Genomic DNA, 54,132 nt, shown 5'->3' with positions numbered 1-54,132 from the left:
CAACCTCACCCCGATCGTGACCCTGCAACCGCAGTACAACCTGCTGGCCCGGGAGATCGAGTTCGAGTTGGTGCCGGTCTGCGAGAACGAGGGCATCGGCATCCTGCCCTGGTCACCGCTGGGCGGCGGTTGGCTGACCGGCAAGTACCAGCGTGACAGCACCCCCAGCGGCGCGACCCGGCTCGGCGAGAACCCGCAGCGCGGCGTCGAGGCGTACGCGGGACGCAACGCCGAGGAGCGCACCTGGCGGGTGCTCGACGCGGTCCGCCAGATCGCCGGGGACCGTGACGTGTCCATGTCGGCGGTGTCGTTGGCCTGGCTGGTGGCCCGACCGGCGGTCACCTCGGTGATCCTCGGCGCGCGTACCACCGAGCAGCTCGACGACAACCTGACCGCCGCCGACCTGGTCCTCGACGCCGAGCAGATGCGGCTGCTGGATGAGGCGAGCGCGCCGCTGGTGGGTGACTACCCGTACGGCACGGCGGGCGTACGCCAGCGCGCCCGTGACCTACCGACCGGTTCATGACGTCGTTCCCCGAGCCGACCAACCCGGCCGGCAGCCGCACCGAGGTGTTCCTGCGCTACCTGGACTACTTCCGGGAGTCCATGGTGGCCAAGGTGTCGGCGCTGGCCGAGCCGGAGCTGCGGCGCAGCCGGCTGCCGTCCGGGTGGACCCCCCTGGAGCTGCTCACCCACCTGCGCCACGTCGAGCGACGCTGGATCGAGTGGGGCTTCCAGGGCCGGGACGTCGCCGAGCCGTGGGGCGACCGCCGCGACGACCGCTGGTACGTGGCCCCCGACGAGACCCGCGCGGAGGTGGTCGCGGCACTGCGGGCGCAGGGCGCGCACACCACGGCCGTGGTGACGGCACACGACCTCACCGAGATCGGTGCTCCGGGCCCGCGCTGGAACGGCGCGGACCCGGCGTCGCTGGAGCGGGTGCTGTTCCACCTGGTGCAGGAGTACGCCCGCCACCTTGGTCACCTCGACGTGGTCGCGGAACTCGCCGGCGGCCCGACCGGAGAGTGACGTCCGTCGGGTGGATGCCCGGATCGAGCGGTTTATCGGGCAGCGGCCCGGCCGGCGAACAGAACGCCCGGCAAGGGCGTCTTCAGGAAAGCGGATCTGATGAAGTTTCTTCTCACGTCGTCGGGCATCTGCAACCCGAGCATCTCCGACGCGCTCGTCGACCTGCTGGGCAAGCCGATCGCCGAGTCCACCGCCCTGTTCATCCCCACCGGTGTCCACCCCTTTCCCGGCGGAGCCGAGCGGGCGTGGAAGGCGATCCACGGGAACCCCACGATCCCACTGACCCAGCTGGGCTGGAAATCAGTGGGGATCGTGGAACTCACCGCGCTGCCGACCATTCGAGAAGAGAACTGGATCCCGGCGGTCCGGGAGGCCGACGCTCTCCTCGTCTGGGGCGGCGACGTGCTGTACCTGACCCACTGGATGCGCCAGTCGGGCCTGGCCGACCTCCTGCCGTCGCTGACTGACACGGTGTACGTGGGGGTCAGCGCCGGAAGCATCGCGGTCACCCCGTACAACTGCGACGCCGAATTCGATCGCCAGTTCGTACCCGACGGCAGCGACATGGGGCAGGACGCCGACCGGGCGTTGGGGCTGGTGGATTTCACGCTGTATCCCCACCTCAATCATCCGGACATGGACGACACCGGGCTGTCGGAGATCCAGAAGTGGGCCTCCGGAATCCCGGTTCCGACCTACGCCATCGACGACAACACCGCCATCACTGTGGTCGACGGCACCGTCGAGGTCATCTCCGAGGGCGAGTGGAGCCTGATCAACCCCTGACCGGTGCGTCTCGGCCCTCGACGTGGCCGCCGAACCTCCCGGCGGCCCGACCCGACAGTGCGGCCGCCCGCTCCACAGTGGGTGCATGCCGCTGCTCGTCACACCCGCCCTGCCCGCCGGCAGCCTCGCCGCCCAGGATCAACCCCACCTTCCGGTACGCCCCGGCCTGGCGCTGCGGCCGTGGCGCGACGACGACGCCCCGGCCGTCCGGGCTGCCTTCGACTGCCCGGTGATCCAGCGATGGCACGTGCGTCGCCTCGACAGCGACGACGAGGCACGCACGTGGACAGCGCAGTGGGCCGGCCGTTGGCGCGACGAGAACGCCGCCAGTTGGGCGATCGTCGACGCCGACGACCGGCCCGTCGGTCAGGTGGGTTTGCGCGACGTGCTGCTGACCGAGGCGTCGGCGCAGGTGTCGTACTGGTTGACACCCACCGCGCGCGGTCAGGGGGTCGCCACCCAGGCGCTGCTCGCCCTGACCCGGTGGAGCTTCACCCGAGGTGGCTTTCACCGACTGGCGCTGGAGCACTCGACCGGCAACGCGGCCTCCTGCCGGGTGGCGGGGCGGACCGGTTTCACCGAGGAGGGCGTGGCTCGGGGCTCGGTGCGGCACGCCGACGGTTGGCACGACATGCACCGACACGCACTGCTGACGACTTCGAGGTGATCAGGGGCCGACCGGGACGGCTGTGGTGGTTCCGGTGGTGTCGGTGACCCGGATCTCGGTGGCGGTCGAGGGCAGGAGTGCCGCGTCACGGCCGGCGGCCTGCCACTGGCCGTCGCCGACCCGGTAGCTCAGCGCCGACCCCTCGGCGGCGACGACGACGCCCTGGTCGTCCGGCAGCCGTAGCCGCACAGGCAACGGTGCCGACCAGTCCGCTGTCGTGCTGGCCACCGCCTCGAAGGGGAGCTGCCGACCCGCGAGCAGGGCGATGACGTAGGAGGGGCCGTCGTCGTACTGGACGGTTTCCACGAGGAGCCGCCGGCCGTCGGGGGTTGCCCCGTAGACCCACAAGAGGGGAGAGCCGTTGTGAACGTGCGCTCCGACCGGGTCGAGGTATTCGGCGATGGCCTCGGTCGGCGCGTTCACCTCCTTCACCGCCGGGTCGATGCCCCAGACCTGCTCCGCGCCGGGCAGCGTGCGGCGAAACAGCCGTGGTGCCGGCCGATCCTCGTTGCCGGGGAAGAGGATCTCGCTCGTACCGTCGATGTGAATCATGTTCTTCTGTTGAACGGGAGTCCGGGAGAGCGCGATGGTGACCTTCGTGCGCTGTGGCGGCACCGACAGCACCGCCGCACCGTCTCTGAACACCACCGACTCGAAGGTCCGTTCGACCTTGCCATCCGGCGCGTACCGCAACTGCGGGGAGAACTCCACCGGTTGCCCGAAGTCGAGCAACAGAAGCACGTCCCGCTTCGGTCCGAGCAGTGCCGCCTGCTCAAGGCCGTCTGTGTCGGAGTCGGTGACCTGCGTCAGGGTGCCGACGCGCAGTCCGTCGGCTGTGGGTTTGACGAACCCCACCGTCATGCCGTACGTGGTGCCCTGGGCGACGTAGGCAGCCCGGCCGGCAGGCGTGTTTCCCGCCCAGACGATGTTCGGCTCGCCACGCGGCCGATCATCGGCTTCCTTCATGCCGCGCCGCCACGCCTCGCGGACCTGTCGCCGGTACCCGTCGTCGGCGGCCAGATCACCGCGAGTGGGTTCGTCGAGCAGTGGTGAGGCGAACTGTGCGTCGCCGGCGTCGCCGGGCAGGTCGAGGACACCGGCCACCGGCACGGCCACCACGGCCGCGCAGACCGCCGCCAGAACGGCCCGCCGGCGGACCACCCGACGCCGCCCACCCCGACGCACCTCTGCGAGCAGACCCGGCGGGCTGACCAGGTCATCCGTCGCGCGGTGCAGAATGCCGCGCACGTCACTGTCGTTCATGGTCATCGGGAGCTCCCGGTTCGAGTGATGGGCAGGACGAGACTCGATTCGGCCAGCACCTCTCGCAGCCGAGCCAACCCCCGCGAGGCGTGACTCTTCACCGCGCCCTCGGAGCAGCCCATCGCCGCCGCGACGTCGACGACCGGCAGGTCCTCCAGGTAACGGAGCACGACAGCGGCCCGCTGCCGAGCGGGCAACGCCCGCAGCGCCCCGACGACCAAGTCGCGAACCGCCACGGCGTCGGCGTGGTCCCGGGCCACCCCGTCGTGGTCACCCAGCGACTGCTCCGGACGCCGGGCACGCCACCGCCACCGGTTGATCGACCGATTGACCAGCGCACGTCGTGCGTACGCCTCGGGGCTGCTCTGCACCCGACGCCAGCGCACGTACACCTGCTCCAGCACCTCCTGAAGCAGGTCCTCGGCAGCGTGCCGGTTCCCGGTCAGCAGGAAGGCGACCCGCAACAGCACCGCCGACCGTGTGCGAACGAAGTCGTCGAACTCCGCCCCGCGCGAATCCCTCATCTGACCTCCCGGCCTCGTCAACCAGCAAGACACCACGTCGGCGCGCGAGGTTTACCGGTTCGGTTCTTTTCCTGCGGCCGACCGGGCCTCAGCGGGCTTCGGCCCAGCCGACGAAACGCGGGGTCAGGTCGGGCAGCGCCACGCCTGGGTTCAGCTTGGCGAGGTCGGCCTCGGCCGTCTCCTGCACCTTCGCCAGGTGGATCAACAGGCCCGGCCGATCGTCGCGGTACTCGCCGAGCAGGCGCAGCTTCGCCGCCGAGCACGGCCACAGGATGCCGCAGACCGGGCAGCGCCACGACGGTCGCAACGGGGAGTGTCTCGGCCGCTCGGGCATCAGCCGACCGCCACGGCCACGCGACGCCGGTCCGGTGTGGACGGGTGGGTCTGGACCTGGACGCCATCGCGCATCACGAACAACTCGCGCCGGGCGACGGCGTCACCGTTCCTGTTCAGCTCGTACGCGTCGAGCCAGAGCCACCCGTGGTAGGTGTGCCGCTCGGGCAGCTCGCGGATGACCCGTACGACGATCGGCGTGCGGAATTGAACGCTCGCGGCGGTGGTCAGCAGGACCACGTCCCCGGCCCGGAGTGCGCCTCTCATCTCGTCGTGCACAGCTCTCCCTCCTCGTTGCGACACCGTCTACACCGCACTTTGCCGGGGGTTGCTGGACAAACACACAGCGTTACGTAACCTCTTCATCGCAGCAGATTTGTTCCAGGGGAGGGACGGCATGAACCACGCCTTTGTCGCAGCGCTGGCTGCCGCGGGTCACACCGCCGAGAGCCTCGCCGGCCAGCTCGGCGTGCATCCCAAGACCGTCGCCAGGTGGGCTAACCCTGGGCACATTCCCCAGAGCCGGCACCGTGCGACAGTGGCGGGGCTGTTGGCGAAGGACGCCGACGTGCTGTGGCCGGACGTGGGCCGTCGACGCGAACCCGTCTGGTTCCGGCCGTGGGTGGACCTCGAACGTGAGGCCGTGACACTGCGGTCGTTCGAGCTGACGTGGGTGCCCGGGCTGTTGCAGACCGAGGCGTACGCGCGGGCGACACTGGCCGGTGGGGTGCTGACGCCGGAGGCGGTCGCCGAGTTCGCCGAGGCGCGGATCAACCGGCAGGCGATCCTCGGCCACGACGCTGGTCCACTGCTGATCGCCGTCCTCGACGAGGGTGTGCTGCGACGGCGCGTCGGCGACGACCGGGCGCTGATGGCGGTGCAACTGGCGCACCTGCTCGGGCACGCCGAGGCGGACACGGTGCAACTGCACATCGTCCCGGCGGACGCGCCCAGCTACCCGGGGCTGGACGGACCGTTCACCATCGCCGACATGCCGGACGGGTCGCGGGTCGCGCACGTCGACAGTGCGGCACAGGCACAGATCCTCGATCAACCGTCGGACCTTGTTAGCCTGGAACGACGGTGGGAACGTATTCGCGGCGAGGCCCTGCCCCGACGGCGTTCGCTGGAACTCCTCAGAGAAGCGGCGGCATCATGGACATGACCGGTGCGCGGTGGCGGAAGAGCACGAAGAGCGGCGGCAACGGCGGCAACTGTGTCGAGGTTGCCGACAATCTCCCGGGCGTGGTCCTGGTGCGTGACACGAAGGACCCCGACGGCGGCACGCTCACCTTCAGCCCGCAGTCCTGGCGCGGTTTCGTCGCGATGACCCGCGACGCCGACTGACCGATCAACGAACGGCGCACGGAGCCGGCTGGCGGGGTAAAGCCGTTGACCGGGCGGTGATGATCGACTGGTGACCATGACCGCCCGGCCCACCTGGACGACAGCCACCAGCCGTCCCGACCACCCCGACGCGTTGCTCCTGCTGCGCGAGTACATGAGCGAGATGGTGGTTCGCTATCACCGGCGCCCGGCTCGGCCCGGCGAGGTCGACGCCGCCCTGGCCGAGCTGCCCAGCGACGACCTGACCGCGCCGAGCGGGCTGCTCCTGCTCGCCCACCACGGCTCCGACCTGGCCGGTTGCGCCGGGCTGCGCTGGCAGCCGGGCTGGGCCGAGCTGACCCGGGTGTTCGTCCGCCCGGAGAACCGCGGCGCCGGTGGGGGCGTCGCGCTGCTGGCCGCCGTCGAGGAACGGGCCCTCGCGACCGGAGTCGACCGGATCCGGCTCGACACCCGGCACGACCTGGTCGAGGCCCGCGCCCTGTACGCCCGCAACGGCTACCGGGAGATCCCGGCGTACTCGCGGGGCCCCTACGCCGAGCACTGGTTCGAGAAGCAGTTGACGTTCGCCTCCGGAGGCGCTAAATAAGAAGAGGAAGTTGAGTCGCACCGGCTCAACTCATCACCTTCGGCCAGGAGATCCGAGGAGGCATGACCATGTTGATGCGTACCGACCCGTTCCGCGAGATCGACCGGCTCGCCGAGCAGTTCTTCGGTACGGCGGCCCGTCCCGCGACGATGCAGCTGGACGCCTACCGCGACGGCGACCACTTCTACGCGGCGTTCGACCTGCCCGGCGTCGACCCGGACAGCATCGACTGCACCGTCGAGCGCAACGTGCTCACCGTCCGCGCCGAGCGCCGCAGGCCCGCCGGCGACGGCGTCGAACTGGTCGCCGCCGAACGCCCGATGGGCACCTTCACCCGGCAACTGTTCCTCGGCGACACACTGGACACCGAGAAGCTGGAGGCCGGCTACGAGCACGGGGTGCTGACGCTGCGCATCCCGGTCGCCGAGCGCGCCAAGCCCCGCCGGGTGACCATCAAGGCCAACGGCGACGGCCGCCGGCAGATCAACGCCTGATCCACGACGGCCTCGGGTGGGACCGGCGCGCCTGCACGCCGATCCCACCCGAGGCTGAGAACCTTTTTCACATGGTGTTCTCCGACGCTCCGGTGCTCGCCCGCCCGCCCGCGCCACCGGCGCTGCCCAGCGGGCCGGTCGAGGTCACCGAGGCGTGGCTGCGCAACCGGCGGCTGTCCGAGCACACCCGCGACGCGTACCGGCGTGACGTCACCGGCTGGCTCACCTGGTGCGCCGAGCGTGACCTCGACCCGCTGCGGGCCACGTTCCTGCACGTCAACGAGTACGCCCGCGCGTTGGAGAGCAGCGTCGGCGCCCGCAGCGGCCGCCCGCTGACCCCGGCGACCGTCGCGCGCCGACTCTCGGCGCTGTCCAGTTGGTACGACTTCCTGGTCAAACTCGGCGCGGTGCCGGCCAACCCGGTCTCCGGTGCCGACCGCCCCCGCGTCGACCGGGACCACTCCGCCACCGTCGGGCTCACCCCCGAAGAGGTGGACGCCCTGCTCAGCGCCGCCGATGCGGACACCGGTCCGACAGCCGTACGGAATCGGGCGGCGCTCGCGCTCCTCGCCGACCTGGGTCTGCGGGTCGGGGAGCTGATCTCGCTGGACCTGACCGACCTGGGCACCGAACGCGGCCACCGCAGCGTGCGCTTCGTCGGTAAGGGCGGCAAACAGCGTCGCCGTGCCCTGACCCCCGGCACCGGGCACGCCCTGGATGCCTACCTGGCCCAGCGGGCCGCCACCACCGGCGTGCCGGTGCCGCAGCTCACCGGCCCGCTGCTGGTCACCGCCAGCGGCGCGCGGCTGGACCGACACTCGGTGTTCCGGATGGTCCGTCGACTCGCCCGCGCCGCCGGCATCCCGGCCTGGGCGAAGCTGTCCCCGCACTCGCTGCGGCACGCCTTCGCCACCACGGCCCGCTCCGAGGGCGTGCCGTTGGAGGACGTGCAGGACGCCATGGGGCACGCCGACCCCCGCACCACCCGCCGCTACGACCGGGACCGGCACAACCTCGACCGTGACCCCGCCTACGCGGTGTGGGCCGCCCGGTCCCGTCGCCGCGGCTGACAACGCTGGCGAAGCGGCCGAGCAGGGCCGGATGCGTCAGCCCTGCGGGCGGGGGCAGATGCAGAACGGCTGCCCTATCGGGTCGAGCAGCACCACCCACCGCTCGCCGCCTGGCTGAAACGCCGGCTTCGACGCGCCAGCGGCGACGAACTTCTCCTCCGCCGCCGCCAGGTCGTCGACGTAGAGGTCCAGGTGGTAGCGCTTGTCACCGGTCTGGTCGGGCCAGGTCGGCGGCCGGTAACCCTCGACCAGACCGAAGCCGATGGAGACACCACCGGAGCTGATCATCGCGTACTCGGGTTGGCTGTGGGTGACCTCCCAGCCCAGCGCCTCGTGGTAGAACGCGGCGTGGCCGGCGGGATCGGAACTGTCGAGGTTGACCATCGCGAGGTCGGCAGAAGCTGTCACGCCGGCAGTATGCCGCCGGGGCCTGACAACTTCGGCCGGGTGCGACCGAGGTCAGCGGGCGTCGAGGGGCCAGAACGTCAAGCGGGCCGTGCCGTCGCGGCAGATCAACCCCGCACCCACCCGTCGGCAGTCGCTCAGGCCGGCGGGGAGCACCGCGAACACCCGACGGCCGTCGCGTCCCACGGTGGCGACCAGGGAGCGCCCGCCGTCGGCCGCCATCCCCAGCACCACAAGGGTCTCCGTGGCACTCCGGGGGCCCGGCACCGTGCGCCAGCGCGCCCCGGCCGGCCACGTCCACACCCGTACTCCGGTGCCCGCGTCGATCGCCCAACGCCCCTGCTCGTCCTGCCCGCAGATCAGACCCTGGCACGGCCGCAGGGTCAGCTCACCCGGCTGCGCCGACGCCTGCCAGCGCGGCACCAGCCCGGGCAGGTCGTACCCGGTGAGCGCCACCGCGTCGCCGCTGGGATGGCGCAGCACCAGATGCGCGCCGACGACCTGGGGGTTGTCCGGGCCGTAGTCGGCCGGGGGCAGCCGACCCCGCCCGCGTTCGGTGCCGTCGCGGGCGTCGAACAACCGGGTCAGCCCGTCGTCCTGCACCAGCAGCACCCGCCCGGGCAGGGGCCGCAGCACCGCCGTGGACGGCAGCGGGACCGACCAGCGGGTCGCGCCGGTGGCCTGGTCGACGCCATGCACAGTGCCCTCGACCCGCCGTCCTGGTTCGGCGGCGCTGCGCACCTCGCTCACCGCGACCGCCGCGTCCCCGGCCGCGTACACCCGCTCGGGTCGCCGCCACACCGGCTGGCCGGTCCGCATCGACCGCGCGGTGGTCGCCCGCGCCCCACGCACCTGGTCGCGTTCGACAAGCAGGAGCAGGTCGCCGGCCACCTCGGCGAACCACCCGGCGGCCGGCGGCACGGTGACCCGCCACCGAGGCGGGCCGTCCGGCGCGGCCGCGTCGTAGGCGCTCAGCGTCGGCGGGCTCGGATCGGGGTCGACGACAAGCAACAGCGGGCCCGCGCCGAGCACTGTCGCCCGCGGCGGCACCGTCAACCCGACCTGAGGTGTCGGACGCGCGGCCGGGGCGGCGCCGCCGAGCAACGCGCAGACGGCCACCAGCGCCGCCACCCGCCAACCCGGGGACACCGGCGGTGGTGCCTGCCGCTCGTCCAGGGGTACGCCCCGGTCGTCACCCAACTCGATAAGCACCGTCATCGACGCCCGCCCGTCCGCTCGCGCCGGCTGGTCAGCAGAGCAGGTCGAGGTGATGGTGGGCGTCCTCGGCGATCTCCTCGTGCCGCAGCCAGCGTCGCGCCCACAGCCGGGCGGCCAACTCGGCCTGCTCGTCCCCCCACGCGGCGTGCTCGACGAGCAACGCGGTGGTCAGCGCGTACGCCAGACGCAACGCCAGACCACGGGCACCCGCGAGCACCGCCGCCGTGCCCGGGTCGACGGTCACCGCGGTGATGGTCTCCTCCAACTGGGCGGCGGCGGTGGCCAGGGTGTCGGCCAGCACCGGCGACAGCGGTCGAGCCAGGTCGACGGCGGCGGCGAGCCGGCGCAACAGCGGCGCCCCGGCGTCCTCCCGGGTCAACGCGCGCAGCACGTCCAGGGACAGCACGTTCGTGGTGCCCTCCCAGATCGGCAGCACCTGGGCGTCACGCAACAGCCGGGGCACGCCGGTGTCCTCCACGTAGCCGGCCCCACCGAAGCTCTCCACGTACTCGCTCGCGGAGCTGACGGCGAGCCGGCCGGTGGTCAGCTTCGCCAACGGGGCCACGATGCGCAGCTCCGCCGCGGCCTCCGGGTCGGCCCCGACCTCCACCCGGCCGAGCAGGGCGAAGGCGTGCCCGGCGAGGGCGAACGCGCCCGCCGCGTCGACCGCCAGGGTGCCCAGGGTGGCGCGGTGCAGGGGCGAGGACGCCAGCGGGCCGCCGGCGACGTGACGCACGTCGGCGTACGCGCGGGCGTAGGCGAGACCCCGTCGCATTCCGCCGGCCGCCGCCGCCGCGTTGTGCACCCTGGTCACCACGACCAGGGTCATCGCCCGGACCAGACCGGGCACCGCCGGGTCACCCAGCGGCAGGGCGTACGCGTCGCGCAGGCCGATCTCGGCGGTGGGCAGCGCCCGGGTGCCGAGCTTGTCCTTGAGGCGGTGCACTGTGACACCCGGTGCGGGTGCGCCCGGCGCGGCGCCGTCGGCGAGCGGTGAGTCGACCGCGTACCGGGGAACGAGGAACGGGGCGAGCACCCGGCTGCCCCGCCCGGCGCCCTCCGGGCGGGCCAACGCCACCGCCATCGCCGCGTCGGCGGCGGAGCAGAACCACTTCTCCCCGGTCAACCGCCACGACCCGTCCGCCGCCGGGCGGCCCAGCGTGCTGGAACGGCCCAGGTCGGAGCCGCCCTGCGACTCGGTCATCCACTGCCCGCTGGTGATCGCGGTGGCCGGGTCGGTGGAGATCAGCCGGGGCAGCCACGCGTCGCGGACCCCTGCGTCGACGTCGGGCTGGCTGAGCAGCGCCGCCGCCCCGTCGGCCATCGCCACCGGGCAGGAGAACGTGGCCGACTCCGGCCCGTACAGGTGCAGCAGGGCGTGTTGCACCACCCGCGCGGCGGCACCCCAGGTGCCCCTGGCGTCCGGCAGGTAGGGCAGCGCGACCACGGCGTGCCGGGCGGCGGCGGCGCGCTGCGCCTGCCAACCGGCGGACGTGTCGACGCGGTCGACGCGCGCGCCCCACGCGTCGTAGCGGACCAGCGTCGGCGGGTGCGCCTCCGCGTCGGCGTGCGCCGCGCGCAGCGGCCCGGTGACGTCGGCGGCCAGGTCCGCGAGACGGCCCTTCGCGGCCGCGTGCCCACCCGGGCCGAGGTGACGCTCCAGCCAGGACCGCAGCAGGCCATCGCCGGCGTACGGGTCGACGGGGGGTGGTACCGGCTGCACGAAGCGGCTCATCGATCGGCTCCTGGCACTGCTCGGGGGGTCTGCGCCGACGTTAGACGATGCGGGGCCGCCGGGAACAGGGCACACCCGCCCGTCCGGCGCACCCAGTTTCCGGCTTGTCGCCCGTCGGCGTGAGGGGGTTCTCTACGGTCGGTAGTCGTGGGTGCGGGCCAGTCGTGGAGCCGACCGGCCCGGCGTCACCGCCCGATGCGCACCGGGTTGGCGTTCGCCGGGTTCGGCGTGGCGCTGTGCTGCGTGGGGGTGGCCGGGCTGGGCGCCTGGAACCTGCAGACCGTGCGGCAGGCCGCCGGCCCGATCCGGGAGACCGCCGACGGTTTCCTCAGCGAGGTGGCCCTGGGTGACAGCGACGGGGCGTACGAACGGCTCTGCCAGGACGCGCGCAGCCGGTGGAGCGCGATCGGTTTCACCAGTTGGGTGCGGACACCGCCGATGGTCACCGACTACGAGATCACCGACGTGTCGGTCGCCACCCGCAGCGGACGACCGCAGGGCACTGTGACAGTGAAGGTGACCCGTGACGGCGGGCTCAGCGAGGAACGTCGCCTGCCGGTGGTCCGCGAGGACGGCAACTGGCGGGTGTGCGGTGACCCCTTCTGAACCCCCGGAAGCCACCCCGGTACGCCCGCAGTTGCTGCGACCCCGCGAGGGGGTGCAGCCGACCACCTCGACGGAACTGTTCTTCGACCTGGTCTTCATCTTCACCATCACCCAGTTGTCGCACTACCTGATCGCGCACCCGGACTGGCGGGGCGCCGGGCGTACCGGCCTGTTGCTGGCGCTGGTGTGGTTCGTCTGGGTCTACACCACCTGGCTGACCAACTGGTTGCGACCGGACCAGGGGCCGGTGCGGACGATGTTGATCGGGGTGGGGCTGGGCAGCCTGTTGTTGTCGGCGGCGATCCCGCAGGCGTTCGGCTCGACCGGTCTGCTCTTCGCGCTCGTCTACGTGATCGTGCAGGTGGGCCGCACCCTGTTCTCGTTGTGGGCGGTGCAGGGCAGCCCGTGGCTGGTGGCCGGTTTTCAGCAGTCGCTGCCGTGGATCACCGGGACGTCGGTCCTCGTGGTCCTCGGTGGTCTGGTCGGCGGGGCCGCCCGGGACACGGTGTGGGCGGCGGTGATCGTGATCGAGGTGGTCGGCCTCTCGACCGGCTATCCGCTGCCGAGGCGCGGACGCAGCCGACCCGAGCGGTGGATGGTGGAGGGCGGGCACCTGGCCGAGCGGTGCGCGGCGTTCGTCCTGATCGCGTTGGGGGAGTCGATCCTGGTCACCGGCAGCACCCTCACGTCGCACGTGGACCTGGTGACGTCCGGGGCGTTCCTGCTGGCGTTCGGCGGTTCGGTGGCGCTGTGGTGGGTGTACTTCGCCCGCTCGGCCCCGGCCGCCACGGAGGTCATCGCCCAGGCCGGAGAACGCACCGGCGCGTTGAGCCGAGTCGCGTTCAACTTCCTGCACCCGGTGATCGTCGCCGGGGTCGTCGTCGCGTCGGCGGCCGACGAACGGTTGCTGCGGGAGCCGGGCGCGCCGGCCACCACCGTCGACGTGCTGCTCACCCTCGGTGGTCCCGCGTTGTTCCTGGCCGGGCACGCCGCCTACAAGGCGCTGCTGTGGCGGACACTGCCGACCAGCCGGGTCACGGCGGTGGTGGTCCTGTTGGCGTTGATGCCGGCCGGTGTGTGGCTGGAGGTGCCCGTCGCGGTGTGCGCCGCAGCGGCGTTGGCGGTGACTGTCGCCGTGATCCTGAGCGACCGGCACCGGTCACTGGCGGCTCAGTCGCGGGGGCCGAGGTCGCCGCTGCGGTAGTGCCGGCGGCACAGCACCTGGTAGCGCACCTCGGCGGTGTCGACAGTGTCACCGATGACGACCTGAGCGCCCTCCCGGACGACCCGCCCGTCGACGACCCGGGCGTTGAGCAGCCCTTCGCGGCCACACCAGCAGAGCACCTCGACCTGGATGCGGGCCACCTCGTCGGCCAGCTCGAACAGGCGTTGCGCGGCGGGGAACATCCGCGACCGGAAGTCGGTGGCCAGGCCGAACGCGAACACGTCGACGTCGTAGCTGTCGACCAGCTCGGCCATCTGCTCGACGTGCTCGACGGTGTAGAAGCACGCCTCGTCGCAGATCAGGTAGTCGACGCGTACCCCGTCGGCCCACCGGCCGCGCACCAGGGCCCGCAGGTCCAGGTCGTCGGTGACCTCGATGGCCTCGTGGGCCAGGCCGATGCGGGTGGTGACCTGCGGACCCAGCGAACGGTCGATGCGGGTGGTGACCAGCCCGCGCCGCCCCTGCCGGGCGTGGTTGTAGTTCATCTGCAACGCCATCGTGGACTTGCCGCAGTCCATCGGCCCCCAGAAGAACTTCAACGCCGCCGCGTGCACCGGACGCCCGTCCAGCCCGCGCGCCGCCGCGCACCCGGCCGGAGCGTGCGGCTGGCCGGCGAACGGGTGGGCGAGGCAGGTCGGGGCGGTGGTGGCGTCGTCAGTCACGGTCGGGCAGCCTAGCCGATCGGTCGCGGCTGATCTGTCGGGTGCGGGATGCGTGCTCAGAGCACCCGCGGTGGCGTGTTGCCCGCCGCGACGATGGCACGGCGGATCGGTACGGCGGCCAGGAGCAGGAACCCGACCACGAAGAAGATCAGCAGTGAGACCAGGCCCACCCGGTACGAGGCGGTGAGTTGGAACACCAGGCCGAAGGCGAGCGGGCCCAGCCAGCTGGTGCCCTTGTCGCTGATCTCGTAGAAGCCGTAGTACTCGCCCTCTTTGCCGGCCGGGATGAGCTGGCTGAACAGCGACCGGCTCAGCGCCTGGCTGCCGCCGAGGACCAGGCCGATGGCCGCGCCGAGGACCATGAACGGCACCGGCGCCTCCGCCGGCAACCGGAACGCGCCGATGATCACACCGGTCCAGAGCACCAGGCTGAGCAGCACTGTCTTCCACGCGCCGATGTGCCGGGCCAACGCGCCGAGGCTCAGCGCGCCCCCGAACGCGAGGAACTGCACCAGCAGGATGGTGATGATCAGGGTGCTCTGCTCCAGGCGCAGTTCCTCGGTCCCGTACTGACTCGCCAGGGTGATGACGGTCTGGATGCCGTCGTTGTAGACCAGGAACGCCAACAGGAAGAACAGCGTCAACGGGTACGCCTTGATCTCGCGCAGGGTGCGGCCCAACTGCCGGAACCCGTCGATGAGCACGTTGCCCCGCCGGCCCGACACCGCCGCCGCGCTGGGAGGGCGTTCCCGCAGCCAACGCAGCGGCACCAGGGTGAACACCGCCCACCACACCCCGGCCGAGACGATCGACCAGCGGGCCAGATCCAAGGTGCGCTGCGGGTTGTCGTCCTCGCTGAACACTGTGACAGCGACCAGGTTGAACGCCAGCAACAGGCCGCCACCCAGGTAGCCCAGCGCCCAGCCGCGGCTGGAGATGCCGTCGCGTTCGTCAGGGCCGCCGAGCTGCGGCAGGAACGAGTTGTAGACCACGACGGCCGCGCCGAAGGAGATGTTGGCGACCAGGAAGAGCGCCCCGCCGAGCAGGTAACGGTCACCGGTGACGAAGATCATCGCGATGGTCGCGCCGGCACCGGTGAACGCGGCGCCGCCGAGCAGCCGCTTCTTGTGCGCCGACCGGTCGGCGATCGCCCCGATCACCGGCAGCACGAACACGGTGAGGAACACCGACAGCGAGATCAGGTACGGGTAGTAGGACCCGGCCGCCACCCGGATGCCCAGCGGGTGCACGTACCCGTCGCAGGTGTCCGCGCCCAACTCGCACCCGGCGGCCAACTCGGCGACGGTGGTGATGAACGGCCCCAGGAACACCGTGATGACGGTGGTCTGGAACGCGGAGTTCGCCCAGTCGTAGATGTACCAGCCGCGCCGCTCTCGGCGGGTGCTCGCCGGAGGCGGGGTGTCGTCCACCGTGGGGGTCACGGTCTCGGCCATCGGGGGTCCTTCGGTCCTCAGGCGGCCCAGTGGCCGCGGCTGCGGTAGACGTCGCGCAGCACGCCGACGTGATCGGTCATGATGCCATCCACACCACGATCCAGTAACTCGTGCATCTGGGCTGGTTCGTCGATCGTCCAGACGTGCACCTGCAAGCCCAGTCGGTGGCAGTAGTCCAGGAACCGCCGGTCCACCACCGGCACCCGCCCGTAGCGGGGCGGCACCTGCGCGGCGACCACCGACGGTGGCAGCCGCAGCGGCCGTCCGTGCAGGGAGGCGAGCCGCAGCCGGGCCACGCCGCGCATGCCCAAACTGGTGGCGACCCGTCCCTCGGTGAGCGCCCGCATGCGGGTCAGCCGGGCGTCGCTGAACGAGGCGAGCAGCACCCGGTCACCGGCACCGGCCCTGGTCACTGTCGCGACCGTCGGCTCGACACCGCCGTCGGCCTTCACGTCGATGTTGAAGCGGACCTGCGGCCACGCCCCCAACACCTCGTCGAGCCGGGGTACGACAGCAGCACCGCCGACGCGTACCGAGGCGAGGTCGGCCCAGCTCATCTCGGCGATGCGCCCCGCCTCACCGGTGACCCGGCGCAGCGTCGGATCGTGGAAGATCACCGCCACGCCGTCGGCGGTGGCGTGCACGTCGGTCTCCACGTACCGGTAACCCAGCCCGACGGCCCGGGCGAACGCCTCGGTGGTGTTCTCGTCGCCCTCGGCCGCCCCGCCCCGGTGGGCGAACGCCAGCGGCGCGGGCGCGTCGAGGTAGCCGGGTCGGGTCAGCACGCGACGCAGTATGCCTGCCGTCGGTGGAGCGCGGGTGGCCTGCCGGCGAAGATCACCTAGTTCGTGGTGGGCGATCGTGGCGGCACCGGGTGCCCCCACCACCAACTCCGCAGCACTGTCACCGGGCCGGCTGTCCGGCGGCCGCCGCTGCTCGCGCTCGGCGTCAGGCCAGCCAGCCGCCGGTCAGCCGGGCCACCGCGGCCCCGTCGAGGTCGGCGAGCTTGACTCCGACGAACTGCCGGGCCCCGTCGGAGGTCTGTGCCCGCACCGGCGGCGTCGGGTCGGTCAGCACGTCGAGCACCGCCGCTGCGGCGTCGGCGGGGGACTGCGCGGCGGCGAACGCCTGCCCGGTACGGGCCAGATACGCGCGCAGTGCCGGCCCGTACACCCCGGCGGCGGCGATCGCGGCGTCGGCGTCGATGCCGACGTTGGCGACGAACTCGCTGGCCACCGCACCCGGTTCGACGACGGTGACCCGTACGCCGGTGGTCGCCGCGAGCGGGGCGAGGGACTCCATGTATCCCTCGACGGCGAACTTCGCCGCGCAGTACGCCTCGTTGAACGGCTGCCCCACGACCCCGCCGACGCTGGACACGGTGACCAGTCGGCCCCGGCTGGCCCGCAGGTGGGGCAGGGCGGCGCGGCTGACGTGCAGTACGCCGAAGAAGTTGACCTCCATGACCGCGCGCACGTCCTCGACGGCCTCCAGTTCCAGGGTGCCGACGTGACCGGCGCCAGCGTTGTTGACCACGGCGTCGAGCCGGCCGTACGCGCCGATCACCTCGTCGACGCAGCCGTTGACCGAGGCCGGGTCGGTGACGTCGAGTGGGCGTACGTCGATCAGGTCGGCGACCGCGGCGGCGTCGGCCGCCTCGCGCAGGCGGTCGGCGCGGGCGACGTCGCGCATGGTGGCGACGGTCCGCCAGCCGGCCCGCGCGCAGCCCAGCGCGATCTCCAGGCCGATGCCGGTGGACGTGCCGGTGATCAGTACCGTCTGCTCGCTCATGATCTCCTCTTTCGTGGCGGTTACTGCTCAGGCTGACCGATCTCGGCGCCGTCTTCAGGACGAACGGCGGCGGTGCGCCCGGGTGAGGTCGACGGGGCGGCCCGGGTCGACATGGCGGGGCAGGTCCGGCTCGTCGGGGCGCAGCGGGGCGAGGGTGTCGGTGAGCGCGTCGATGATGCGGTCGGTGGCGCGGCGAGCCGCGCCGGGGTTGGCCGCCGCCGTCTCGCCCAGGTCGACGGGGGTGCCGAAGTGCACGCGGATCACCGGTCGTCGCCGCAGCGAGCGGGCGATGCCACGCAGCATTCCGCGGGGCGCCTGGTAGGGCAGCACCTCGTGCGAGCCCCACTGGGCGACCGGGACGACGGGGGCGCCGCAGGCCAGGGCGAGCCGGGCGGCACCGGTCTTGCCGCGTTCGGGCCACAGGCCGGGGTCCAGGCCGATGCGCCCCTCGGGGTAGATGAGGATCACCGAGCCGCGGGCGACGGCGGTGGCGGCGTCGTCGAGGGCCTGGTGGACGGCGCTGGTGCCCCGGTCGACCCGGATGTGCCCGGCGTGGCGCATGGCGGCGCCGAACACCGGGACGCGGAACAGCCCGGCGGTCGCCATGATCCGTGGGGCGATGCCGCGGGTCTGGCAGGCGGCGGCCATCACCACCGGGTCGAACGGGCTGATGTGGTTGGCGGTCAGCACCAGTGGGCCGCGTCGCAGGTGCGCCGGTACGTCACCGGTGACCTCGAGGCGGGCGAGCAGGCCGACCAGGCCACGGGCCAGCAGCAGGGCTGCACGCCAGATCAGCGGCGGCTGCCAGGTGGTGTGTGCGGTGTTCATCAGCGCGCCATCGTCGCACGCGTCGGCGGGGTCGCGAGGGCGGGTCGGGTGATCAGGGTCATTGGTGCCGGGCGGGTGCGGGACACCCCACCATCTACGACGAGCAGTAGTATTTACTACGTCTCGTAGTACGAATGGTTGGGGGTTTCAGGTGGACGCGTTGGACGTTGCCCGCTGGCAGTTCGGTGTCACCACCGTCTACCACTTCCTCTTCGTGCCGTTGACCATCGGGCTCTCCGTGTTGGTGGCCATCCTGCAGACGATGTGGCACCGGACCGGCAACGAGCGCTACCTCAAGCTGACCAAGTTCTACGGCAAGCTGTTCCTGATCAACTTCGCCATGGGCGTGGTCACCGGCATCGTGCAGGAGTTCCAGTTCGGCATGAACTGGAGCGACTACTCCCGCTTCGTCGGCGACATCTTCGGCGCGCCCCTGGCCATCGAGGCGCTCGTCGCGTTCTTCCTCGAATCCACGTTCATCGGCCTGTGGATCTTCGGCTGGGACCGGCTGCCCAAGCGGGCGCACCTGGCCAGCATCTGGGCCGCCGCCATCGGCACCAACCTCAGCGCGTACTTCATCCTCGCCGCGAACTCGTTCATGCAGAACCCGGTCGGCTACCGGATCAACCCCGACAGCGGACGCGCCGAGTTGACCGACTTTCCGGCCGTGCTGACCAACAAGGTCGCCCTGATCACCTTCCCGCACACCCTGGCCGGTTCGTTCCTGGTCGCCGGCTCGCTGATCGTCGCGGTCGGCCTCTGGCACGTCATCCGCAACCGCGACTCCGCCGACACCGGCGCGTACCGCTTCGCCACGAAGTTCGGCTCGTGGGTGGTCCTGGTCGCCTCCGCCGCCGTGCTGTTCACCGGCGACATCCAGGGCAAGATCATGACGGACGTGCAGCCGATGAAGATGGCCGCCGCCGAGGGCCTCTACACCACCGAGAGTCCCGCCTCGTTCTCCGTGCTCACCATCGGCAGCCTCGACGGCAGCCGCGAGGTGTTCGCCCTCAAGATCCCGTACCTGCTGTCGTATCTGGGCACCGGCGACCCGCACGGCACCGTGCACGGCATCAACGACCTCCAGGCCCAGTACGCCACCCAGTACGGCGCGGGCAGCTACACCCCGATCATCCCGGTCACCTACTGGAGCTTCCGCTTCATGATCGCCTTCGGGATGGCGGCCGGCGCTATCGCGCTGCTGGTGCTCTGGAGCCAGCGCAAGGGCCGCACCCCGAGCAGCAAGTGGCTGCTGCGCGCCGGGCTGGCCATGCCGGTACTGCCGCTGGTGGCCAACTCGTTCGGTTGGATCTTCACCGAGATGGGTCGCCAACCGTGGATCGTCTTCGGCGAGATGCTCACCCGCAACGGGGTGTCCCGCAGCGTCTCGCTTGCCGAGGTGCTCACCTCGTTCACCGCCTTCACGCTGATCTACGCCACCCTCGCCGTGATCGAGGTCAAGCTGCTGCTGCGCTACGCCAAGGCCGGTGTGCCGGACGTCAGCGAGCAACCCCCCACCGACGACACCGACGACGCCGAGCGCCCGCTCGCCTTCGCCTACTGAGTCCCGGAGCCCATCGTGGAACTGACCACCATCTGGTTTCTCCTCGTCGCCGTGCTGTTCACCGGGTACTTCATCCTGGAGGGCTTCGACTTCGGCGTCGGCATGCTGCTGCCCGTGCTCGGCCGCGACGACCGGGAACGCCGCGTCCTGATCAACACCATCGGCCCGGTCTGGGACGGCAACGAGGTGTGGCTGATCACCGCCGGCGGCGCGATGTTCGCCGCGTTCCCCGAGTGGTACGCCACCCTCTTCTCCGGTTTCTATCTGCCACTGCTGCTGATCCTGCTGGCCCTGATCGCCCGGGGCGTCGCCTTCGAATACCGGCACAAGCGCCCCGAGGTGTCCTGGAAGCGCCGCTGGGACACCGCGATCGTGGTCGGCTCGCTGCTGCCGGCGATCCTCTGGGGCGTCGTCTTCGCCAACATCCTGCGCGGTGTGCCACTGGACGCCGACCACGAGTACGTCGGCGGTCTGCTGAACCTGCTCAACCCGTACGCCCTGCTGGGTGGCGCGACCACCCTCGCGCTGTTCCTCACCCACGGCGCGGTGTTCCTCGCCCTGAAGACGACAGGCGACGTCCGCGAGCGCGCGGGCGCGCTCGCGGTGCGCCTGGGGGCGGGCACCGCCGTGCTCGCCGTCGGGTTCCTCACCTGGACGCTGAGCATCCGCTCCAGCGCGGCCGCCGTGGTGCTCGCCGTCGGCGCGGCCCTCGCGCTGCTCGGTGCGGTGGCCGCCGCCCGGGTACGCCGGGAGGGCTGGGCGTTCACCGGCACCGCAGTGGCGATCGGTCTGGCCGTGGCGACGGTGTTCGCGGCGCTGTTCCCGAACGTGCTGCCCTCCACCCTGGACACCGCCGGCACGCTGACTGCCACCAACGCCGCGTCCACCCCGTACACCCTGAAGATCATGACCTGGGTGGCGGTGATCTTCACCCCGGTGGTGCTTGCCTACCAGGGGTGGACCTACTGGGTGTTCCGCAAGCGCATCGGCGTGGCCAACATCCCGCAACACTGACCGACAGACCCCCACCCCCACCCCCACCCCCACCCCCACCCCCGCCCCCGCCGATCTTGCGGTTCCTGTTGCCGAGATGCATCGAATATCCCTTATGCCGCGACAGTAAGTGCAAGATCGCGGGTCGACTCAGTCGATCATGGAGTTGTGGTGCCGGTTTTGGTGTGGTGACGGGTGTTTTGACGCCCACCACAACTCCATGATCGACGGGGTAGGGGAGGGCGGCGGGCTGGTCGAAAATCTGCGGTTTGCGGGAGGCCCTGCCGCTACGGTGTGCCGATGCCCGCCACCGTGCACGTACGCGAACTCACCACCGACGACCTCGACGCCGCCGGGGAGCTGGGCCGGTTTGCGTTCGGCTCCGACCCGCAGCGCCCGCCACCCGCGCCCGCCCCGGCGCCCGGCCTGACCCGCTACGGCGCGTTCGACGACGCCGGTCGCCTGGTCGGCAAGGCTGTCGACCTGCACCATGACCAGTGGTGGTCCGGGCGGGCGGTGGCCGCCGCCGACGTGGCCGGGGTGGCCGTCGCACCGGAGGCTCGTGGTCGGGGTGTGGCTCGCGCCCTGCTCACCGCCCTGCTGTCCGGGGCCCGCGACCGGGGGGCGGCGATCAGTGCGCTCTACCCGACCGTCGCCGCCCCGTACCGGGCCTGCGGATGGGAGTCCGCCGGGGTGCTGCGTACCGTCGATCTGGCCACCGCCGCGTTGCCCCGACACCGGCCCGCGTCGCACCTCACCGTCCGGGCCGGCACGCCGGCCGACCTGCCGGCCGTCGCCGCCCTCTACGAGCGGGTCACCAGGCACCGCAACGGCATGCTGACCCGCCGGGGTGAGCTGTTCGACGCCGGCGATCCCGGTCTGCCCGGCGACGGGGTCACCCTCGTCGAGGCCGACGGTGAGTTGGTCGGGTACGCCACCTGGCAGCGGGGCCTCGGCTACGGGGCCGACTCGGTGCTCACCGTCGACGAGGCGCTGGCCGTCAGCGCCGACGCGGCCCGGGAACTCGTCGGGGTGCTCGGCAGTTGGGCAAGCGTCGCGCCGACCCTGCGACTGTGCCCGCTCGACGGTGACGCGGTGAGCGTCCAGCTGCCGTTGGAGTCGGCCCGCGACCACGAGCGGGACGTGTGGATGCACCGGCCGGTGGACGTGGTCCGGGCGGTCAGCGCGCGGGGTTGGCCCGCCCACGCCCGGGGCGCCGTGGTCTTCCACCTCACCGACCCGCTCGCCGGTTGGAACACCGGCACGTGGCGGTTGACCGTCGCCGACGGCGCCGCCGAGCTGACCCGCGCCGACGGCGAGGCGGAACTGCGGTTGGACGTCCGCGGTTTCGCGCTGCTCTACGCCGGGGCGGCGCGGGCCCGGTCGGTGGCGCAGGCCGGCCTGCTGGAGTGCGCCGGTGACGCCGACCCGGCAGCCCTTGACCTGTTGGGGGTCGGCGGCCCGGCGCAGCTGCTCGACTACTTCTGATCGTCCGGTCCCGGCACCGGGCCGCTGCCGACACGCCCGCTCCGACTCACCGTCGGGCGCGCGGTCAGGTCGGGGTCGCTGCCAGTTCGGCGTTGGCGCGCCGGGTGACCGCTGTGAGCGCCCGGGCGGCGGCGCTCGCGTCGTCGGCGGGGATGTCCGCGTAGAGGCGGACGCTGAGGTCCGCGACGGCGTCGACGATGCGGGCCTGCACGGCGTGGCCGGCGTCGGTGAGCCGCAGCCGTGGCGTGTCGGTGTCGTGGTCGATCTGGGCCAGGTTCGCGTCGACGAGGCTGGCGAGCACCCGTTGTACCTCCTGCTCGTCGACCTTGAGTGTGCTGGTGATCCGCTGGGTGAGGGATGCGCCGGTGCGGTCGGGCCGTTGGCGAGGACGTTGAGGGCGAGCATCTGGTTGAACTCGACGCCGAGGGCAGCGGTGGCTCGTTCGAGCAGGGCCCGGGTGGCGTAGTGGGCCTGGCCGATGACCTGGCCGCTGAGGGTGGGGACGGTGGACATGACACCTCCTTCAAAACGTTGGCACGGCCAACGTTGGTTGAGCCAACGTAACATCCGATCGTGGGTCGCGCCAACGATTCCTGGTAGGCTGCGCCCATGGATCACGCGGCCCCGCAGTCACCGGCCGGGCTCAGCACCACCCCGAGCTGGCTGCTCAACCAGACCGCCAGCCACGCCACCCGCCTGCTCAGCGAGGGCTTCGCCGCGCACGACCTGCGCGGCTACCACTACCGGCTGCTCGCCACCCTGGCCGAGCAAGGCCCGGCGAGTCAGGCCGATCTCGGCCGGCGCTGCGGCATCGACCGCAGCGACGTGGTGGCCGCCGTCAACGACCTGGCCGGCCGAGGGCTCGTGGTGCGTGCCCCCGACCCGGCCGATCGCCGACGCAACGTCATCAGCGCCACCGGCGCCGGCGCCGACGAGGCCCGCCGGATGGGCGTGACCCTCGACCGCGTCCAGGACGACCTGCTCACCCCGCTGTCCACCACCGAGCGCGAGCAGTTGACACACCTGCTCACCCGACTGCTGCACCACCACAGCCGGCCCTGACCCGCCCCCACGGGCAACCCGCCACCCGGCACCGCGCGCCACTGGGCATGGGTCAGATCCAAGGGGCAGCCACGACACGAAGATGGCGCGCCACCCCGCCGGTCCGGATCACCGAGGTCATGCCGCCCGCAGGAGCCCTTCCCACACGCCCTCACCCGGGACTTCGCCAGTTACGTGCTCGGAACCGATCTGGTCGCGGTAGCTTCATCGCAGACGCGTAAGGACCGGGCCGATCATGGCCGGTCTGACGGTTCGTGGCGGCGACGGCTTTGCGTCGCCTGACCGCACCTCGGCTCGATCGTCGCGCTCGATCGCCGAGCGAAGGCTGGCTGCCTTCCGCAGCGATATCGACGCCTGGCGCGACATCACGATCGTCACGAATTGTGACCAGCCCCCAGCGGTGGCCGTGAGTTCAGGTTGACCGTCAACATCTGACTGGGAAGCGATCATGATCGCAACTGTGGAGGGGTTCACCCAGCAACTGGTGCCGGCGAATGGCATCAGGATCAACGCTGTCACGGGAGGCTCCGGCCCACCGATCCTCCTGTTCCACGGCTGGCCGGAGACATGGTGGGGATGGCACAGCGTGATGCCGCTGCTGGCCGAGCATTTCAGCGTGGTGGCCATCGATCTGCGGGGCGCGGGCTTTTCCGACTGCCCGCCGGACGGCTACGACAAGGCGACGATGGCGCGCGACGCGCACGACGTCATGGTTGCCCTGGGGCATGAACGCTACGCCGTGTGTGGACATGACATCGGCGGGATGGTCGCCCTGCCGCAGGCCGCCATCTACCGGGACGCTGTCACCCACCTGGCCGTCCTCGACGTTCCGCTTCCCGGCTGGACCGGATGGGACGCGGCGATCGCGAAGCTCTGGCACTTCAGCTTCCACATGAACCGGGATCTACCAGAGCGCCTGATCCATGGCCGCGAGTACGAGTACATCTCAGCCTTCATGGCTGAGCGGTTCTACGACCACAGCACCTTCGATCCGGCGGACATCGACATCTACGCGACAGCGATGGCGCTGCCGGGCCGCACCCGCGGCGGCATGGAGTGGTATCGGACCCTCACCGCCGACCACGCGGCCGCGCTCGAGTACAAGAAGCAGCCGCTCACGATACCGGTGCTGGGCCTCGGCGGGGATCAGCGCTTCGGTGCGCAGATGGTGCCGATGCTCAAGGAGTTCGCCAGCAATGTGACGGGCGGCTCGATCGCGCGGTGCAGCCACTATGTCCCGGAAGAACGGCCGGATGAGGTCGCGGCCGCTCTGATCGATCTCCTCAGGGCCACGTGAAAATCTGCGACCGCGCCGTCGTGGGCCGGGAAGATCGTGACACCGCGGGCGCGTTGCGCCAGCACCTATCCCGATCGATCGAAAAAGAAGGGAAACTGTCATGACCGCACCCGTCATTCGCGGCGTGAATCATATCGGTATCACGGTGCCCGACATCGAAGCCGCGAAATCGTTCTTCGTGGAGGCTTTCGGCGGTCAGGTGATCTATCAGTCCTTCGGACCGCAGGATCCGCCCCGGCAGGGACCCGAATTCGAACGGGCGGTGGGTGCTTTCCCTGGAACGATGGTGCGCGCGCAGGCGATGGTCAAGATCGGAAACGGACCTGATTTTGAACTCTTCGAAATGCACGGCCCCGAACAAGCCCAGCCGGTCCGACCGAGCGACTTCGGCATCACGCACTTCGGTCTCTACACCGACGACATCGACGCATCGGTGGCACGCTTCACAAGGGCCGGTGGCACCCCACTGACGGAGCCTCGCCCAATTCCCTACACCACCGAGCAAGGTCCTGGAAACAAGGTCTGCTACTGCCGCATGCCCTGGGGCACGACGATGGAATTCATCACCACGCCGGACCGCATGCCCTATCACGACCAGACGGATCTGCGCAGATGGCAGGACGAGGACTGAGCAGGCGCCAACCCCCGCCATCGAGCGGTATCGGCCGAAGGAGGCCGATACCGCTGGACATGCTCGACGAGCTGCCCACCATCTGAAGCACGCCCTCAGCGGGCCTCGCGCAACTCCGCCAGCCGGACCTCGATCTCGGCCAGCTCGGCGCGCAGCTTCTCGGCCTGCTGCTCCGCCTCGGCCCGCTCGGAGCCGAGGATCTGCTCCACCGCCTCCTGCACCCCCGGCACGTCGACCAGGGCCACCATCCTCAACGCCTCCGCAGGCTTCACCACGTACGGCTTCGCCAGGGCCTTGCTGCCCTGCTGCGCCGCGACGGTCCACTCGCCGTCGGCGTACGCCAAGGTGACGGTGAGACCCGCGGGGCCCTTCGACTTGACGGCCTTGACCGCCCGCCGCGCCGGCGGCTTCTCCGTCTGCTCCACCTTCGGCTCCTCCTGTCGCTGCGCGGGCACCCGCGGCGTGTCCAACACGAACTCCGGCGCGGCCACCGCGGGTGGCTCGGGCTCGGGCTCCGGCTTCGGCTCGACCACCCGACGGGTGACGCCCTTGGGCGCCACGGCTAGGTCGGCGGGGGAGAACGGCAGCTCGTCGCGACCGAAACGCACCACCACGAACTCGTCGGACACCTCGGGGTCGGTCAGCTCGATCACCTGACCGACCTGACCGGCGATCTGGCCCGCCGCGGCGGTGAACACCACCCGCGGTTTACGCCCGGCCGCCAACGCCTCCCGGATGCTCTGCACCTCGCTAGTGGACAAACCCTGGCCGGCATCCATCACTACCCTCTTCCGTACACCTGTTTGATTGCTGTCTTGATACCAGCCGGCTGCGACACCCGCCGCACGGGGCTCACACCCCGGTCAGCCCCCCAGCGCCCGCAGTGCCCGGTCGGCGTGGTCGTTCATGCTGACCTCGCTGTGGATCACTTCGACGACCCGCCGGTCGACGCCGATCACGAACGTCATCCGCTTCATGCTCAACGGCCCCAACGGCACCCGCCGCTTGACCCCGAACTGTTGCGCCACCGCCCCGTCGGCGTCCGACAGCAGCGGATAGTCGAAGCCGTGCAGTTTCGAGAACTCGGCCTGCTTCGCCACCGGGTCGCGGCTGATGCCCACCCGCGACGCGCCCAGCGCCGTGAACTCGGCCGCCAGGTCACGGAAGTGGCAGCTCTCCGCCGTGCACCCCCGGGTCATCGCCGCCGGGTAGAAGAACAGCACCACCGGCCCGCCCGCCAGGAACTCCGACAGCCGCCGCGGCGTGCCCGTCTCATCCGGCAGCTCGAAATCCTGCACCACGTCGCCGACACTCACACCCGCCACCGCGCACCTCCATCGTCTGATCGACCGCGCGGTGAGCGTAAGCGATCACGCCCAGAGCGTCGTCACCTCGTCGGCCACCACGTCGGCCTGGGCCCGCCCAGCCCGCGCCGCGCCCGCCCGCCGCGCCGGGTCCAGCACGTTACGGCCGATAGCTGTGCGCGCCGCCGCGTCCGGGGTCACCACCACCACCTGCGACCCGGCCGCCCGCAACCCGTCCACCTGCGCCGAAAGCCGCGGCATCGGCCCGAACGCCGCCGACGTCGGCGCGAGCACCAGCACCCTGCGCGCGCCCGCCGCCAGGTCCGCGTTCACCGTCGAGCGCATCCCACCGTCGACGAAACGGCGCGCGCCGATCGTCACCGGCGGCCACACCCCGGGCACCGCGCAACTCGCGCCCACCGCGTCCACCAGGGACACCCCGCTGTCGCTGTCGAACACCACGAACTCCCCGGACGACGCGTCCACCGCCGTGATCAGCAGCCGCCGCCGCGGCCACTCCCGGACCGGCAGACGGGCCTCGATCACCGCGCGTCGCGACGCCTCCGACTGGGTACGCGCCGCCACCGCCATCGCGCCGATCCGCGCCCGCGAGCGCACCGCGTCGCGGGTCCGACCACCGGCCCAGACCAGCCGCGCCAACGCCGCGAACCCCAACCGCGCGGCCAGCTCACCGGTCGGCGGCGCCACCTGCTCGGCGTAGAGGCCCTCGACGGGCAACCCGGAGCACACCTGGGCGCCAACCACCGAACCCGCCGACGTGCCCACCACCAGATCCGCCTCGGTGACCGCAACGCCCCGCTGCACCAACCCGGCCAGCAGCCCCAACTCCCAGGCCACCCCCGTCACCCCGCCACCGCCGAGCACCAACGCGCGCCGCATGTGACTCTCCTCTCGACGACCGTCCCGCGCCGGTCACGGTAGCGTCGGCACAACCCTTTCGCAGACTCTGGGAGGCACCGTGGCACCCGTCACCGTCATCACCGGCGGCGGCCGGGGCATCGGCGCGGCCACCGCCCGCCGGCTCGCCGCCGCCGGCCACCACGTCGCCCTGTGCTACCGCCGCGACGAGGCCGCCGCCACCGCCGTCCTGGCCGACCTGCGGGCCGCCGGCGCACAGGCCGTCGCGGTACGCGCCGACACCACCGACCCCGAGCAGGTGCGCGCCCTGTTCGACGCGGCAGCTCAGCTCGGCCCCCTCACCGGCCTGGTCAACAACGCCGGCGTCACCAGTCTCATCGGGCCGTTCACCGAACTGCGCGTCGAGGACCTGCGCCGGGTCGTCGACGTCAACCTCGTCGGCTACGTCCTCTGCGCCCAGCAGGCCGCCCGGCTGCTCACCGACGGTGGGGCGATCGTCAACGTGTCGTCGGCGGCGGCGACCCTCGGCAGCCCGGGGGAGTACGTGCACTACGCCGCCGTGAAGGCCGCCACCGACACCCTCACCGTCGGCCTGGCCAAGGAACTCGCCCCGAAGGGCATCCGGGTCAACGCCGTCGCCCCCGGCATCGTGCGCACCGACATCCACGCCGACTCCGGGGTGCCCGACCGCGCCGAATCCGCGGTCGGTCGCATCCCGCTGGGCCGCGCCGGTGAACCCGACGAGATCGCCGCCGCCATCGCCTGGCTGCTCGGCCCGGACGCCTCGTACGCCACCGGGACCGTGTTGCGGGTTTCCGGCGGTCTGTGAGCCGGAGCGCGCGACGCGCCCCGGCTCACCGCTCTAGTGGGTGAACAGCTTCGCCGCCGTGATGACCGTCTGCGCCACCCCGTAGCCGAGCAGCGCCGCCACCACCAACCAGGAGATCCACAACCGGGCCTGCTGCCCGGATCGGCTGTCGTCACTCATCGCGTACCACTCCTCTGGGCCGTCGTGTCCTCGTCCGCGCGCTGGTCGGCGTTCTGCTCCGCCGCCGGTTCGTGGTAGCGCTGCGGCACCGGCCGCACCAGCAGGTTCGCCGCGAAGCCCACGGCCAGCACACCCACCATCGTGAACAGCGCCGGCCGGTACGCCGCCGCCGTCAGCGAACCGGGTTCACCCTGCGCGTCGAGGAACCCGTTGACGATCAGCGGACCCGCGATGCCCGCCGCCGACCAGGCGGTCAGCAGCCGACCGTGGATCGCGCCGACCTGGAAGGTGCCGAACAGGTCCCGCAGGTACGCCGGCACTGTCGCGAACCCCCCGCCGTAGAACGACAGGATCACGCAGGCCAGCAGCACGAACAGGGCCGTCGAGGTCTGCCCGACGAGCGCCAGCAACGCGTACAGCACCATGCCGACACCGAGGTACACCAGATAGATCGGTTTACGGCCGATGACGTCCGAGGTGGACGACCACACGAACCGGCCGGCCATGTTGAACAGCGACAGCAGACCCACGAACCCGCCGGCCGCCGCGACGGTCACCGCGGAGGTGCCGTTGTCCCGGAAGAAGTCCTGAATCATCGGGCTGGCCTGTTCCAGGATGCCGATGCCGGCGGTGACGTTGCAGAACAGCACCACCCACAGCAGCCAGAACGAGCGGGTCTTCACCGCGTTCGCCGCCGACACGTTCGCCGTGGTGACAAGCGGCTTCGCCGCCACGCTTGCCGGGTCGAAGCCGGCCGGCCGCCAGTCCTGCGCCGGCACCCGTACGTTCGCCACCCCGAACATCATGATGACGAAGTAACCCAGGCCGAGCGTCACGAACAGCCACACCAGGGCGCTGCCCGACGCCGTCGACCCCGCGTTGGCCGGGTCGTAGCCGGCGTCGAAGAACGACAACAGTTGCCGCGACAGGGGAGAGGCGACCATCGCCCCACCACCAAACCCCATGATCGCCAACCCGGTGGCCAGCCCCGGCCGGTCCGGAAACCACTTGATCAGGGTGGAGACGGGGGAGATGTAGCCAATACCCAGCCCGATGCCGCCGAGCAGCCCGTAGCCCAGGTACAGCAGCCACAGTTGCTTCGTGGCGATGCCCAGCGAGCCCACCAGGAAACCCGTCGCCCAGAAACAGGCCGAGACGAACATGGCCTTCCTCGGCCCGTTCGCCTCCACCCAGGTCCCGGCGATCGCGGCGGACAACCCGAGCATCACGATCGCGATGCTGAAGATCACCCCGATCGCCGTCTGACTGGTGTCGAAGTGAGCGATCAGGGAGTTCTTGTAGACGCTTGTGGCGTAGACCTGACCGATGCAGAGGTGGATGGCCAACGCCGCCGGGGGGATGAGCCACCGGCTGTAGCCGGGCGGCGCGATGGTGTGCCGACGATCGAGTGCGGAAAGCATGCGCTGCTTCCTCTCCGACGAGGACGAGAAACGTCGCCCCCAACGTGCCCACCTCGCACGTGAGCGGCAAACCTCGCCAGCGCCGGACGGTCGCTCCGCTGAGCTGAGCGGTCAGTCAGCGACGGCACCGCGGTGCCGTCGTCGACTCGGCTCCCGGAAAGCCACGGGGCCGGACACCGCCGGCACGCGGGACCCCTGACCCCCCCACGCGCCGGCCCTGGCCGCTACCGCAGGTCCGGGAGGTGCCAGCCGCCGGCCAACGCGTCAGCGTCCGCCGGACCCCAACTGCCCTTCTCGTACGACCGCACCGCCGCCGGCAGATCCAGGATCGGCTCGACGATGCGCCACTCCTGCTCGATCGTCTCGGCCCGCGCGAAGCGCAGGTGCTGCCCGTCCATCGCGTCGTCGAGCAGCCGCTCGTACGCCTCCTGCCGGCGACCGAGCGCCGCACCGAAGTCGACGGACAGGTCCACCGGGCGGCTCGCCACCTCGGCACCCGGGCTCTTCGCCTGGATCGACATGGTGATGCCGTCACCGCGCCCCAGACGGAACCGCAGCAGGTTCGCGGCACTCGCCGTGCCCCGCTCGGCCGGGATCAAGGAATGTTGCGGCTGCTTGAACTCGACCACCACCTCCGTCGCCGTCCCCGTCAGCGACTTACCGGCACGCAGGTAGAAGGGCACACCCGCCCAGCGGGGGGAGTCGACGGTCAACCGCGTCGCCACGAACGTCTCCGTGTTCGAGTCGGCCGCCACGCCAGGCTCGTCGCGGTACCCGGCGTACTGGCCCCGAACGGTGGACTCCGGCGACAGCGGCGCGATCTGCCGCAGCACCGCTGCCTCCGCCTCGCGGAACGCCGCCGGGTCCTCGCTGGCCGGCGCCTCCATCGCGATGAGCGCGACGACCTGCAGGATGTGGTTCTGCAACACGTCCCGGGTCGCGCCCACCGTGTCGTAGAACCCGGCCCGACCCTGCGTGCTGAACCCCTCGGCGAGGGTCACCTGGACGTTGTCGATGTGCTCGTTGTTCCACAACGGCTCGAACAGCCGGTTGGCGAACCGGAAAGCGTAGAGGCCCTCGACGGCCTCCTTGCCGAGGTAGTGGTCGATGCGGAACACCCGCTCCGCCGCGAACGCCGCGCCCAGTGTGCGGTCCAGCTCGCGCGAGGACTGCAGGTCACGCCCGAACGGCTTCTCCACGATCACCCGACCCCGGTCGGCCAGACCCACGGCCGCCAGGCCCTCGACGACGGAGCCGAACACCACCGGAGGGATCGCCAGGTAGAACACCGGCCGCTCGGCGTCCCGCAGCCGCTCGGCCAACCGCTGGTACGTCGCCGGGTCCGCGTAGTTGCCGGAGATCATGGACAGGTTGTCCGCCAGCCGATCGAAGACCTCGTCGTCGATCTCGTCATCGGCCTCGGTGACCGACTTACGGGCCATGGTGACCAGTTGCTGATCATCCCAGGGGGAGCGGGCCACACCGATCACCGGAACGTCGAGGCGGTCGCGCCGGGTCAGCTCGTACAGCGCCGGGAACAGCTTCTTCGAGACGAGGTCTCCCGTGACGCCGAACAGCACTACCGCGTCTGAGCGCATGTGCATGGCACTTCCCATTCGATCATCCGAACCTGATCTTCCGAACGGACAACGGCACGACCAGCTCCAGGAATTCCCGGCGAGCGGCGTACGTGAGGTCGGCGACAACGACGGCGCTACCTTGAAGAAGGTTCGCAGTTCAGGTGTGATGCGGGCAACTTCCAGCGTGATCGAAGAATTTCGATCATCATACTGCCTGCGAATCCCTGTCGGTAGGAAAGGAGAGACTGCCGACATGAGTCCATCCCTCGGGACCGTGGTCATCACGGGCGCAGCCGGCCGCATCGGCAACGTCCTCCGCCACGCCCTACAGGACGAGGTCCGCCACCTCGTCCTCATCGATCGCGTCCCGCTGACCGCCCAGTCGCCGGTCGAGCGAGTCATCCGCCTGGACCTGGCCGACCTCGACGCCGTGGTCTCGGCGTTCGAGGGCGCCGACGTGGTCGTCCATCTCGCCGGGCTACCGGACGAGGCCCCACTTGCCGAACTGCTGAACGCCAACGTGCTGGGCACGTTCCACGTACTCGAGGCCGCCCGCAGGCAACAGGTCGACCGGGTCGTCATTGCCAGCAGCAACCGGGTCACCGGCTTCCACCCCGTCGAAAAGATCGTCAACCCCGATGATCCGGTCCGACCGGACGGGTTCTACGGAGTGAGCAAGGTGGCCGTCGAGGCCCTCGCCCGCCTGTACGCGGACAAGTTCGCCCTGTCCGTGGTGTGCCTGCGCATCGGCAGCTTCGAGGACAGACCGGACGACGTCCGATACCTCGCCACCTGGCTCAGCCCACGCGACTGCCTGGGATTCATCCGAGCGGCCATGACCGCGCCCAGCGTCCCCTTCGCGATCGCCTACGCCGTGTCGGCAAACACCCGCCGATTCCGGGACCTCGACGCCGGCACCCAGCTCGGCTACACGCCAGTCGACAACGCGGACGACCACGCCGCCCACGTCGTCGGCGCCGACGACCCCATCGACTACTCCGCGCCCCAGGGAGGCAGGTACGCCAGCCCCGGGACCACCCTCACCCACATTCACGGCGCACCCTGACCGGCGACCGAACCACCGACACGGAAAGGGCGCAACAATGTCCAGCGTGGACTCCTCCAGGCACCTGGCGTACGACCAGTCAGCGGACACCGGACCAGCAGTGGTGTGCCTACCCATGTTCAGCATGAGCCGCACCGCCACCGCCGCCGCCTTCCGCCCCGCCCTCGCCGGCACCCGCCTCCGAGAGATCTACCTGGACCTACCCGGCCACGGAGACACCCCCGCACACTGCCCACCCACCTCCCAGGCGGTACTGGACAGCGTCTGCGCCTGGCTCGACCACCACGTCGACGCACCGGTCCTGCTCGCCGGCGGCTCCTACGGCGCGTACCTGGCCGCCGGCATCGCCCGCCAACGCCCCGAACTCGTCGCCGGCCTGCTCCTCGTCTGCCCCGGCGTCACCATCGCCCGCGACAACCGAACCCTGCCCGACGACCCACCACTCGACGCGCCCACCGGCTGGCTCGACGCCGCCCCCACCGCCCTGCACGCCCACCTCGACGCCGCCCTGGGCCACCGCACCCCAACCGTCGTCGCGACGGTGCTCGCCGCACTGAACTCCGGCGGCCCCGGCGACCCCACATTCCACCAGCAGCTACAGGGCGGCCCCGACTACGCGCTACCCGACGAGACCGCCGGGGTCGTCTTCAACGGCCCGGTCAGCGTGATCACCGGCCGACAGGACCGGATCGTCGGGTACGCCGACCAGTTCCACGCCCTGCGCCACTACCCGCGTGGCACCTACACCGTGATCGACGCGGCCGGACACTACCTGCCGTACGAACAACCCGCCCTGCTGCGATCGCTCACCCAGGACTGGCTGCACCGCACACCGGGCTGACGACGGACCAGCGGGGGGAGGGGCGTCAGGCCGCAGTGGACTCGAGCTGGTCGAAGGCGATGCTCCACCACGACTCCGGATCGGTGAACGCGGACGGGTCGACCCGCTCCAGCTCACCACGGACGGCCGCGGCCAGCTCGGCGCGCGCCCTGCCGCCCGGATCCCTGTCGATCAGCAGCCCGAGCCGGTAGAGGAACTCGACGAACGCGGCGAACGAGGCGTTGACGTGCTCGAAGTTCGGCGTCGTGAGGTCCAGCAGGATGACCGAGCCGTCCTGCGAGTCGAGGATGTAGAGCATCTGGGCGTCATCGGGCGAGCTGCCCAGGATGACGTACAACCGCGGGCCGTCATCACCGATCTCGATCTTCAGCTTGCCGAACGGCGTCATGCCCGGGGCGGTGACGTCCGCGGTGAACAGCACCGGCACCTCGACCGGAAGGGCGGCACCGGCCGGCAGGACCCCCGGTGCGAGCACGCCGCCGAGCAGGTCGACCGGCACCTCGATCACACCGTCCGCCCCCCACAACGCGGTGAGTTCCGCCAACGACACGCTCACTCGTCCTCCTGCTCGCCGGGGGAGGTCAGATCCTGCTCCTCGAGGAACCGCCACCAGTCGTCGTCGTCAGCGCCGATCTCGGCGTACCCCGCACCGAACACGTAGTAGGCCAGGAAGGAGTCCAGGTCCGGGGCGATCTGCTGGAACGCCTCCCGGACGAACCACTCGTCCGTGCTCACCTGCGGGAAATACCAGACCGCGCCGGAGTCACGCCGCAGCAACAGCGGCTCCTCCTTCACCCGCCCGACGTAGTACCACTCGTCGGGCTCGACGGCGACGCCGGTGTATTCCGGCATGATCGCCAAACCGCTCTGCATCCGGGCCGACGAGGAGACGCCGGGCAGGTAGAACGCCCCGGCCGCGATGCTCTCGGCGACCTCCATCAGCTCGCGTACCGGCTGCGGCACCTCCGCCGGAATCCTGTCAGCCGGCGCGCCCGCGCCGATCTCTCCCCAGCCGACGGCGTTGTCCTCGTCCGCCACCAGGTCGACGCGCAGCTCCTCGATGAGCTCCCGCAGATCGGGGTTCAATCCACTACCTCAATTCGGATCGGCGTGCCGTCCGGCAGGTTCATGATCTGCACCCGGATCTGGGTGCCGATGTCCTGGTTGGTGTCGGCGTCCATCAGCTTCAGGTTACTGACCTCGTCAGGACCGCCGAGTTGCAGCTCCCAGACATGATCGGGGTTCTGGTCCCGCACCCGCTGTTTCATCCGCTCGGCCGCGTCACGGTCCCTGGCCCTCTGCGCGTCACTGCCCTTGTTGTTCTTGATGTACTTGTTGTGGATCTTCCGAATGATCCGGTCCTTGAAACCACCGGTGATGCTGGTGTCGCGCGCCACCGGGTTCGCCTGCTTGAACAACTTGCCCTGATCGCTCAGCCGCTTCAACGCGGCCATCTTCCGGTCGAAATCGGTGCGGTGGTGCATGCTCTTCCGCTGAACCCGGATGGTGACCTCAGGCAGATCGTTGTTACGCCGCACCGGGGGCGCCGAGGCCTTCTTCACCGCCGCGCCGACGATGTTGCCCGCATTCGGCCTGGCCGCGCCACCTCGCTTGCGGGGCCGGCTAGCCACTGATCAACTCCGTGATCACCTGGTCGATCAACAGACCGACGATCTCCCGCGTGATCAATTGGAAGATCGGGATCTCAGCCAGCGACGCGCCGAACGTGACGACCGCGGTCGCGATGGCCTGCGCCACCTCGAACGCAAAAATGGCCAGCTGCACGATCATCGAAATCTTCAACGCGAGCACGATCCCGGCACAGATGATCAGACCGGTGCCGACCAGCATCGCCGCCTGCGCGTAGTCCGGCAGCGTGCCCGGCCCGCTCTCCGGTTTCGCCCACCACGTCGCGAACGCCTGCATCGCCTCGCCGCTCTGCTGCGACATCACCGCCGAAGCGGCCGCGCCAGCCTCCCCGGAGGCCTCGCCGACCGTCCCCGCGAAGGCGATCCACGCCTGCCCCATCTCGAACAGCTTCTCCTCGTCGCCCTCCGGCCAGGAGAAGCCAATCCAACCGAGGGCGGTGACCAACTCACCCGGCAGCTGAAGTCCCATCCCTCAGCCCAGAGTTCCGAGGATGCCGCGCATCGCGTCCGCAGCGCTACGCTCGACCGACTCGTAGCTCTCGGCCATCGCGGTCAGATCACTGCCCGCCGCGCCGATCTCCTCGGCCGCCACACCGATGCAGTCCAACACCCACGCCGACACCCCGCTGTACACGACCCCGATCAGCGAACCGATGTCGTCGCCACCCCAGGGCTCGCCGTACGCGGCCATCTGCGCCTCGAAACTCTCGAGCTGCCCGGTGAACCGCTCGGCCGCCCCGATCACCTGCTCGCCGCCGGCCCGCAGGGCCTCGGGCCTCACCTCGAAGCCGTTCACCGGTCGGCACTCCCGCCGGACATCCGGGCCTGCGCCTCGGTCAGTGTCTGCAGAAACGTGCTCAACCGCGGCACCGCCGCGTCCCGGACCTCCTGCAGCTGCTCGGTCAGCTGCGTCAGGTCCGCAGCGCCCGGCGCGGAGGCACCGCCGCGCATCGAGTCGATCGCCGCATTGACCGCCTCGACGATCAGATCGGACAGCTCGCCGGAGCCCTGGCGCATGAGGCGCGGATCCACGGCAAGCGACGACAGCCGACCATCGGCACCGAACTCGGCGCGGACCTGACCATCCGCTGCCTCGCCGCTCCGCCGCTGCCGGGCGGCTTCCTCGCCCTCCGGCGGTGGGCTCACCGCCCGAAGCGCACCGACAGTGGCGTCGAGCATGCGGGCGAAATCCCCACTCGCGTCCCGTGACACCGACATAGATCGTCCTCCCGATAGTGCGCGAACCTCCGCGAGCCTACGGACCCGGGTCAAACGATCCGCCGTTCCACAACGGATGGATACCTCTGCACCGAACAGAATCGGGACCACAACCGCCGGGCACCCGGTGCACACCGGGGGAGAGCCGCGACCTCCGAATGCACACGGTGGACGCCCGGGCAGCCTTCATCGCAGCGAAGGCGCAGGTCAGGCAGCAGCCCCGCTGGATAGGTTGGACCGGTGCAGATTCGCGACGCGATCGCCCACGACGTGCCGTTCCTGGAGCAGATCCTCCTGGAGGCCTACAACTGGTCGGATCAACGCTTCACCCTCGACTGGATACGCACCGACAAGATGGCACGCCGCTATCTTGAGGGTTTCACCCCCGGCGACGACCTCGGCATGGTGGCCATGCTCGACGGCACCGCGGTGGGGGCTGTCTGGGGCCGGACGCTGCCCACCGAGCGGCCCGGCTACGGGTTCGTGGCGCCCGACATACCCGAGCTGACGCTGGGCGTCCTTCCGCGGGCCCGGAGACAGGGGGTCGGATCTCGCCTGACGGCCGCCGTGATCAGCATCGCGGAGCAACGCCGGATCCCGGGACTGAGCCTCAGTGTCGAGGACGGCAACGCCGCTCGCCGCCTGTATGAGAAGGCGGGCTTCACCGTGGTCGGGCGCAACGGAGGCTCCGACACCATGCTGTTGCGCATCGGCGACAACTGACGTCCGCCCGCACACCGGGTGTCGAGACTGCCTCTTCTCGGCTGTCGCCGAGCCGCCGGAGCGCGATTCGATAATGCGCATTATGTAAAGTAATGCGTTCTGGGGGTCCCCTCCGGCGGTGGTCAGTCGCGGGTCAGGCCAGGCGGGCAGGCGTCCTCGTCCGGCCCGACGAGACGCGCGTTGACCAGCCGGTTGCCCCGCAGTGCGGTGAGCAGTTTCGCGCTGGCACCGACATCGGTCCAGATGTCGTCCCACAGGGCGGAGACGAGCCAGGAACGATCCGCCGGGAAGAACAGGTCGGGCAGCGCCCCGTCGCCGCGCATGTGACCGGTCCGCCACCTGAGGGCCTGTTCCGGCCCAGCCTCGACCAGCACGTACGACCAACCCCAGTAGAGCGACACCCGCCGGGCGTGCGGGAAGACCACGTCGTGGGCCCCGGTGTCGAGGAAACCCAACCACCAGTGCTGATCGGGCGTGCATCCCGCCAGCTCGTCGATCACCGCGTGTTCGTGGGCGTCGAGGTCCACGCCGGCGGGCGGGTGAAACGTGCCGTACGCCTCGAACACCGGTGGGATCGCGGCGGTGACCGAGAAACCCCGCGTGGTACGCCCGGCGAGCCAGGCGACGTCGGCGGCCGTGCCGACCCGCCAGCGCCGCCCGTCCCTGTCGACCGAGGCGGCGCCGGTCCGAACCGTGGTGTCGGGGGGTGCAGCGACCGCGGTGGGTGTCGCCGCCGGGGACCACCCGCGTCGGCCGGTCGCCCGCCACCGGTGCCCCTCGGAACAGACCCGCTCCACGGGATCGTCCGGATCCCGGTACACCGCGGGTGCGCCGGGTCGACCACACTCGGGACAGGTGGCAACGGGCGAGGTCATGTCGCGCACGATACGTGTGTCTGACCAGGTGACGGGCCAATGCCTGTCTGTCGGTGATGAGGTCGGTGGCGGCCTTCTCGGACGGTGACGTGTCCCCTGTGGCGCAGGGCCTCGATGGTTGTCGTCTTGCCGGCGCCGGGCGCTCCGGTGAGGACCTATCGCGGGCATCTGGCATCTTCTCCCCCTCTGCCGGTCCCCTTCCGGGGAACACGAAAATGCTGCATAATATCCCTTATGCATGACAAAAAGGACGAATCGCTCGCGGTGCTGATCGAGGAGTTCCTGACCGCTCGGGCCACCCGCAAGCCCTCCCCGCACACCCTGGCCGCGTACCGCAGGGATCTGCACGCTGTCGCGGCTCTGGTCGCGGAGGCCACTCCCCTCCCCCTCGACGCGCTGTCGATCACCGACCTCTCCCCCCGGGTCATGCGGGCGGCCTTCGCCCGGTTCGCCGCTCCCCGGGCGCCCGCGTCGGTGCATCGGGCTTGGTCCACCTGGAACAGTTTCTTCACGTTCCTGGTCGCGGACGGGTTCGTGGCCGGTAACCCGATGCCGGCGGTCGGGCGTCCTCGGGCGCTACTCCCCCAGCCGAAGCCGTTGCGCGGCGCTGACACCCCCGAGGTGCTGCTCGCCTCCGCCGCGCGCGACGAGGGTCGACAGCGGGACCCGTGGCCGGAGCGGGACGTGGCGGTGTTGGCGGTGGCGCTCTGCGCGGGGCTGCGCCTGTCGGAGCTGTTGGCGTTGCGCGTCGACTCGCTCGGCGGTCGCTCCGGTGAGCGGCGGGTCGAGGTGGTGGGTAAGGGTGGGCGTCCTCGGGTGGTGCCGATCGAGGCGGATCTGGACCGGGTGCTGCGGGACTACCTGGACAGTCGGGTGCGGCGTTTCGGTTCGCGGTCGGTGCGCCCCGATTCGGCGTTCCTGGTGGATCGGCGTGGTGAGCCGTTGCGCCGTGGTGGCCTGCAGTATCTCGTCGAGTCGTGTTACCGGCGGGCTGGCATCGGTGACCGGGTGCCGCGTGGTGCGCGGCTGCACGCGTTGCGGCACACCTTCGCGACCCGGTTGGCGGAGGACGGTGCGAGCGCTGCGGAGATCATGCGGTTGTTGGGGCACGCGTCGTTGGCGTCGTCGCAGACGTACATCGAGGTGACCGCGGGGCAGCAGCGGGACGCGGTCCGGGCGAATCGGACCAACCGCGCGCTGGCGGGTCTGGTGCCGCCGGGGTGAGGGTGGTCAGTGTGCGCGGTGGCCGGTGCCGTCGGCGGTGACGGGCAGTGGGCCGAGGACGGCGTCGATGATGTGGATGCGGGCGTTGGTGGCCTGGTAGTCGGCGCAGACCGTGTCGGCGCGGTCGCCGAGTCGGGCGGTGGGGCCGGTGCGGGTGACGGTGAGGGTGGTGCCGTCGAGCGTGGTGGCGGTGCCGGCGTCGCTCAGGTCGGCGATGGGGTGGTTTCCGCTGATGAGGTGAGCTTTCAGCAGGGTGCGCACCTGGTCGGTGTGGTGGGTCATGAGGTCGTCCCAGTTGTCCTCGGAGAAGGTGGCGGCGAAGGCGTCGTCGGAGGGTGCCAGGACGGTGACGGCGGTGCCGGTGGGCAGGTCGGTGAGGGCGCCGCTGGTGCGCAGTGCCGCTTCGAACGTGGTGAGGGTGGGGATCCAGCGCAGCGCCGCCTCGACGGGTTGGCCGGCGAGGAAGGTCGGGTTGCCCGGCTCGGTGCCGGTGGGCAGGGCGGCGCACAGGGGCCCGGTGGGTGCGGCCAGGTCGCTGGGGCGCGGTGTTGCGGGGCTGCCGGTGCAGGCGGCGAGCAGCAGGGTCGGCAGGAGCAGGCCGAGGGCTCGTCGGGTGGTGGTCGGGCGGCGGGGGTGTCGCGGTGGGGTGGCGGGGTGCGACACGGCGGCCTCCACGGGTGGGTGGTGAGGTGCCGGCGGCGGGGCGTTGGGCCCGCGCCGCCGGCACGACTGGTGGTGGGTCAGAGGGCCGCGCACTGGTTGGTGCGGGGGCCGTTGACGGTGTTCGCGATGCCGAGGTTGTGCGGGGTGGGGTTGTTGCCGGTGCAGTTGAGGGGGCCGCGGATGGTGGTGCCGGCGAGCACTGGCGTGTCGGTGCCGGTGGTGTTGCCGGACAGGTCGGTGGGGCCGGCGATGGTGGCGTCGATGATGGAGATCGTGTCGGTGGTGTTGGTGAGGCGGACCGGGCCGTTGATGGTGCTGTCGGCGAGGAGGATGCCGGCGGCGCCGGTGGCGGTCAGCGGGCCGCTGATGGTCGTGTTGGTGGTGACGAGCGCGGCGCCGGCTCGGACGGTGACGGGGCCGTTGATGGTGGCGTCGTCGGCGCAGGTGAAGCCGGTGACGGTCAGGGGTCCGTTGCGGCGGCCGGTGAGGGTGGGGTGGACGCGTTCGCCGTCGGTCAGTTTCTCGACGCCCAGGGTGTCGAGGAGCAGGGGGATGAGGCCGCGTTCGGGTTGGTTGAGGGGTACGTAGTGGTCGTCGCCGATGGTGATGACCTTCCAGCCGTGGGCGGCGATGCGGTGGGCGACTGTGGTGCCGACGCCGCCGGGGCCGTCGGTGCGGGTGCCGTTGTACTGGGCGTCGGTGAGTTTGTAGGCGCAGGGCGGGGTGTCGAGGATCAGGTCGGCGGGGGGCGGGTCGAGTGGTGGTGGGCTGTCGCCGGGGTGGGGCGCGGGGTGGGCGGGGATGGGGCGGGAGCCGCGGAAGACGAGCCGGCCGGTGTTGGCGGCCTGGGTTTCGATGGCCTCGGCGCGGGCGTTGAGGATGTCGGCGCGGTCGGCGCGGTGGTAGTCGAGGAACTGCTGGAACGTCCACAGGGCGGAGTAGGTCTTGCGGCGTCGGTTGTTGGCGGTGTTGCCCTCGTCGGGGCGGGTCTGGCCGCCGGAGCTGCGCAGTTCCAGGAGGGAGTTGGTGACGTTCTTGAGGCCGAGGGTGTTGCGCAGGATGGTTTCCTCGCTGAGCCCGACGTTGCCTCCGCCTTCGCAGCCGTAGGGGCAGGCCCACCAGCCGGCTTCGGCGCCCTTGGTGTACATGTGGCCTTCGATCATGTCCTGGGACTGGTCGAAGATGGGTTGGGCGACGTTCTGGTGTCGTGGGGGCAGCATCGGCAGGTCGCCGGCGCGGGAGTTGCCGAATTCGTGGCCGTCGTAGCCGGCGACGGGTCGGTAGTCGCGGACCATCCTGATGTACGCGGTGGTTTCGGTTTGGCGGATCAGGGAGTAGTCGCGGTTGAGGTCCTGGCCGGTGGAGTTGCCGCGGGTGTTGTTGGCGCGGCCGTCTCCGTTGATGGTGGGGACGATCAGGACGGTGGTGTGGCTGAGCAGGTCGGTGATGCGGGGGTCGGTGCTGAAGGCGAGTTGGCGGGCCATGATGAGGCAGGCTTCGCGGTCGCCGGGTTCGTTGCCGTGCACGTTGCAGTTGATGGCGACGGGTGCGGTGGCGGCGACGGCTGCGGGGGTGGCTGGTGGGGTGGGGTGGCCGATGACGAGCATGTTGATGGGTCGGTTCTGCACGGTGCGGCCGAGTTCGACGACGCGGACGCGGTCGCTGAGGGTGTCGATGGCGGCGGTGTAGGCGTACTCGTCGGTGTCGCTGGTGTATTGCGCGGCGTGGGTGGTCTCCCATTGGGTGCGGAGGTTCTCGCCAGGGGTGTCGGGGTTGCCCCAGGGTGCGGTGGTGGTGGCGGTGACCGGGTCGGAGTAGGGCTGTTCGGTGGTGCCGGTGCGGGCGCGTACGCGCCATTGGAAGGTGTCGCCGGGGTGGTAGCCGGCGTCGGCGAAGGTGGGTGTCTGTTGGTTGATCTGGCGGTTGGGTCGCCAGATGCCGACGATTGTGGGTTGGCCGGTGGGGGTGTCGTCGGCGTCGACGGGGGTGCGTTCGATCTGGTAGTCGGTGGCGCCGTCGACGGGTTGCCAGGCGAGGGTGGTGTATCCGTCGGCCTGGTGGGCGGTGAGGGCGGTGACCTGGTCGGGTGGTGCGGCGGTGGCGGGGGTGGGTGCGGCGGTGGTGAGGGTGACGGCGATGAGGGTGGACACGGCGATGAGTGTGGGTCGCTGGCGTCTCATGTGGCCTCCGACGAGTTGATCGTGGCGCGTATCGACCAGCATGATCGTCGGAGTTCGCCGATGCAATGATCTTGAGGGAATCTTGCGACTTGGTGGTCCGCTCCCCCGCCGACCCGTGAAAGGCCTGGCGCGGTGAGCGCCTGCGCGGTGTCGGGACGGTCGTCAGCCGAGGTCGATCAGCAGGGGGCGGTGGTCGGAGATGGTGGACGCCGGGGCGGTGACGGCGCGGACCGGTGGGAGGGCGGTGAGGGCGTGCCGGTCGGCGAGGATGTGGTCGAGTTGGACGCGGGGCTGCCCGGAGGGGTAGGTGGGGAGGCGACCCAGGGGGCGCCAGCCGGAGATGAGCCGGGCCGCTCCGGCGGGCAGGTTGAGGTCGCCGAGCAGGACGCGGGGGCCGGGCAGGGCGCGCAGCGCGCGGACGGTCTGGCGTAGTTGGCGGGCGTTCCAGCCGGGCACGAACGACAGGTGGGTCGCGGCGACGGTGAGGGGACCGTGCGGGGTGTCCAGGACGGCGGCGAGGACCACGCGGGGTTCGTCGTGCAGCAGGATCAGGCCGCCGCGGGGGCCGGGGACGTAGACCGGTGAGCGTACGGGCGCCGGTGTGAGTCGGGTGATGTGCCAGCTGCGGACGGGGTGTCGGCTGATCAGCCCGATGCCGTAGCAGGGTTCGCCGTGGCCGTCGTCCTCGTGGCGCAGCGGGCGGAACTGTTCGCCGGGGGTGCCGACGACGGCGGCGGCGAAGCGGTGGTGGGGGGCGAACAGGGCGCGGGCGGCGATGGCGGTGAGGTCGAGGTTGCCGCTGCGGCGTTGGTCGCGGTCGACCTCCTGCAGGGCGAGCACGTCGGCGTCGAGGGCGCCGATGGCGGCGGTGAGGCGGTCGGAGTCGACGAGCCCGTCGGTGAGGGACCGTCCGTGCAGCAGGTTGAAGGTGGCCAGGCGCACTCCTGCACTTTACGTGCCCGTGGCATGGTTGCCGGGTGGCGAAGGTGTTGATGTGTTCGGTGCTGGTGTTCGTGGCGGTCGGGGCGTTGGGGGTGTGGTTGCGACGTACGCGGGGCCGCTGACCGGGTGAGGCTGGCCACTCGGGGGCCGGTGGGGCGGGTCGGGTGGGGAGAATTGCCGCCCGTGGACGCCGTGACGCTGAGTACGCTGCTGGCCGCCGCCGCGATGGCGGGGTGGGTCGATGCCGTGGTCGGTGGTGGTGGGTTGTTGCTGTTGCCGGCGTTGCTGGTGGCCGCCCCGGGGTTGCCGGTGGCCACGGCGCTGGGCACGAACAAGTTGGCGGCGATCTTCGGTACGGCCACGGCGGCGGCGACGTACGCCCGGCGGACGACACTCGACTGGCGGGTGGCGGGGCCGGCGGCGGGGTTGGCGGTCCTCAGCGCGGGCGTGGGCGCGGCGTTGGCCGGGGCGGTGCCGGCGGCGGCGTACCGGCCGGTGGTCCTGGTCGTGTTGGTGTCGGTGGCGGTGTTCGTGTTGCTGCGTCCCCGGATGGGGGTGGTGGCGGTGCCGGCGAGGCGCACCGCGGTGCGGGTGGCGGCGGTGATCGCGGTGGCCGGGGTGGGCATTGCCCTGTACGACGGGTTGATCGGCCCGGGCACCGGCACGTTCCTGGTGTTGGCGTTCACCGCGCTGGTCGGTGCGGACTTCGTGCACGGCTCGGCGATGGCGAAGGTGGTCAACGCGGGGACGAACCTGGGTGCGTTGGTGGTGTTCGGGGTGACCGGGCACGTGTGGTGGCTGCTGGGCGCGGGCATGGCGGTGTGCAACATCGCCGGCGCGGTGGTGGGTGCGCGGATGGCGTTGCGCCGGGGTTCGGGGTTCGTGCGGGTGGTGTTGCTGGTGGTGGTGGTGGCGTTGGTCGCGAAGCTGGGTTACGACCAGTGGGTGGCACGCTGATGGCGGTGCGCGCGGAGCACGACCGGGTGGTGCTGGCGCGGTTGCTGGGGCGTGATCCGGTGCTGCACGCCTACCAGTTGGGGGATCTGGACGATTTCTTCTGGCCGTACACGTCGTGGTTCCGTCGGGGTGAGCAGGTCGTGTTGCTGTACCACGGTGCGGATCGGCCGACGCTGCTGGCGTTCGCCGCGCCGGCGAACACGGCGGCCATGTCGGTGTTGCTGGCGCGGGTGGCGCCGGTGTTGCCGGCGAAGCTGTACGCGCACCTGTCCCCCGGGCTGACCGACGCCCTGGCGGGGACGTTCCGGACCGACGCCGGTGGCCGGCACCACCGGATGGCGTTGACCGACCCGGCGCGGCTGGCGGGGGTGGCCACGGCGGGCGTGGTGCTCGGGTCGGCGGATCTGCCGGCGCTGCGGGAGTTGTACGCGCGGGCGTACCCGGATAACTGGTTCGACGAGCGGATGCTCGGCACGGGGCAGTACCTGGGGGTCCGCGAGGGCGGTGAGCTGGTCGCGGTCGCGGGGGTGCACGTGTTTTCGCCGGCGTACGAGGTGGCGGCGCTGGGCAATGTCACGACGCATCCGCGGTGGCGGGGGCGGGGGTTGGGCGCGGCGGTGGTGGCGGCGTTGTGTGTCCGTCTGCGGGACCGCGTGACGCACGTGACGTTGAACGTGAAGGCCGACAACGCGGCGGCGGTGCGCCTGTACGAGCGGGTGGGGTTCACCCGGTCCGCCGACTACGACGAGTGGACGTTGTCGGCCCGGTAGCAGGTCAGCCGCGGCGGCTGGGTGAGTCGAAGCGCCCGGCGCGGATCTCGCGGAGGGCTTTGCGGCGGGTGTCGCCGCGCAGGGTGTCGACGTAGAGCCGGCCGCCCAGGTGGTCGGTCTCGTGTTGCAGGGCACGGGCGAGGAACCCGCTGCCGCTGATGGTCAACGGCTCGCCGTGCTGGTCGACGCCGTGGGCGGTGGCGTGCAGGGCCCGGACGGTCGGGAAGTACAGCCCGGGGATGGACAGGCAGCCCTCGTCGTCGTCCTGCAGCTCGTCGGACAGTTCCAGTGTGGGGTTGATGAGGTGGCCTCGGTGCCCGTCGGCGTCGTAGACGAACACCCGGGCGCTGACGCCGATCTGCGGTGCGGCGACGCCGGCGCGGCCGGGGGCGCCGAGCAGGGTGTCCATCAGGTCGGTGACGAGGGCCCGCAGGTCGGCGTCGAAGGCGGTGACCGGTTCGCATTCGGTGCGCAGGACAGGGTCGCCGATGATCCGGATGGGCCGCATGGTCATGCGGTCAGGGTATCGCCTGTGCGGTGCCGACCTCAGCGCCCGGCCAGGGTGGCGCGGATCGGGGTGGTCTTCGCGGCGGCTTCGGCGACCTCGGCGTGGGCGTCGCTGTCCCAGGTGATGCCGCCGCCGGCCCAGGTGTGCAACCGCCGGCCGTCGGCGGCGGCGGTGCGGATGGTCAGGCCCAGGTCGACGTGGCCGGGGGTGACCCAGCCCAGCGCGCCCATGCTGGCGCCCCGCCCGACGGGTTCGAGGGCGTTGATCTGGGTGAGGGCGGCGAGTTTCGGGGCGCCGGTGACGGAGCCGCCGGGGCAGGTGGCGCGCAGCAGGTCGGCGAGGCCGAGGCCGTCGGCGGCGGCGGCGCGGACTGTCGACTCGGCCTGCCACAGGTCGCACCAGCGGCGGACGGCGAACAGGTCGTCGACGGTGACGGTGCCGGTGCGGGCGATGCGGGAGAGGTCGTTGCGGACCAGGTCCACGATCATGATGTGTTCGGCGCGTTCCTTCGCGCTGGTGAGCAGTTCGACGCGGCCGGCGGCGGTGGCCGGGCGGGTTCCCTTGATCGGCCGGGTGATCACCTGCCCGTCGGTGACCTCGACGAGGGTTTCCGGGGAGGCGCAGCCGATGGCCCAGCCGTCGCCGGTGAGGACTCCCCCGTAGCGGGCGCCCGGCAGCGCGCCGAGGCGGCTCAGGGCGGGCAACGGGTCGCCGGTGTAGGGGGCGCTGGCGTGGCCGACGAGGTTGCTCTGGTAGACGTCGCCTCGGCCGATGGCGGCGCGGACCGCGTCGACGGCGGCGGCGTGCTGCGCGGGGGTCCAGCTCTCGGCCCACTCACCGAGCCACCACTGTGGCGCCCGGTCGGGCCGGGCGGCCCGGGTGGGGCCGTGCTGGTAGACGACGACGGCGAGGTCGGGCAGGGCCGGCGCCGGTTCGGGTGCCCCGGTGGGGGCGCCGGCCAGCAGCGCCCCGGCGGCGGCGGACAGATACAGTGCCGCGCCGCAGGCACCGGTGCCGTGCGGGCCGGCGGCGGGTCGGGTCAGGTCATGCAGGGGCAGGCCGTGCGCGGCGAGGAACTCCTCGGCGAGGGCGGCGGGGTCACCGCCGTCGCCGAGGGACCAGTGCAGGCGGGCGCGTTCGGTGAGTGCGCCCCGGCACGCGGGCGGCGCGGCGGGCACCTCGACCCGTGCGGCCGGCGCAGTCGGGCCGCCGCTCACCGCATACACCTGTGGGAGCGTTTCCACGCCGTACGGTCCAACCTTCCTCATCCGTTCAGTGGATTTCCCGTGCACCAGGTGGGCACCTGGTCGATGCTGGACACTTTCGCTTGGTACTGTGCGTCACTGGTCATGTGAACCATGACACAGTGCCCCCACAGTCCGGAGAACCCGATGTGCCAGCACCAACCGACCTGCCCCTCCGCTGAAGCCACCGACCGGGAAGCCGCACGGGTCCTCGCCTGCTTCCGTGAGCAGGGCTGGAGCCTGCTCTGCAACGGTGTCATCGTCTTCGAGGACACCGGCGAGCTGCTCCCCGACGGCAGCAGCATCGCACCGCACCGCGGCCCCGCCCGCCACGCCCTCGTGGCCTGACCGACCACTCAGCGTCACCGAATAGCCGCCGTCGACTCTGGCCGAGTCCCCCGGTAAGGGACGCCACGCCAGGTCGCAGCGGCTGCCGGGACGGCTCGCAACCGCCCGCCCCGGCACGCCCGTCGCCAAGCTCAGTCTTCGAACGCCTCCGGCGACGGGCACGAGCAGACCAGGTTCCGGTCGCCGTACGCGCCGTCGATACGCCGCACCGGCGGCCAGTACTTCCCGGCCCGGTCCACCCCGGCCGGGTACGCGCCCACCGACCGCGGGTACGCGTGCGACCACTCGTCACCGCTGACCATCGCCGCGGTGTGCGGCGCATTCGCGAGGGGATTGTCCCCGGCCGGCCACGCCCCGGACGCCACCTGCTCGATCTCCGCGCGGATCGCGATCATCGCGTCACAGAACCGGTCCAGTTCGGCCAGGTCCTCGCTCTCGGTGGGCTCCACCATCAGCGTCCCCGCCACCGGGAACGACATCGTGGGCGCGTGGAAGCCGTAGTCGACCAGCCGCTTCGCCACGTCGTCGACGCTCACCCCGGTCGCCTTCGTCAACGGCCGCAGGTCGAGGATGCACTCGTGCGCCACCAGGCCCTTGTTGCCGGCGTACAGCACCGGGAAGTGCCCGCGCAGCCGCGCCGCGACGTAGTTCGCCGCGAGGACCGCCACACCGGTCGCCCGGGTCAGCCCCTGCGCGCCCATCATCCGCAGGTACGCCCACGGGATCGGCAGGATGCCCGCCGACCCGTACTTCGCCGCCGAGATCGCCGGCGTCGCGTCGACGTGCGCGCCCAGCGGGTCACCGGGCAGGAACGGCGCCAGGTGCGCGCGGACCGCCACCGGGCCCACCCCGGGGCCGCCGCCGCCGTGCGGGATGCAGAACGTCTTGTGCAGGTTCAGGTGTGACACGTCCGCCCCGAACATGCCGGGCTTGGCGAACCCGACCAGGGCGTTGAGGTTCGCCCCGTCGACGTACACCTGCCCGCCCGCGTCGTGGACCTTCGCGCACAGCGACGCGATGCCCGTCTCGTACACACCGTGCGTCGACGGGTACGTCACCATGATCGCGGCGAGCGCGTCGCGGTGCTTGTCGATCTTCGCGTCCAGGTCGACGAGGTCGACGTTGCCGTCGTCGTCGCAGGCCACCACCACGACCCGCATGCCAGCCATCACCGCCGACGCCGCGTTCGTGCCGTGCGCCGACGACGGGATCAGGCACACGTCGCGGTGCGTGTCACCCCGCGACGCGTGGTACGAGCGGATCGCCAACAACCCGGCCAGTTCCCCCTGCGAACCGGCGTTGGGTTGCACGCTCACCGCGTCGTAGCCGGTCACCTCGGCCAGCCACGACTCCAACTGCCCGATCATCTCCCGGTACCCGGCGGTCTGCGTGTCCGGCGCGAACGGGTGGATGTTCGCGAACTCCGCCCAGCTGACCGGCTCCATCTCGGTGGTCGCGTTCAGCTTCATCGTGCACGACCCGAGCGGGATCATGCCCCGGTCCAGGGCGTAGTCGAAGTCCGACAACCGCCGCAGGTAACGCAGCATCGCCGTCTCCGAGTGGTGGCTGCGGAACACCGGGTGGGTCAGGAAGTCGGTCGCGCGCGTCAGGTCGACCGGCAGGGCGGCGTCACCGTCGGCGTCGAACGCGGGCACGTCGAACGCCGCCCACACCTCCCGCAGGTGCGCGTCGGTCGTCGTCTCGTCGCAGGACACCCCCACCCGGTCGGCGTCGACCAGCCGCAGGTTCACCCCCCGCCGCGCCGCCGCCGCGACGACCCCCGCCGCGCCGCCCGGCACTGTCGCGGTGACGGTGTCGAAGAACGCGACGTCCGCGACGTCCACGCCACCGGCGCGCAACCCGGCCGCGAGCCGCGCCGCCATCGCATGGGTACGCGACGCGATGGCCCGCAGCCCGTCCGGGCCGTGGTAGACGGCGTACATGCCGGCCATCACCGCGAGGAGCACCTGCGCGGTGCAGATGTTGCTGGTCGCCTTCTCCCGCCGGATGTGCTGCTCACGGGTCTGCAACGCCAACCGGTAGGCCGGGTTGCCGTCGGCGTCGCGCGACACCCCGACGAGACGCCCGGGCAGCATCCGCTCCAGGCCCGAGCGCACCGCCAGGTAACCGGCGTGCGGCCCACCGAAGCCCATGGGTACGCCGAAACGCTGGGTGGTGCCGGCGGCGACGTCCGCGCCGATCTCCCCCGGTGCGCGCAGCAGCGTCAACGCCAGCAGGTCCGCGGCGACAGTCACCAGGGCGCCGACGGCGTGCGCCGCCTCGACCAGGCCCGCGTGGTCACGCACCGCACCGGACGCCCCCGGGTACTGCAGGTGCAGGCCGAAGAACTCCGCCGGCAGCTCGTCACGCTCGACGTCGAGGACCCGCACGTCGATGCCGAGCGGCTCGGCCCGGCTGGTGATCACCGCGATGGTCTGCGGCAACGTGTCGGCGTCGACGACGTACACCGGGCTCTTGCTCTTGGAGGCCCGCCGCGCCAGGGTCATCGCCTCCGCCGCCGCGGTGCCCTCGTCGAGCATCGAGGCGTTCGCGGTGGCCAGACCCGTCAGGTCGGTGACCATGGTCTGGAAGTTCAGCAGCGCCTCCAGGCGACCCTGACTGATCTCCGGCTGGTACGGCGTGTACGCCGTGTACCAGGCCGGGTCCTCCAGGACGTTGCGGCGGATCACCGCCGGGGTGTGCGTGCCGTGGTACCCCAACCCGATCATCGAGACGGCGACGGTGTTGCGGGCCGCGAGGGCCCGCAGCTCGGCGATCGTCTCGGCCTCGGTGGCCGGGTCGGGCAGGTCGAGGGTGCCGTGCCAGCGGATCACCTCGGGGATCGCGGCGTCCATCAGCTCGTCGATCGAGTCGTGCCCGACGACCTCCAGCATCCGACGCTCATCGTCGGGACCGGGACCGATGTGACGGGTGGCGAACTGCTCTACGGTCATCAGGGGCACTCCCGGGGCGAGGTCGACGTGTCGGCCTCCCCCTCTGTCGCACCCGCTCGGGGCACTCCACAGTGCCTACCCACGAGGTCCTTTTGCCTGAGAGGTTCCGGGGAGGATTTGCCCCTTCGGCGCCGCCCTGCGTGCTGTCGGGCGGTCTCTCCCACGTGGGTGTAACCGGCGTGCTCAACGCTACCAGCGTCGGTGTTTCCGGCGGATGTCCTACCCCCGGGCTGCGTGCTCACCTCGACGGGCCCCGCACTCTGACGGGTCGCACCGTCAGACGGCCAGCGACGTCCCGGCGCCGACCCGTGCGGCCAGCTGCGGCAGCACCGCACCCAACGGCGCGTCGACGCACACCGTGGCGTGGCCGTCACCCCGGGTCGGCCCCTGGTTGACGATCGCGACCGGGATGCCCCGTTTCGCGGCCCGAATCACGAAACGCCGCCCCGACATGACCGTCAACGACGACCCGAGCACCAGCAACGACCGGGCCTGCTCCACGGCGGCGAAACACCGCGCCACCCGCTGCGGCGGCACCGTCTCACCGAAGAACACCACGTCCGGTTTCAGCATCCCGGTGCCGCAGATCCCACAATCCACCGGCCGGAACGCCGCCACCTGCTCATCGGGGAGATCAACATCACCGTCCGGGTTGACCGCGGCGACACGGGCCACGAAGTCCGGGTTCGCCTCGCGCAACCGCCGGTGAAGCTCCTCCCGGGAGGTCAGGTTGCCGCAGTCCAGGCAGGTCACCTCGTCGAGTCGGCCGTGCAACTCGATCACCGACGGGCTGCCGGCCGCACCGTGCAGACCGTCGACGTTCTGCGTGATCACCGTGTCGACCAGGCCGGCGTGTTGCAGCGCCGCCACCGCCCGGTGCCCGGCGTTGGGCGCCGCGCCCGCTATCAACCGCCACCCCAGGTGACTCCGCGCCCAGTAGCGCCGCCGGGCCAGGGCATCACGGGTGAAGGCCTGGAACGTCATCGGCGTGTGCCGTCGCGCCACCCCGCTGGGCCCCCGGTAGTCCGGAATCCCCGACTCGGTGGACAGGCCGGCGCCGCTGAGCACCACCACCCCACCACCGGCCACCAGCGGGGTCAACGCCTCGAGGCTCTCCATCACCTCTCCATGCTGCCTCAACCCGTCCGCCAACGCCGAGCCCCACACCAGGTGGGCTCGCCCACCCGCCCCCGGGGGCTCGGCACCGGCGACCCCCCTACGCCACTGTCACGTCGGCGACCACGCAGGCGATGTTGTCCGGCGCCCTCTCGGCCCGCGCCAGATCGATCAACGCCCGCACGGTGTCCCCAGGACCGACCGTTCCGGTCAACGCCGACCGCAGGCCGACCCGGTCGACGACCGCGGACAACCCGTCGGAGCACAGCAGGTACCGGTCACCCGGCAACGCGGTGCGCAGCGCCAGATCCGCCTCCACCTGCCGACCACCGCCGAGGGCGCGCACCAGCACCGCCCGCTGGGGATGCGTCGCCGCCCGCCCCGGGTCGAGACGACCCTGATCGACCTGGGCCTGCACCCAGGTGTGATCCTGCGTCAACAGCGACAACTCACCACCGCGCAGCAGGTAGGCGCGGGTGTCACCGACGTGCACCAACGCCAGCCGGGAACCGCTGAACAGCAACGCCGTCAACGTGGTCACCGGCTGGTCGTCGTCGGTGGCCAACCCGTGCACGGCACGGTCGGCGTCGCTCACCGCCGCGGCCAGCAGCGTCAACAGGTCGGCGGCCGGCACGTCGGACAGTGTCAACCGCTTCAGGGCGTCGACGGCGGCGACACCGGCGGCCGCACCGCCGGGCCCCCGCATCCCATCGGCCACGGCGAGCAACCGATCGCCGGCGTACGCGGTGTCCTCGTTGCTGTGGCGTACCAGCCCGGTGTCACAACCGGCGGCACTGCGCACGACAACGGCGGGACTCGGGTCGGACATGGTGGCGCCCCCTTCAGACAGGTGGTCCACGAGGAGGGTGGCGAGGCGGGCGCGCACCGCGGTGTCGGCACTGACCTGCCGCCAGTACGCGCTGATCGCCTCAGCCGCCGCCGCGGGTTCCAGGCCACACACGACCCGGATCGCCGCCAACGGCATGCCGAGCCGACGCAACTGGGCGACCAGCCGGGCCACCGGCAGCTGAGCCGGATCGTAGAGCCGGTAACCGGACTCCGGATCGACAGCGGCCGGCACCAGCAACCCACCCCGGTCGTACAGGCGCAACGCCTTCGGCGTCAGCCTCGCCGCCCGGGCGAACGCCCCGATGGTCATCAGCCCCACGTCGACATCCTCCTCGGACCGGTCACGGCGACCGGCACCCACCAGGCTCGGGGTTACCCGAAGGGCAAGGTCAAGCCCGCGGCGGTGGGTTCTGCGCATCCGCGTCGTCAGACCGCGGCGCCGCCCGCAAGGACAGCGTCGACCGGGCCGCCGCCGCGTTGCTCGCCGACGCCGCCACCCGCGCCGGAACGCACCGCTACCTCCTCGTCTCCTCTACGAGCGCCTTTGCTCTGCACCCGCCCACGCGCCAGTCACGGACGGTGCGTGGCGCACGGGCGGGTGCAGAGCAAAAGGGGGGCGGCAACCGGAGTGACGACGTCGCCCACCTCCGCGCCGCCCTGCGCGATCGACCACGCACCACAGGCGCCCCATGGAGCTCGTCGACGGACCCACCCCGATGGCCGACGCCGTCCGCGCCGCCGCCACCTGACCGGCCCTCCGCGTCGACCGCCGCCCTGCTGGCCACGGTCGTTGTCGCGAACGGCGGGCGTCAGCCGCCCGGACCGCGTGCGGCCACCAACACCGGCCCACCGGGAACGGTCGGGAAACGGCGCACCTCACCCAACCCGGCCCCCGCCAACACCTCCGCCATCCGGTCCGCGTCGAAATCATTGCCGCCGTTACGCACGGCGTTCCACCGGTCCACTGCCGCCCGCAACGGATCCCCCGCCGGCGGGTTGGTGCCCGCCACCAACCAACCACCAGGTCGCAACGCCCGCACCAGCCGGGGCAACGCGACAGTCAACGTCTGCTGGGGAAGAAACGGCGCCGGCAACCACACCAGGTCGTACCCGCCAACCTCGGTCACCTCCGCCACGTCCTGACGACGCAGGCTGATCCGATCCGCCACGTCACGCGCCTCGGCCAACTCCCCACCGGCCAGATCCAACGCCCGTTGCAGCACGTCGATGCCCACCACCGACGCCCGGGGCAACGCCCGCGCCACCGCGACAGCCAACGCCGCCACACCGGTGCCCACGTCCAGCACCCGCGCGTCAGCCCCGTCCAGACGCTCCGCCAACCCCGCTAACTCGGGCACCACCCGGGTCGCCAACGCCCGACCGGTCGCCGCCGACGCCCGACCCTGATGCCGCAACACCTCGTCGTCCACCTGCGCCCAACCCGACCCGACCAGCCCGGACGGCTCCTGCGCCGCCGCGGCGACCGCCTGCCGCAGCGAACTCAACCGCGCCTGCACCGCACTGCGCCCCGTCGGCCCGTCAACGGCCACCAACGACGGGTGCGCAACCGGCATCCCGCCATCCCAGGAGAGCAGACCAGCGGCCTCCAACACCGCGCTGCGGTGCGGCGACGCCGCGACGACCTCGGCGAGCGGGGCAGAAAGGGCATCACTCATGGTGCCCACCGCGGCCGCCAGCGCCCACGCCGACGCCTCCAACGCGGCCAACGGATCCGGTGGTGACACCGACACGACAGCGCCTTCCCCCACGGGCAGGCGCACAGGTCAGCCCGCCGGACCCCTCCGACTATGCCACCGGCAGCCCGCCCCCGGGGTGAGGTCCGCGCACGTCAGCGGACCCCACCCCGGGGACGACTCAACGCTGCTGGTGCCGCGGCAACGCCGACTGACCCACCACACCACCCACGAACGGCGCCCCCGGCGTCTCCGCCGCGATCCGATCCATCGTCCGCGCCAACTGCTCACTGCCGTCGTCGAGATGCCGCGCCGCCGCCTGCATGTGCGACACCATCATCTCCCCGAAGATCCGCAACGCCTCCCGGGTCGCCACCGTGTCGTCGAAACTCGACCCCGACGCGCTGCGGTACTCCGCCACCGCACGCTCCGCCTCCTGCTTCGCCTCCGCCTCAGCCGCGTGCAGGTAACTCTCGTACTGCACCCGGGCGTACTCGGCCACCCGACGCGCATAGTCATGCGCCTGGGCGATGATCTGCTCGGCCTCCCGCTGCGCCGCCGACAGCAGATTCACCTCCCGCGCCGCCGGGACCTTCGCCGCCGCCCCCGTACTCGGAATCACCCCGTGCCGGTGCAACTCCACCCGGTCGGTCAGCCGCTCGTTCTCCGCCCGCAACGTCGCGATCTGCGTCGCCAACAGGTCCAACTCGTCAGCGACCTGCACCCGGAAGCGGTCCACGTCGGCATTGTCGTAACCCCGCCGCGCGAACGACGCCGCGCCGAACTCCCACCGGCGAACACGATCGGCGGTCATCCGCACCTGCACACCGCCGGAAACCTGCACCCCGTCATACCGGCTGATCGGTGTAGCACTCACCTGTGCAGACCCCCGTTCGCGACTGCGGGGCTCGCAAGCTCACTCCTCGCGCTCACCTGACCCGCCTTCCGTTCGCGACTGCGGGGCTCGCAAGCTCACTCCTCGCGTTCACCTGACCCGCCTTCCGTTCGCGACTGCGGGGCTCGCAAGCTCACTCCTCGCGCTCACCTGACCCGCCTTCCGTTCGCGACTGCGGGGCTCGCA

62 protein-coding genes, 1 pseudogene and 1 riboswitch (1 of these 64 cut by a window edge) are annotated in these 54,132 nt (G+C 71.3%); of the genes and pseudogenes, 26 read left to right on the top strand and 37 right to left on the bottom strand.

The genetic code is table 11. From position 1 onward, the window contains the following. The 4 genes from ABZ406_RS14685 to ABZ406_RS14670 form a co-directional block, all read left to right on the top strand. A protein-coding gene (locus tag ABZ406_RS14685; RefSeq protein WP_357760714.1) for an aldo/keto reductase crosses the window boundary here: on the top strand, positions 1–526 show its 3' portion. It extends 506 nt beyond the left edge of the window; the window shows 526 of its 1,032 coding nt (coding positions 507–1,032); its start codon lies off the left edge, out of view; its stop codon occupies positions 524–526. Beyond that, positions 523–1,029 (top strand): DinB family protein, encoded by a 507-nt coding sequence (locus ABZ406_RS14680; RefSeq protein WP_357760711.1) that lies wholly within the window; start codon positions 523–525, stop codon positions 1,027–1,029. The genes ABZ406_RS14685 and ABZ406_RS14680 overlap by 4 nt, the downstream gene beginning before the upstream one ends. A gap of 99 nt (positions 1,030–1,128) precedes the next feature. Continuing rightward, a complete protein-coding gene (locus ABZ406_RS14675; protein WP_357760708.1) occupies positions 1,129–1,815 on the top strand; it encodes a Type 1 glutamine amidotransferase-like domain-containing protein in 687 nt (228 codons plus the stop codon). Between the two features lie 85 nt (positions 1,816–1,900). After that, positions 1,901–2,482, top strand: coding sequence for a GNAT family N-acetyltransferase (locus ABZ406_RS14670; protein ID WP_357760705.1), 582 nt, complete (start codon positions 1,901–1,903; stop codon positions 2,480–2,482). Here the strand turns inward: ABZ406_RS14670 and ABZ406_RS14665 are convergent, their stop codons facing one another. From ABZ406_RS14665 to ABZ406_RS14650, 4 genes are all read right to left on the bottom strand, one after another. After that, the gene (locus ABZ406_RS14665; protein ID WP_357760702.1) at positions 2,483–3,751 is read right to left on the bottom strand and encodes a hypothetical protein; all 1,269 of its coding nucleotides are present in this window, start codon (positions 3,749–3,751) and stop codon (positions 2,483–2,485) included. Next, the gene (locus ABZ406_RS14660) at positions 3,748–4,269 is read right to left on the bottom strand and encodes a SigE family RNA polymerase sigma factor (protein ID WP_357760699.1); all 522 of its coding nucleotides are present in this window, start codon (positions 4,267–4,269) and stop codon (positions 3,748–3,750) included. Before ABZ406_RS14660 ends, ABZ406_RS14665 begins: the two co-directional genes overlap by 4 nt. A gap of 88 nt (positions 4,270–4,357) precedes the next feature. Further along, complete coding sequence (locus ABZ406_RS14655; protein WP_357760696.1) at positions 4,358–4,603, bottom strand: flavin reductase; 246 nt, start codon at positions 4,601–4,603, stop codon at positions 4,358–4,360. Further along, on the bottom strand, positions 4,603–4,869 hold the full coding sequence (locus ABZ406_RS14650) for a hypothetical protein (protein ID WP_357760693.1): 267 nt from the start codon (positions 4,867–4,869) through the stop codon (positions 4,603–4,605). The genes ABZ406_RS14655 and ABZ406_RS14650 overlap by 1 nt, the downstream gene beginning before the upstream one ends. A gap of 130 nt (positions 4,870–4,999) precedes the next feature. Here ABZ406_RS14650 and ABZ406_RS14645 point away from each other — a divergent pair, with 130 nt between their 5' ends. The 5 genes from ABZ406_RS14645 to ABZ406_RS14625 all read left to right on the top strand — a co-directional run bounded on the left by ABZ406_RS14645 (position 5,000) and on the right by ABZ406_RS14625 (position 8,099). Then, positions 5,000–5,767 (top strand): DUF5753 domain-containing protein, encoded by a 768-nt coding sequence (locus ABZ406_RS14645; RefSeq protein ID WP_357760690.1) that lies wholly within the window; start codon positions 5,000–5,002, stop codon positions 5,765–5,767. After that, positions 5,758–5,949, top strand: coding sequence for a DUF397 domain-containing protein (locus ABZ406_RS14640; protein WP_357760687.1), 192 nt, complete (start codon positions 5,758–5,760; stop codon positions 5,947–5,949). Before ABZ406_RS14645 ends, ABZ406_RS14640 begins: the two co-directional genes overlap by 10 nt. A 76-nt stretch (positions 5,950–6,025) precedes the next feature. Further along, positions 6,026–6,535, top strand: a complete 510-nt coding sequence (locus ABZ406_RS14635) for a GNAT family N-acetyltransferase (protein WP_357761172.1) — start codon at positions 6,026–6,028, stop codon at positions 6,533–6,535. Positions 6,536–6,603: 68 nt separating this feature from the next. Beyond that, on the top strand, positions 6,604–7,029 hold the full coding sequence (locus tag ABZ406_RS14630; protein WP_357761169.1) for an Hsp20/alpha crystallin family protein: 426 nt from the start codon (positions 6,604–6,606) through the stop codon (positions 7,027–7,029). Positions 7,030–7,100: 71 nt separating this feature from the next. Further along, positions 7,101–8,099: a tyrosine-type recombinase/integrase gene (locus ABZ406_RS14625; protein ID WP_357760684.1), complete on the top strand. Its 999-nt coding sequence runs from the start codon at positions 7,101–7,103 to the stop codon at positions 8,097–8,099. 36 nt (positions 8,100–8,135) lie between these two features. On the opposite strand, the gene ABZ406_RS14620 is transcribed toward ABZ406_RS14625, so the two are convergent. From ABZ406_RS14620 to ABZ406_RS14610, 3 genes are read right to left on the bottom strand one after another with little or no spacing between them, the layout of a single operon-like run. Beyond that, the gene (locus ABZ406_RS14620; RefSeq protein WP_357760681.1) at positions 8,136–8,507 is read right to left on the bottom strand and encodes a VOC family protein; all 372 of its coding nucleotides are present in this window, start codon (positions 8,505–8,507) and stop codon (positions 8,136–8,138) included. A 51-nt stretch (positions 8,508–8,558) separates the two neighbouring features. Next, positions 8,559–9,722, bottom strand: a complete 1,164-nt coding sequence (locus ABZ406_RS14615; protein ID WP_357760678.1) for a PQQ-binding-like beta-propeller repeat protein — start codon at positions 9,720–9,722, stop codon at positions 8,559–8,561. A 31-nt stretch (positions 9,723–9,753) separates the two neighbouring features. Continuing rightward, the gene (locus ABZ406_RS14610) at positions 9,754–11,457 is read right to left on the bottom strand and encodes an acyl-CoA dehydrogenase family protein (protein WP_357760675.1); all 1,704 of its coding nucleotides are present in this window, start codon (positions 11,455–11,457) and stop codon (positions 9,754–9,756) included. Between the two features lie 195 nt (positions 11,458–11,652). On the opposite strand from ABZ406_RS14610, the gene ABZ406_RS14605 reads away from it, so the two are divergent. After that, entirely contained in the window at positions 11,653–12,063 is a 411-nt protein-coding gene (locus ABZ406_RS14605; protein WP_357761166.1) for a hypothetical protein, read from the top strand. Continuing rightward, positions 12,050–13,267 carry a low temperature requirement protein A gene (locus tag ABZ406_RS14600; RefSeq protein ID WP_357760672.1) on the top strand — a complete coding sequence of 406 codons (1,218 nt, stop codon included), beginning with the start codon at positions 12,050–12,052 and terminating at the stop codon, positions 13,265–13,267. The genes ABZ406_RS14605 and ABZ406_RS14600 overlap by 14 nt, the downstream gene beginning before the upstream one ends. On the opposite strand, the gene ABZ406_RS14595 is transcribed toward ABZ406_RS14600, so the two are convergent. From ABZ406_RS14595 to ABZ406_RS14575, 5 genes are all read right to left on the bottom strand, one after another. Next, entirely contained in the window at positions 13,234–13,857 is a 624-nt protein-coding gene (locus tag ABZ406_RS14595) for a thymidine kinase (protein WP_357350837.1), read from the bottom strand. The two genes, ABZ406_RS14600 and ABZ406_RS14595, sit on opposite strands and share 34 nt — an antisense overlap. Positions 13,858–14,006: 149 nt before the next feature. Beyond that, positions 14,007–15,404 carry an MFS transporter gene (locus ABZ406_RS14590; protein WP_357760669.1) on the bottom strand — a complete coding sequence of 466 codons (1,398 nt, stop codon included), beginning with the start codon at positions 15,402–15,404 and terminating at the stop codon, positions 14,007–14,009. 17 nt (positions 15,405–15,421) lie between these two features. Next, positions 15,422–16,189, bottom strand: coding sequence for a glycerophosphodiester phosphodiesterase (locus ABZ406_RS14585; RefSeq protein WP_357760665.1), 768 nt, complete (start codon positions 16,187–16,189; stop codon positions 15,422–15,424). Between the two features lie 163 nt (positions 16,190–16,352). Then, the gene (locus ABZ406_RS14580; protein ID WP_357760662.1) at positions 16,353–17,195 is read right to left on the bottom strand and encodes an SDR family NAD(P)-dependent oxidoreductase; all 843 of its coding nucleotides are present in this window, start codon (positions 17,193–17,195) and stop codon (positions 16,353–16,355) included. A gap of 54 nt (positions 17,196–17,249) precedes the next feature. Beyond that, entirely contained in the window at positions 17,250–18,023 is a 774-nt protein-coding gene (locus tag ABZ406_RS14575) for a lysophospholipid acyltransferase family protein (RefSeq protein ID WP_357760660.1), read from the bottom strand. Between the two features lie 151 nt (positions 18,024–18,174). Between ABZ406_RS14575 and ABZ406_RS14570 the strand changes: the two genes are divergently transcribed. From ABZ406_RS14570 to ABZ406_RS14560, 3 genes are all read left to right on the top strand, one after another. Next, positions 18,175–19,587, top strand: a complete 1,413-nt coding sequence (locus tag ABZ406_RS14570) for a cytochrome ubiquinol oxidase subunit I (RefSeq protein ID WP_357760658.1) — start codon at positions 18,175–18,177, stop codon at positions 19,585–19,587. 15 nt (positions 19,588–19,602) lie between these two features. Next, positions 19,603–20,601 carry a cytochrome d ubiquinol oxidase subunit II gene (gene cydB / locus ABZ406_RS14565; RefSeq protein WP_357760655.1) on the top strand — a complete coding sequence of 333 codons (999 nt, stop codon included), beginning with the start codon at positions 19,603–19,605 and terminating at the stop codon, positions 20,599–20,601. Between the two features lie 279 nt (positions 20,602–20,880). Then, on the top strand, positions 20,881–22,068 hold the full coding sequence (locus ABZ406_RS14560; protein ID WP_357760653.1) for a GNAT family N-acetyltransferase: 1,188 nt from the start codon (positions 20,881–20,883) through the stop codon (positions 22,066–22,068). Between the two features lie 64 nt (positions 22,069–22,132). Here the strand turns inward: ABZ406_RS14560 and ABZ406_RS14555 are convergent, their stop codons facing one another. Then, the gene (locus tag ABZ406_RS14555) at positions 22,133–22,369 is read right to left on the bottom strand and encodes a hypothetical protein (protein WP_357760650.1); all 237 of its coding nucleotides are present in this window, start codon (positions 22,367–22,369) and stop codon (positions 22,133–22,135) included. A gap of 308 nt (positions 22,370–22,677) precedes the next feature. Here ABZ406_RS14555 and ABZ406_RS14550 point away from each other — a divergent pair, with 308 nt between their 5' ends. The 4 genes from ABZ406_RS14550 to ABZ406_RS14535 all read left to right on the top strand — a co-directional run bounded on the left by ABZ406_RS14550 (position 22,678) and on the right by ABZ406_RS14535 (position 25,058). Continuing rightward, on the top strand, positions 22,678–23,130 hold the full coding sequence (locus tag ABZ406_RS14550; RefSeq protein WP_357760647.1) for a MarR family winged helix-turn-helix transcriptional regulator: 453 nt from the start codon (positions 22,678–22,680) through the stop codon (positions 23,128–23,130). 235 nt (positions 23,131–23,365) lie between these two features. Further along, entirely contained in the window at positions 23,366–23,551 is a 186-nt protein-coding gene (locus ABZ406_RS14545; protein WP_357760644.1) for a hypothetical protein, read from the top strand. Positions 23,552–23,590: 39 nt separating this feature from the next. Beyond that, positions 23,591–24,427: an alpha/beta hydrolase gene (locus ABZ406_RS14540; RefSeq protein ID WP_357760641.1), complete on the top strand. Its 837-nt coding sequence runs from the start codon at positions 23,591–23,593 to the stop codon at positions 24,425–24,427. A gap of 100 nt (positions 24,428–24,527) precedes the next feature. Then, on the top strand, positions 24,528–25,058 hold the full coding sequence (locus ABZ406_RS14535; protein WP_357760638.1) for a VOC family protein: 531 nt from the start codon (positions 24,528–24,530) through the stop codon (positions 25,056–25,058). A gap of 95 nt (positions 25,059–25,153) precedes the next feature. Here the strand turns inward: ABZ406_RS14535 and ABZ406_RS14530 are convergent, their stop codons facing one another. The 3 genes from ABZ406_RS14530 to ABZ406_RS14520 form a co-directional block, all read right to left on the bottom strand. Then, entirely contained in the window at positions 25,154–25,837 is a 684-nt protein-coding gene (locus tag ABZ406_RS14530) for a hypothetical protein (RefSeq protein WP_357760635.1), read from the bottom strand. An 84-nt stretch (positions 25,838–25,921) separates the two neighbouring features. Next, positions 25,922–26,383 carry a peroxiredoxin gene (locus tag ABZ406_RS14525; protein ID WP_357760632.1) on the bottom strand — a complete coding sequence of 154 codons (462 nt, stop codon included), beginning with the start codon at positions 26,381–26,383 and terminating at the stop codon, positions 25,922–25,924. A 45-nt stretch (positions 26,384–26,428) separates the two neighbouring features. Beyond that, positions 26,429–27,262, bottom strand: coding sequence for a patatin-like phospholipase family protein (locus ABZ406_RS14520; protein ID WP_357760629.1), 834 nt, complete (start codon positions 27,260–27,262; stop codon positions 26,429–26,431). A gap of 79 nt (positions 27,263–27,341) precedes the next feature. Here ABZ406_RS14520 and ABZ406_RS14515 point away from each other — a divergent pair, with 79 nt between their 5' ends. After that, complete coding sequence (locus tag ABZ406_RS14515; protein ID WP_357760626.1) at positions 27,342–28,070, top strand: SDR family oxidoreductase; 729 nt, start codon at positions 27,342–27,344, stop codon at positions 28,068–28,070. A 33-nt stretch (positions 28,071–28,103) separates the two neighbouring features. On the opposite strand, the gene ABZ406_RS14510 is transcribed toward ABZ406_RS14515, so the two are convergent. From ABZ406_RS14510 to zwf, 3 genes are all read right to left on the bottom strand, one after another. Beyond that, positions 28,104–28,229, bottom strand: a complete 126-nt coding sequence (locus tag ABZ406_RS14510) for a hypothetical protein (RefSeq protein WP_357350453.1) — start codon at positions 28,227–28,229, stop codon at positions 28,104–28,106. After that, positions 28,226–29,650 (bottom strand): OFA family MFS transporter, encoded by a 1,425-nt coding sequence (locus ABZ406_RS14505; protein ID WP_357760623.1) that lies wholly within the window; start codon positions 29,648–29,650, stop codon positions 28,226–28,228. Before ABZ406_RS14505 ends, ABZ406_RS14510 begins: the two co-directional genes overlap by 4 nt. A 224-nt stretch (positions 29,651–29,874) precedes the next feature. Next, positions 29,875–31,254, bottom strand: a complete 1,380-nt coding sequence (gene zwf / locus ABZ406_RS14500) for a glucose-6-phosphate dehydrogenase (protein WP_357760620.1) — start codon at positions 31,252–31,254, stop codon at positions 29,875–29,877. Positions 31,255–31,483: 229 nt separating this feature from the next. Between zwf and ABZ406_RS14495 the strand changes: the two genes are divergently transcribed. Together ABZ406_RS14495 and ABZ406_RS14490 are read left to right on the top strand one after the other, a co-directional pair. Next, the gene (locus tag ABZ406_RS14495; protein WP_357760617.1) at positions 31,484–32,296 is read left to right on the top strand and encodes an NAD(P)-dependent oxidoreductase; all 813 of its coding nucleotides are present in this window, start codon (positions 31,484–31,486) and stop codon (positions 32,294–32,296) included. A gap of 46 nt (positions 32,297–32,342) precedes the next feature. Beyond that, positions 32,343–33,137, top strand: coding sequence for an alpha/beta hydrolase (locus tag ABZ406_RS14490; protein WP_357760615.1), 795 nt, complete (start codon positions 32,343–32,345; stop codon positions 33,135–33,137). Positions 33,138–33,162: 25 nt separating this feature from the next. Here ABZ406_RS14490 and ABZ406_RS14485 read toward each other — a convergent pair whose 3' ends face one another. The 6 genes from ABZ406_RS14485 to ABZ406_RS14460 are packed head-to-tail and all read right to left on the bottom strand — an operon-like array spanning position 33,163 to position 36,004. Then, positions 33,163–33,693, bottom strand: a complete 531-nt coding sequence (locus ABZ406_RS14485; protein ID WP_357760612.1) for an SUKH-4 family immunity protein — start codon at positions 33,691–33,693, stop codon at positions 33,163–33,165. After that, entirely contained in the window at positions 33,690–34,223 is a 534-nt protein-coding gene (locus ABZ406_RS14480) for a hypothetical protein (RefSeq protein ID WP_357760609.1), read from the bottom strand. Before ABZ406_RS14480 ends, ABZ406_RS14485 begins: the two co-directional genes overlap by 4 nt. Next, positions 34,220–34,768, bottom strand: a complete 549-nt coding sequence (locus tag ABZ406_RS14475; protein WP_357760606.1) for an endonuclease — start codon at positions 34,766–34,768, stop codon at positions 34,220–34,222. Before ABZ406_RS14475 ends, ABZ406_RS14480 begins: the two co-directional genes overlap by 4 nt. Further along, a complete protein-coding gene (locus tag ABZ406_RS14470; RefSeq protein WP_357760603.1) occupies positions 34,761–35,231 on the bottom strand; it encodes a hypothetical protein in 471 nt (156 codons plus the stop codon). Before ABZ406_RS14470 ends, ABZ406_RS14475 begins: the two co-directional genes overlap by 8 nt. A 27-nt stretch (positions 35,232–35,258) precedes the next feature. After that, entirely contained in the window at positions 35,259–35,582 is a 324-nt protein-coding gene (locus ABZ406_RS14465; RefSeq protein WP_357760600.1) for a hypothetical protein, read from the bottom strand. Next, positions 35,579–36,004, bottom strand: a complete 426-nt coding sequence (locus ABZ406_RS14460; RefSeq protein ID WP_357760597.1) for a YbaB/EbfC family nucleoid-associated protein — start codon at positions 36,002–36,004, stop codon at positions 35,579–35,581. Before ABZ406_RS14460 ends, ABZ406_RS14465 begins: the two co-directional genes overlap by 4 nt. Before the next feature lie 240 nt (positions 36,005–36,244). On the opposite strand from ABZ406_RS14460, the gene ABZ406_RS14455 reads away from it, so the two are divergent. Beyond that, positions 36,245–36,727 (top strand): GNAT family N-acetyltransferase, encoded by a 483-nt coding sequence (locus ABZ406_RS14455; protein WP_357760594.1) that lies wholly within the window; start codon positions 36,245–36,247, stop codon positions 36,725–36,727. A 122-nt stretch (positions 36,728–36,849) separates the two neighbouring features. On the opposite strand, the gene ABZ406_RS14450 is transcribed toward ABZ406_RS14455, so the two are convergent. Both ABZ406_RS14450 and ABZ406_RS14445 read right to left on the bottom strand, forming a co-directional pair. After that, on the bottom strand, positions 36,850–37,602 hold the full coding sequence (locus ABZ406_RS14450; RefSeq protein ID WP_357760592.1) for a hypothetical protein: 753 nt from the start codon (positions 37,600–37,602) through the stop codon (positions 36,850–36,852). Then, positions 37,599–37,745 (bottom strand): annotated as a pseudogene (locus tag ABZ406_RS14445) (hypothetical protein); the annotation flags it as partial. The gene ABZ406_RS14450 and the pseudogene ABZ406_RS14445, both read right to left, overlap by 4 nt. Before the next feature lie 91 nt (positions 37,746–37,836). Here ABZ406_RS14445 and ABZ406_RS14440 point away from each other — a divergent pair. Then, positions 37,837–38,826, top strand: a complete 990-nt coding sequence (locus tag ABZ406_RS14440) for a tyrosine-type recombinase/integrase (protein ID WP_357760589.1) — start codon at positions 37,837–37,839, stop codon at positions 38,824–38,826. A 6-nt stretch (positions 38,827–38,832) separates the two neighbouring features. Here ABZ406_RS14440 and ABZ406_RS14435 read toward each other — a convergent pair whose 3' ends face one another. The 3 genes from ABZ406_RS14435 to ABZ406_RS14425 form a co-directional block, all read right to left on the bottom strand. After that, on the bottom strand, positions 38,833–39,489 hold the full coding sequence (locus tag ABZ406_RS14435; protein WP_357760586.1) for a fasciclin domain-containing protein: 657 nt from the start codon (positions 39,487–39,489) through the stop codon (positions 38,833–38,835). A 77-nt stretch (positions 39,490–39,566) separates the two neighbouring features. Further along, positions 39,567–41,669 (bottom strand): M14 family zinc carboxypeptidase, encoded by a 2,103-nt coding sequence (locus tag ABZ406_RS14430; protein WP_357760583.1) that lies wholly within the window; start codon positions 41,667–41,669, stop codon positions 39,567–39,569. Positions 41,670–41,831: 162 nt separating this feature from the next. Next, positions 41,832–42,611, bottom strand: coding sequence for an endonuclease/exonuclease/phosphatase family protein (locus tag ABZ406_RS14425; protein WP_357760580.1), 780 nt, complete (start codon positions 42,609–42,611; stop codon positions 41,832–41,834). 183 nt (positions 42,612–42,794) lie between these two features. Here ABZ406_RS14425 and ABZ406_RS14420 point away from each other — a divergent pair, with 183 nt between their 5' ends. Next, positions 42,795–43,568: a TSUP family transporter gene (locus ABZ406_RS14420; protein ID WP_357760577.1), complete on the top strand. Its 774-nt coding sequence runs from the start codon at positions 42,795–42,797 to the stop codon at positions 43,566–43,568. Then, positions 43,568–44,338, top strand: a complete 771-nt coding sequence (locus tag ABZ406_RS14415) for a GNAT family N-acetyltransferase (RefSeq protein ID WP_357760574.1) — start codon at positions 43,568–43,570, stop codon at positions 44,336–44,338. The genes ABZ406_RS14420 and ABZ406_RS14415 overlap by 1 nt, the downstream gene beginning before the upstream one ends. Before the next feature lie 4 nt (positions 44,339–44,342). Here ABZ406_RS14415 and def read toward each other — a convergent pair whose 3' ends face one another. Together def and ABZ406_RS14405 are read right to left on the bottom strand one after the other, a co-directional pair. Next, positions 44,343–44,852, bottom strand: coding sequence for a peptide deformylase (gene def, locus ABZ406_RS14410; protein ID WP_357760571.1), 510 nt, complete (start codon positions 44,850–44,852; stop codon positions 44,343–44,345). Between the two features lie 32 nt (positions 44,853–44,884). Further along, the gene (locus ABZ406_RS14405; protein ID WP_357761163.1) at positions 44,885–46,141 is read right to left on the bottom strand and encodes a chorismate-binding protein; all 1,257 of its coding nucleotides are present in this window, start codon (positions 46,139–46,141) and stop codon (positions 44,885–44,887) included. Positions 46,142–46,237: 96 nt separating this feature from the next. Between ABZ406_RS14405 and ABZ406_RS14400 the strand changes: the two genes are divergently transcribed. Beyond that, complete coding sequence (locus tag ABZ406_RS14400) at positions 46,238–46,438, top strand: DUF5999 family protein (RefSeq protein WP_007460326.1); 201 nt, start codon at positions 46,238–46,240, stop codon at positions 46,436–46,438. A 131-nt stretch (positions 46,439–46,569) separates the two neighbouring features. On the opposite strand, the gene gcvP is transcribed toward ABZ406_RS14400, so the two are convergent. From gcvP to ABZ406_RS14375, 5 genes are all read right to left on the bottom strand, one after another. Continuing rightward, on the bottom strand, positions 46,570–49,392 hold the full coding sequence (gene gcvP, locus ABZ406_RS14395) for an aminomethyl-transferring glycine dehydrogenase (protein WP_357760568.1): 2,823 nt from the start codon (positions 49,390–49,392) through the stop codon (positions 46,570–46,572). 74 nt (positions 49,393–49,466) lie between these two features. Beyond that, positions 49,467–49,565: riboswitch (glycine riboswitch) on the bottom strand. Positions 49,566–49,668: 103 nt separating this feature from the next. Next, positions 49,669–50,511: an NAD-dependent protein deacetylase gene (locus ABZ406_RS14390; protein WP_357760565.1), complete on the bottom strand. Its 843-nt coding sequence runs from the start codon at positions 50,509–50,511 to the stop codon at positions 49,669–49,671. Between the two features lie 97 nt (positions 50,512–50,608). Then, complete coding sequence (locus ABZ406_RS14385) at positions 50,609–51,676, bottom strand: MerR family transcriptional regulator (protein ID WP_357760562.1); 1,068 nt, start codon at positions 51,674–51,676, stop codon at positions 50,609–50,611. A 490-nt stretch (positions 51,677–52,166) separates the two neighbouring features. Further along, entirely contained in the window at positions 52,167–53,108 is a 942-nt protein-coding gene (locus ABZ406_RS14380) for a class I SAM-dependent methyltransferase (RefSeq protein ID WP_357760559.1), read from the bottom strand. 124 nt (positions 53,109–53,232) lie between these two features. Further along, the gene (locus ABZ406_RS14375; RefSeq protein WP_357760556.1) at positions 53,233–53,928 is read right to left on the bottom strand and encodes a cell division protein DivIVA; all 696 of its coding nucleotides are present in this window, start codon (positions 53,926–53,928) and stop codon (positions 53,233–53,235) included. Positions 53,929–54,132: the final 204 nt, after the last annotated feature.

This window comes from Micromonospora sp. NPDC005710 (assembly GCF_040630995.1).
GTDB lineage: Bacteria > Actinomycetota > Actinomycetes > Mycobacteriales > Micromonosporaceae > Micromonospora.
Note: the sequence above shows the minus strand (reverse complement) of the source record. Positions and strands in the feature narration are given on the sequence as shown.

Excerpts from the sequence above, each read along its gene's own strand:
- ABZ406_RS14680 (WP_357760711.1), top strand. The coding sequence starts at position 523 with ATGACGTCGTTCCCCGAGCCGACCAACCCGGCCGGCAGCCGCACCGAG.
- ABZ406_RS14675 (WP_357760708.1), top strand. The coding sequence starts at position 1,129 with ATGAAGTTTCTTCTCACGTCGTCGGGCATCTGCAACCCGAGCATCTCC.
- ABZ406_RS14670 (WP_357760705.1), top strand. The coding sequence starts at position 1,901 with ATGCCGCTGCTCGTCACACCCGCCCTGCCCGCCGGCAGCCTCGCCGCC.
- ABZ406_RS14665 (WP_357760702.1), bottom strand. The coding sequence starts at position 3,751 with ATGACCATGAACGACAGTGACGTGCGCGGCATTCTGCACCGCGCGACG.
- ABZ406_RS14660 (WP_357760699.1), bottom strand. The coding sequence starts at position 4,269 with ATGAGGGATTCGCGCGGGGCGGAGTTCGACGACTTCGTTCGCACACGG.
- ABZ406_RS14655 (WP_357760696.1), bottom strand. The coding sequence starts at position 4,603 with ATGCCCGAGCGGCCGAGACACTCCCCGTTGCGACCGTCGTGGCGCTGC.
- ABZ406_RS14650 (WP_357760693.1), bottom strand. The coding sequence starts at position 4,869 with ATGAGAGGCGCACTCCGGGCCGGGGACGTGGTCCTGCTGACCACCGCC.
- ABZ406_RS14645 (WP_357760690.1), top strand. The coding sequence starts at position 5,000 with ATGAACCACGCCTTTGTCGCAGCGCTGGCTGCCGCGGGTCACACCGCC.
- ABZ406_RS14640 (WP_357760687.1), top strand. The coding sequence starts at position 5,758 with ATGGACATGACCGGTGCGCGGTGGCGGAAGAGCACGAAGAGCGGCGGC.
- ABZ406_RS14635 (WP_357761172.1), top strand. The coding sequence starts at position 6,026 with ATGACCGCCCGGCCCACCTGGACGACAGCCACCAGCCGTCCCGACCAC.
- ABZ406_RS14630 (WP_357761169.1), top strand. The coding sequence starts at position 6,604 with ATGTTGATGCGTACCGACCCGTTCCGCGAGATCGACCGGCTCGCCGAG.
- ABZ406_RS14625 (WP_357760684.1), top strand. The coding sequence starts at position 7,101 with ATGGTGTTCTCCGACGCTCCGGTGCTCGCCCGCCCGCCCGCGCCACCG.
- ABZ406_RS14615 (WP_357760678.1), bottom strand. The coding sequence starts at position 9,722 with ATGACGGTGCTTATCGAGTTGGGTGACGACCGGGGCGTACCCCTGGAC.
- ABZ406_RS14610 (WP_357760675.1), bottom strand. The coding sequence starts at position 11,457 with ATGAGCCGCTTCGTGCAGCCGGTACCACCCCCCGTCGACCCGTACGCC.
- ABZ406_RS14605 (WP_357761166.1), top strand. The coding sequence starts at position 11,653 with ATGCGCACCGGGTTGGCGTTCGCCGGGTTCGGCGTGGCGCTGTGCTGC.
- ABZ406_RS14590 (WP_357760669.1), bottom strand. The coding sequence starts at position 15,404 with ATGGCCGAGACCGTGACCCCCACGGTGGACGACACCCCGCCTCCGGCG.
- ABZ406_RS14580 (WP_357760662.1), bottom strand. The coding sequence starts at position 17,195 with ATGAGCGAGCAGACGGTACTGATCACCGGCACGTCCACCGGCATCGGC.
- ABZ406_RS14575 (WP_357760660.1), bottom strand. The coding sequence starts at position 18,023 with ATGAACACCGCACACACCACCTGGCAGCCGCCGCTGATCTGGCGTGCA.
- ABZ406_RS14560 (WP_357760653.1), top strand. The coding sequence starts at position 20,881 with ATGCCCGCCACCGTGCACGTACGCGAACTCACCACCGACGACCTCGAC.
- ABZ406_RS14550 (WP_357760647.1), top strand. The coding sequence starts at position 22,678 with ATGGATCACGCGGCCCCGCAGTCACCGGCCGGGCTCAGCACCACCCCG.
- ABZ406_RS14545 (WP_357760644.1), top strand. The coding sequence starts at position 23,366 with ATGGCCGGTCTGACGGTTCGTGGCGGCGACGGCTTTGCGTCGCCTGAC.
- ABZ406_RS14535 (WP_357760638.1), top strand. The coding sequence starts at position 24,528 with ATGACCGCACCCGTCATTCGCGGCGTGAATCATATCGGTATCACGGTG.
- ABZ406_RS14530 (WP_357760635.1), bottom strand. The coding sequence starts at position 25,837 with ATGGATGCCGGCCAGGGTTTGTCCACTAGCGAGGTGCAGAGCATCCGG.
- ABZ406_RS14520 (WP_357760629.1), bottom strand. The coding sequence starts at position 27,262 with ATGCGGCGCGCGTTGGTGCTCGGCGGTGGCGGGGTGACGGGGGTGGCC.
- ABZ406_RS14510 (WP_357350453.1), bottom strand. The coding sequence starts at position 28,229 with ATGAGTGACGACAGCCGATCCGGGCAGCAGGCCCGGTTGTGGATCTCC.
- ABZ406_RS14505 (WP_357760623.1), bottom strand. The coding sequence starts at position 29,650 with ATGCTTTCCGCACTCGATCGTCGGCACACCATCGCGCCGCCCGGCTAC.
- zwf (WP_357760620.1), bottom strand. The coding sequence starts at position 31,254 with ATGCACATGCGCTCAGACGCGGTAGTGCTGTTCGGCGTCACGGGAGAC.
- ABZ406_RS14495 (WP_357760617.1), top strand. The coding sequence starts at position 31,484 with ATGAGTCCATCCCTCGGGACCGTGGTCATCACGGGCGCAGCCGGCCGC.
- ABZ406_RS14460 (WP_357760597.1), bottom strand. The coding sequence starts at position 36,004 with ATGTCGGTGTCACGGGACGCGAGTGGGGATTTCGCCCGCATGCTCGAC.
- ABZ406_RS14450 (WP_357760592.1), bottom strand. The coding sequence starts at position 37,602 with ATGACCTCGCCCGTTGCCACCTGTCCCGAGTGTGGTCGACCCGGCGCA.
- ABZ406_RS14440 (WP_357760589.1), top strand. The coding sequence starts at position 37,837 with ATGCATGACAAAAAGGACGAATCGCTCGCGGTGCTGATCGAGGAGTTC.
- ABZ406_RS14430 (WP_357760583.1), bottom strand. The coding sequence starts at position 41,669 with ATGAGACGCCAGCGACCCACACTCATCGCCGTGTCCACCCTCATCGCC.
- ABZ406_RS14415 (WP_357760574.1), top strand. The coding sequence starts at position 43,568 with ATGGCGGTGCGCGCGGAGCACGACCGGGTGGTGCTGGCGCGGTTGCTG.
- def (WP_357760571.1), bottom strand. The coding sequence starts at position 44,852 with ATGACCATGCGGCCCATCCGGATCATCGGCGACCCTGTCCTGCGCACC.
- ABZ406_RS14400 (WP_007460326.1), top strand. The coding sequence starts at position 46,238 with ATGTGCCAGCACCAACCGACCTGCCCCTCCGCTGAAGCCACCGACCGG.
- gcvP (WP_357760568.1), bottom strand. The coding sequence starts at position 49,392 with ATGACCGTAGAGCAGTTCGCCACCCGTCACATCGGTCCCGGTCCCGAC.
- ABZ406_RS14390 (WP_357760565.1), bottom strand. The coding sequence starts at position 50,511 with ATGGAGAGCCTCGAGGCGTTGACCCCGCTGGTGGCCGGTGGTGGGGTG.